We start from the raw sequence: 54,361 nt of genomic DNA, 5'->3' as shown, positions 1-54,361 counted from the left end.
CTGGGCGCGGCGCTTGCGCTGCTTTGCATCGCGCGCCCGGTGGGATCCCGGTCAGCGCAAATCCGCCGGTGTATCGACGTCGCGCACGATGCCGGGATCGTCGACGTCGAGCAGCCTGACCGGCGCGCTGGCGAACAGCGCACGGGCGCCCGTGTCGCCGTCGAGCGCGGCGAGCGCATCGAAATGGTGCGCGGCGAATCCGACCGGATGGCCGCGCACGCCCCGATGCGCGGGTGCGACGATCGATGCGTTATCGGCTTCGAGCGCGCGCGTGACCGTTTCGTAGGTGGAGGCGGCGATCCAAGGCATGTCGCCGAGCGCGACGAGCCAGCCGTTCGCGTCGGGCGTCGCGCGTACGCCGGCCGCGAGGCTCGCGCCCATGCCGCGCATCGCGTCGGGCGCATAGACGACGTGGCAGCCGGCTTCGTTCAGCAGCATCGCGAGTTTTTCGGCACCGGGACGCACGACGGCGATCACGTCGGCCGTGGCCGCCGCGAGACGGCGGGCGGCCGCGACCGCAACCGGCGTGCCGTCGGGAAGCAGCGCGAGCAGCTTGCTGTGCAGGCCGCTCGGGTCGAAGCGCTGACCGAGGCCGCCCGCGAGGAGGACGCCGGTGGCGAGTGACGCATAGGACATCGGCGCGGGGGAGAGTGTTGCAGGTGCTGCGATTGTGCGGGAGCGGGCAGGGATCGACAAGTGAGGATGTTACCGAGGCGCGCGCGTTTCGTCGGAAAGAATGTCAGCGCGCGGCTTCGTCGAGCATGTTTTCCTCGACGGAGCCGTAGAGGGCGTGCGATTGATCGTGCATCACGGCCCAATAGCGGTCACCGAACGACCAATGCCACCATTCCGACGGGTAATTGGTGAGGCCGGCGCTCGTCAGCGCGGTGATCAGTACCTCGCGGTTGCGGGCGGCTGCGCGACTGACGAACGGGTTGTGCGTGTAGCACGCACCGGATGATTCCTGGTCGGTGGCGTTCATGACGCAGCCCATGTCGAGCTCGATGTCTTCCGCCGAGATCAGCGTCAGGTCGACGGCTGCGCCCGTTGGATGCGCGGCGACTTCCGGCGGCGCGACGTGGTGGCTCGTCAATGCGATCAGCGTGGCTTCGTCCGGAAGCGGATTCAGCGTGCGGCGCAGATGCGCGAGGTGCGCGGAGAAGGAGTCGCGCTGCAGGGCCAGCGGGCGATAGCCCTCCTTGACGTACAGGCGCAGGCCGTCGGGCAACGTATGCGCGGCGGCGATCAGCCGGTCCGCCACGCCACGACGCACTTTCAGGAAATGGGGGCTTCTGCTCGCGATGTCGCGGCGGCCGAGATCGACGGCAATGCGCGCATGGAAACCTGCGAGATCGACAAACCCTTCGTGTGACTCCTGCAGGGCAATGGACCGGACAACGGGATCGGAGAGCGAAATCACGATAGTGGACGAAGTGGCGCAATGACGGTTGCGGGCCACGTCCGGCTGGCAGCAAGAAGCGGTGTTGCGCAGGGCCGGGCGCTCGCGGTTGTTTGGTCAGACGAATCGCCAATATGCCAGAGTCCGGCGGAGGATGTGTCGCGGTTCGACCCGCGGGCGGGCGACGCTTACCAGAGCGTCTTCACGTGCGCGTATGCGCGGATTTTTTCGTCGCGGGTGACGAGCGGCGCGCCGAGCCGCCGTGCGGTCGCGACGATCATGCGGTCGGCCGGATCCTTGTGGAACGTGCCGGGCAGGTCGGTGGATTTTGCGGCGATGTCGGCATCGACGGGCACGAAGCGCATGCCGTCGATCTGCGCGACTGTGGCCAGCCACGCGTCGACATCCATCGTCAGCGCGAGGCGGTCGTTGCGCACCAGCATGGCAATCTCCCACGCGGAGATTGCCGATGCGGCGAGCGCGCCTTCACTCCGAGCGCGATCGATCGCGTTTCTCGCTTTCTTGTTGAGTGACGGATCGCCCGCCACCCACCACACCAACGCATGTGTATCCAGCACGATCACCGCGACGCCTCCCAATCATCTTCCGCAATCGGATCGAGAGGATTGTCGTAGCGCATGACCGAGCCGCGCAATATGTCCAACGGCTGAGCCTCGCGCGCGCGATAAGGGCGGATTTCGAGCGTCGGCTTGCCGTGATCGGTGACGATCAGGCTTTCGCCTGACGCCTCGACGAGCCGGAAGTATTCGAGTGCGCGAGCCTTGAACTCGGATTTCGAAACGGGAGCGTGCGGCATCATGATATGAGCATGGTCATTTGACGATGGTCATTTTAGTCATGGATTCCGGCGTGATGCAAGCGCAGGGAGCACGGCCGGGTAGCGCTGCCCGTTCCCGCTACGCATCCGCCCACTTCCTCAACAGGTTGTGATAAATCCCCGTCAACGAAATGACCATGGGATCCTTCGCCCCTTTCTCTGCGGAAAGCGCCTGAATCTGCGTATCGAGCTGGAACAGCAGCGTGCGGTCGGCGTCGTCGCGCACCATGCTCTGGATCCAGAAGAACGACGCGACGCGCTCGCCGTGCGTCACGGGCGTGACGTGATGCAGGCTCGAGGCCGGATACAGCACGAGGTCGCCCGCCGGCAGCTTCGCGCGATGGGTGCCGTACGTATCCTCGACGCACAGCTCGCCGCCCTCGTACGCATCGGGTTCTTCGAGAAACAGCGTCGCCGACAGGTCGCTGCGCACGCGGAAGTCCGTGCCGCGGAGCAGCCGGATCGCGTTGTCGACGTGCGTGCCGAACGTCTCGCCACCTTCGTAGCGATTGAACAGCGGCGGAAACACCTTGAGCGGCAACGCCGCCGAGAAGAACAGCGGATGGCGTGCGAGCGCGTCCTGGATCGCGTCGCCCACCGCGCGTGCGGCCGGCGCGCCTTCCGGCAATTGGCGATTGCGTTTCGCGAGCGCCGACTGCGTACCGGACGTCGCATTGCCGTCGACCCACTCGGCCGCATCGAGCAGTTCGCGACATTGCGCGACCTGCGCTTTCGTCAGTACGCCGGGGACGTGAAGCATCATGATAGGGATTCCATACAGTGCGTCTGAGGCTGCGGCCGTGGTGGCGTTTGCAATTCCAGCGCCGCCGCACGAAACGCATCGATCGGCGACGATGCGAGATACGCACGCATTTTCGCGACGAACGCGGGAGTAGCGGTGGCCGGCACGCGCGCAAGCCACGCAAGCGCTTCGTCGATGCGCCCGCCTTCGGCGAGCAGCCGCGCATAGTTGAACTGGCCGCGAAAATCGCCGGCTTCGGCCGCACGGCGATAGTGGTCGAACGCGGCGTCGCGATCGACCGGTACGACCCAGCCGTCCTCGTAGAACCCGCCGATCAGGTTGATCGATTTCGCATGGCCGAGTGCGGCCGCGCGCCGGAACCAGTCGAGCGCATCGGCGCGATTCTCGTCGATGCCGTTGCCGAGCGCGAGCGCCGTCGCGTAGTTGTACATGCCCCAGTCGAGCCCCGCCTGCGCGGCGAGCCGGTACCAGTACACGGCGACCGGCGCGCACGCGGCCGTGCCCCAGCCGAACTCGTAGCAGCGGCCGAGCATGTTCATCGCCATCGCGTGGCCGGCGCGCGCCGCGTGCCGGAACCAGTTGAACGCGGCCGCCGGATCGCGCGCGACGCCATGTCCGTCGAGCAGGTATTGCCCGTAGACGGCTTGCGCATCGACGATGCCGTTGTCGGCCGCCGCCGCGACCCACGCGGCGGCGCGCTCGGGCGGCCCGGCCAGGATGTCGGCGAACTCGCGCGGCGAAACCGACGCGAGCGCCTTCAGCGACACGGCCTCCATCGATCAGTAGCGCGCGTTCAGCGTGACGAACGCCGAGCGGCCCGGCGCGATCGACGCGTAGTGCGCCGGATACGCCTGGTCGAAGTAGGTGCGGTTGAACAGGTTGTTCACGTTCAGCTGCAGGTCGAGCTTCTTGTTGATGCGGTACTGCGCCATCGCATCGAAGCGCCAGTACGACGGCACGGCGTGGCGGTTCGCGGGATCGCCGAACACCTGCGACATGTAGAAGGCGCCGCCGCCGACGGTGAATTTCGGCGTCACGTCGTAGTTCGACCACATCGTGAAGCTGTGCTTCGGCGTGTTCGGGAAACGGTTGCCGTTGTTCGCCGTGTCCTTGCCGTTGTCGCGCAGCTCGCTCTTCATGTACGTATAGCCGCCGAACAGCTGCCACTGCTTCGTGATCTGGCCCGCGACGCCGAGCTCGAGACCCTGCACGCGCTTGTTGCCGACCATCGCGTACTGGTTGTTCGGCAGCGTCACGCGCGCATTCGTCGTGTCGATCTGGAACAGCGCGGCGGTCAGCGCGAGCTTGTCGTTCAGCACGTTCCACTTCGTGCCGAGCTCGATGCTGCGGTTCTTTTCCGGCGCCAGCTGGTCGGCGTTCGAGCCGACACCGCCGCGCCCCGGCGTGAGCGACTGCGTTTCGCTGCCTTCGCCGAGCATCATGCCGGCCGGGGTCGACGACGTCGCGTACGACGCATAGATGCTGCCGTTCTGCGCCGGTTTGAACACGAGGCCGGCCTGCCAGTTCACGAGCGTGTCGTCACGCGTGGTGGTCTTGCCGCCGTTGGCCTTGGTGTCGGTGAAGCGGGTCGAATAGTCGTCGACGCGCACGCCGCCGTTGACCTGCCAGCGCGGCGTGATCTCGATCGTGTCGAAGCCGTAGATCGACTTCGTCACGGTGCGCGCATGCGCATAGTCGTTGTTGCGCGTGATCGAGCCGGCCCACGGGTCGTTCGGGTTCGGCGACCACAGGCTCGTGCAGTTGTAGCCCGACGCCGCGCCGATGCCGTTCTGGCAGATCTTGCCGTTCGCGGCGGCGACGTTGTACGTGTCGCGTTTGCCCCATTCGCGCGACAGCTCGATGCCGGTCGTGAAGCTGTGCTTGAACGGGCCGGTACGGAATTCGCCGAACAGCTCGGTCTGGTTCGCGATGCTGTTGATCGCGCTGTTGCGGGTGTTCGCGCGCCGCCAGACCTTGCCGTTGACCACGTTGCCCTGGCTGTCGTCGGGCTGCGTCCAGATGTAGTCCTGCGTCGATTCCGTATAGCGCGTGGTGTTGCGGATCGTCAGCGACGACGTGATGTCGTGCTCGATCTTCAGCGTGCTGATGTCCGACGTCGTCTTGCGGAAATCGCGGTTGGTCAGGCCGTAGAAGTTGTGGCGGTCGACTGGCGCCGGGCCGTCGGTGGCGACGCCTTTCGGGAGGTTGAAGCCGTAGTAGTACGGGATGCCGCCGTCGGGCAGGTCGTCCGTCGACAGGTGGTAGTAGCTCGCGACGACGCGCGTCGACGTGCCGAGGCCGAACGCGATCGACGGCGCGACGCCCCAGCGCCCGTTGTTCACCGCGTCGCGGCCGGCGACGTCGTTGTTGTGGCTCATCAGGTTCAGGCGGAACGCGGCGTGATCGGCGAATTGCCAGTTGCCGTCGGCCGTGAAGCGGCGATAGCGGTCGGTGCCGAGGCCCGCGCTCGCGGCGGCGGTGGTGCCGAGGTGCGGGGCCTTCGTGATCAGGTTGATGCTGCCGCCCGCGCCGCCGCGGCCGCCGTAAGCGCCGTCGGAACCCTTGGTGATCTCGATACGCTCGGTGTTGAAGATCTCGCGCGTCGTCGCGCCGGTGTCGCGCATGCCGTCGACGAACATGCTGCCCTGCGTGTCGTAGCCGCGGATGAACGGGCGATCGCCGAGCGGATTGCCGCCTTCACCGGCGCCGAACGTGATGCCGGGCACGGTGCGCAGCGCTTCGGTCAGCGTCGACGCGCCGCTGTTCTGGATCAGTTCCTGCGGAATCACGGTGACGGATTTCGGCGTGTCGACGAGCGGCGCGGTGAATTTCGCGGAAGCGGAGAAGTCGGCCTTGTAGCTGTGCTCGGCCTTGCCCTGGACTTCGATCGGCGCGAGATGGCCTTCGGTTCCGGCCGCGGCGGGCTGCGGCGTGCCGTCCGCCGCGAAGGCCGGGCTTGCGGCGAGCACGCTGCACAGGGTCGTGAATTTACCGAGCTTCAGCTCGTCGGGACGTGACTTCATGGTGCGCTTCGACCTCGCGGTGTGGCCCCGGGGGCGGTGCACTGCGAAAATGTGCATGCCGCCGGGAATTATTACGATTTGTTTTCAGGCGGCATTCTATGTAATTTTTTGTTGAATGAGAAGCGTTCTTGTTAACGTTGGTCGGGAAAGTGTTAATCAATGTGGCGGGGTGGTTCGAGCAGGGCCGATGGCCGATCGGCCAGGTGTGACGGGCTTGTCAGGCGGGTTAGAGTGGTTCTGTCGCGGATCACCCGCCATGACATCAAGGTGCTAATATGACAGCATTGAAAGCAAATGTGGTGAGGTGCATCATGCCCGTGATTACTGTTCGAAATTTGCCCGATGAAGTGCACCGCGCGCTCCGAATTCGTGCGGCGCAGCATGGGCGTAGCACTGAAGCCGAGGTGCGTGACATCCTGGAGCAGGCCGTTCTGCCGGGCGGCCGGCTGAAGCTGGGAACGCTGCTGGCTGAAATCGGACGGGAGGCGGGCGGCGTCGAATTCGACGTTCGGCGCGACAAGACGCTAACCGACCCGATGAGCTTCGAATGATCCTTGTTGATACGAACGTGATGTCCGAGCCGCTGCGGCGTGAGCCGAGCGCGGCCGTGATCGAGTGGCTCGATGCCCAGAACGTCGAAACGTTGTTTCTTGCTGCGATCAGTCTTGGCGAAATGCGCTTCGGCGTGGCGGCGCTCCCGGAAGGGCGCAGGCGCGACTGGCTTCACCACAGCATCGAGCAACGCGTCGTGCCGCTGTTTCGCGGCAGGATTCTGCCGTTCGACGATGCGGCGAGCAAAGCGTATGCGAGCATTCGAGCGCGTGCGCGTGCCTCGGGCAGTACGATCGCGCCTGCAGATGTCTTTATTGCCGCGACGGCCGAGGCGAACGGATTGATCATTGCGACGCGCGACGTTGCGCCATTCGAGGCTGTCGGCCTGCGGGTGATTGATCCATGGGCGTCGTAGCGGTCATTCGATCGTCCGTTCGCCGCGCGAGAAAAAATAAAGCGCGTCGGGTAGCCCCGCGCGCTTTCTGTTGAATCGGGCGGCGCCCGATATGGGCGCCCTCGGTCGTTCCGGTTTCAATCCACCCCGTGAAACACCGCGTCCTCCGGCCCGAGATACGCCGGCGGGCGCCACGTCGCGTCGCGCATCGAATGCTGGACGAGGTTCTCGACGCCGAGCAGCACCGCGAAAATCGCCATCCGTACCGGAATGCCGTTGTCGGTCTGGCGGAAGATCGCGAGGCGCGGGTCGCGGTTCAGGTCGACCGACAGGTCGTTCGCGCCGGGCCGGCTGTCGCGCGGCAGCGGGTGCATGATCAGCGTGTCCGGCTTGCACACCGAATCGACGAGCGCCTGGTTGATCTGGAAATCCGGCGTGTAGCCTTCGAACGATTCGTCGGTGAAGCGCTCCTTCTGGATCCGCGTCGCATAGACGACGTCCGCGCCGCGCAGCCCGGCCGCGAGATCGGTCGTCTGCTCGATCACATGGCCGTTCGTCGCGATCTGGTCGACGATGTAGGCCGGCATCTCGAGCGTCGGCGGCGACACGAGCGTGAACTTGAGCCCGCGGTACAGCGCGAGCAGCTTGACGAGGGAGTGCACCGTGCGGCCGTACTTGAGGTCGCCGACCAGCGCGATGTGCGCGCCGTCCACGATCTTGCCGAGCCGCGAGAACTCGCGCTGGATCGTATAGAGATCCAGCAGCGCCTGGCTCGGGTGCTCGCCGGGGCCGTCACCGCCGTTGATCACGGGCAGGTTGGTTGCGCGCGCGAACTCGGCCACCGAGCCTTTCTCCGGATGGCGGATCACGAGCGCGTCGACATAGCCGGCCATCACGCGGCTCGTGTCGTAGATCGATTCGCCCTTGGCCATCGACGAGAACGTGAAGCCCGTCGTGTCGCATACCGAACCGCCGAGCCGGCAGAAAGCGGCGCCGAACGACACGCGCGTACGCGTGCTGGCCTCGAAGAACAGGTTGCCGAGCACCGCGCCTTCCAGCACGCGCGAAATCTTGTGGCGGCGCGCGATCGGCTGCATCACGTCGGCTACGCGAAACAGCGCCTCGACCGATTCCCGCGAGAACTGGTCGACCGACAGCAGTTGCGGCTTGCCCTCGAAAAAGAACTGCTTGGCGAGCCCCTGATTATCTACGCTTTGCGTATATCCTCCGCCCTCCGGTACCGAGCGCTCGACGATTTCCGACACGAAGCGTTCGACGATCTCGGGCATCCCGCGCGATTCCTGCGAGTCGTCGGGCAGCAGCCAGGTATCCAGCGCACGCCGGCTGACGCCGATGCGGCTGGCGAACGCTTCGCGCGTCATGTTGAGGCGGCGCATGGCGTCGCGGAGGAAGGCTTGCTGGGGAACGGTCATCGGCGGCTCCTGACGAGAAATATACGCGGTGCGTATATTAGTTCCTGGCGTGTTGAAGTCAAGGGAAATCTGCGCGAACCGGCTGTGTGGCCCGCCTGACAGGCGGCGGGTTCGTACTGGCGCGCGGCGGCCGTCTCCGTATAATCAGGTCAGGCCCCGTGCCCGGCGTCTTGCCGGACGCGACGCCGCAAACGCTTCGCCCGTCGGGCTTGTTGATTCCAAGGAGAATGAGAATGACGCGTACGATTGCTGCAATGCTGCTGGTGGTGACCGCCGCGCTTGCCGGTTGCAACACGGTTGCCGGTGTGGGGCAGGACATTTCGAAGGGCGGCCAGGCGATCAGCGATTCGGCTGAAAAGGCCAAGTAAGCCGAGCGGTTCCGGAATGCAGAAGGCGCCGGGCCGTCCCGCTACTGCGGGGCGGTCCGGCGCCTTTTTTCTTGCGGCCGGCGCTCGATGCCGGTGACGTCAGGCGTGCTCGACGAACGCGTAACGGCCTTCGACCTTGCGCGGCGTGAACCAGCCGTAGTCGGGGAACAGGCGGTTGCGGACGAACCAGACATAGCCCACCAGCAGGACCGTGATCGCGAGGCTCGGCAGCGCGCTCGACGGATCGCGTCCGAGCTCGGCGATGGTCTTCGGCAACTGCAGCAGCGACAGCAGGATGAACGCGTGGTACGCACCGACACGATGGGTCGCAAAGCCCCAGATGAACAGCAGCGACAGCGGTACGGTCAGCGCGAGGAATACCAGCACGAGGCCGTTGCCGGCGCCGGTGGCGAAGAAGTAGTACGCGAGCACGAGGCTGATCGCGAGCTGGGCGATGCCGAGCGCGACCAGGATCCGGATGTGCAGCTTGTTCTTGCGGCCGCGTTCGGGATCGGGGCGTGACGCGATCAGGTGAGCGAGCACGCGATCCTTGAGTCCTTGTCCGGACAGTTCGGCCAATGCGTCGGCCTTCCTCGTTCCCGCGGACAGCAGCACCGCGATTCTTGTTTTGGCTTCCTTCCTGTTCATTGCGTGGCGGATTGTCGTTCGATGGTTGTCAATGGTCCCGGCCACGCGAATATTGCATCTTGCGGGGTGGTGCGCAACGGTTTTGCGGTGCGCGGACACATTCCTACAGTTGCCGGCTGCATGGCGGGAATGCAGGAGGCGACAGGTTATACGGCGGGGCGGAGCCGCTGTCGTTTCCGCAACGATGCAACGACGCGATGCGCGCGAGTCAGTCGGTGGCTGTTTGCGCGGCGGGCGCGGGGCGGGACGGTCGATCCGGATTCGCCGGGTGCGTATTGCGTGCTTCGGCTGGCGGTTCGCGTCGCCGCGTCGCGCCGACGACCATACCGGCGACGACGAGCGCGATACCTGCGACACGCGTGCCGCTGAGCGTTTCGCCGAACAGCGCGACCGCGAACAGCACGGCCGAGACCGGCGCGACCGCCGTGAACAGCGCGGCCTCGGTGCCGCTCGTGCGCGCCGAGCCCGCATACCAGCACAGATAGCCGAGCACGGTCGGCACCAGCGCGTAGTAGGCGATCGCCGACACGGAGCCGACAGTCCAGCCGGTTGCCACCGCGCGCCATTCGAACGCGGCCGGCACGAGGGCGAGCACGAAGCCGAGGCCGGACATCGCGGTGGATAGCGCCAGCGGCGGCAACGGCGCGGCCAGTCGCCGGTTGAGCAGGATGAATACGGCTTCGCAGGCGACGGCGGCCAGCACCAGCGCATCGCCGGCGAGCGTGCGGAGCGACGGCAGGGCCTGGCCGGGCGCGAACGTGACGAACAGCACGCCGGCCGTTGCGAGCGCGGCGGCCACCCAGTCGCGCGGCGTTTGCCGCTCGCGCAGCACGACGGCCGCGATCAGCGTCGACATCGCGGGCAGCGTGCCGAGCATCACGCCCGCATCGAGTGGCGACGACAGCTTCGTGCCGCAGATCAGCAGCACCGTATAACCGACGCCGCCCGCCGCCGCCTGAATGACGAGCAGCACGGCGTCGCGCGTGGAGATGCGTGGCCAGCGCATGCGCTGCGCACGCATCAGCGCGAACAGCAGCGGTGTCGCGATCAGGAAGCGCAGCGCCGTGGCCGCGAACGGCGGCAGGCCGCCGGCCGCGAGACGGCTCGCGATGACGGTGCTGCCGACGCCCGCCATTGCGGCGGCGAGATAGAGATAGCCGATCAGTCGTGTCTTCATGCGCTGCATCGTCGCGTACGGCGGCCGCGCGCGTCTTGAACGAAATTGCAGCGGGCGCGGGCGTGTCGAATACGGAGCGCGCGACTCGGCATGCTTGTGCGACAGGGGCGGGCGACAGTCGCCACAGCTGTCGATGTGGGCGCAGCCTTCGAAGTCGGTAGGTTGGGCGGCGGCCCCCGCGGGTTGGCAGCGATGTCAAACGGCCTGCGTGAACCGCCCCGGCGTGATCCCGAATTGGCGCGCGAATGCACGCGTCAGGTGGCTCTGGTCGGCGAAGCCGGCTTCGGCCGCGGCATCGGCGATCGGCAGGCCGCTGGCCAGCAGCGCGCGCGCCAGCCGCGCACGCGACTGGATCAGGTACGCGTGCGGCGTGATGCCGAGCTCGCGGGCAAACCCGCGCAGCAACTGGAAGCGGCTGATGCCGCTCAGGCTGGCCAGCTCGGCGAGTGAAACGGGCACGGCCGGCGCTGCGTCGAGCCGCTCCCGGGCGAGGCGGATCGCCGGTGCGACGCCCGCCGGCGGCAGCGTGCGGTTCGCGTGCCGGGCAAGCAGCCCGGCGACGAGCATCACGAGCGCTTCGTCGCGGGCGAGCGGCTGGGACTCTCCCGCGACGATACGCGCATGCAGCCGGCCGACCGAGGCTGCGAGTCGCGTATCGCGCACCGCCGGATGCGCCAGTTCGACGCCGCCGAGGCCTTCTTCCGCCGCGACGCCCGCGACCAGCGCGGGTGCGAGGTACAGCATCCGCCAGCGCCGCCCCGTGCCGGCCTCGATCGGCGAGCCGTCGTGCATCTCGCCCGGGTTGGCCATGATCGCGTCGCCGGCCAGTGCATCGACTTGCCCGCGGCCGCTCCATGACCGGTGCGCGCCGCTGACGATCACGCCGACCCCGAATTCGTCGTGCGCGTGGCGCGGAAATGCACGGTCGGATTCGAGGCTGATTGCCTCGATGCCTTCGTCGGTCCGTCGGTAATGGGTGACGCGGTGCATGTGCGCTCCTCGCGCCGGGCGCGGCGCGGATGTCGTGCACTTTAGCGCGTTCCGGCGCCGCGCGCCCTTCATCCTTTTGGCCGATACCGCGCGGCGCGCGCAGCCCGCACCATGTGCACATGAGCAGCGTACACGGCCCGCCGGGCCTGAAGCTGCGCGGGAGACAGCAGGTGGAACGACACGATCCGGTATTCATTCAGGTTGGCGCGCTCGCGGACGGCTTCGCGCCGGAAGCGAACATCCTCGCATCCGTCGACGGGCTCGCCGGGCGGGCACTCGCGCTCGGCGACGCATCGGGTGCGTGGCGCGTCTATACGTTCGAGCCCGGCGCACTGCAATGGCGCGATGCGGCGACCGACGCGGGCGGCCGCGAGCCGTGCCGCGTGACGCGGCTGCGCGACGGGCTGTACTTCGTCGACTACATCGATTCGGCCGCCCGCGCGACGTCGGTCAGTCTCGTGATCGATCTCGACAACGGCGTATGGACGTCGGTCGTCGGTACGCTGCCGACCGAAGCCGACACGCGCATCGACGCGTTCACACGGGTGGCGCGCGGGCTGCCGCTGACGGGCGTCGAGGCCGAGTTCCGGCACGGCACACTCGGCGGCCACACGCAGCCGGGGCCGTTGCACGGTGCCACGCGCGAGCTGATCGGCAAGCGGACGATGTATCGCTATAGCCCGACCGAATGCTACGAGCACATCTACCTGAACGAGAACTTCTACGCGTGGCAGTGCCTGCAGGGTGTCGAAGGCGGCCTGGCCGATGTCGACCGCTGTCATTACTTCAGGATTGCGGACGAACTGTATCTCTTCGTGTGGCGCGAAAAGGTGGTGCCGACGCTCGGCGTCGTCCTGATCGACCTCGCGCAGCGCAAGACCGACGGCAAGATCTTCGGCTACCAGGGCGGCGATTTCGGCTCGCTGTCGAACTTCCCCGTCGGCGCGCACGCGCAGGTGCTGAACGAAACCGTGCATCCGCTCGGCGGCGAGGCGCAGCGATGAATGCCGTGCCGGGCAGCGGCCGCTTGCGGGCGGATTTCAGCGGGCGCGTCGTGCTCGTCACGGGTGCCGCGCAGGGGATCGGCGCGGCGATCGCACGCCGATTCGCGGAATCCGATGCGTTCGTCGCGCTTGCCGACCTGAACGGCGAGGCCGCCGCCGCGCAGGCCGACGCGCTCGCGAGCACGGGCGGCGACGCGCGTGCCTATCGGGTGGATGCCGCGAGCCGCGATGAACTGGGCGCGCTGGTCGCGGCGGTCGAGCGCGACGGCGGGCGGCTCGATGTCGTCATCCACAATGCCGCCTATTTTCCGCTGACGCCGTTCACTCAGATCGACGAGCCGACGCTCGACCGGACGCTGTCGGTCAACCTGTCGGCGCTGTTCTGGCTCGCGCAGGCTGCGTTGCCGGCATTCGAGCGCGCGGGAGCGGGGCGGTTGCTCGTCACGTCGTCGGTGACGGGGCCGCGCGTCGTGTATCCAGGGCTCGCGCACTACGCGGCGTCGAAGGCCGGCGTGAACGGCTTCATTCGCGCCGCGGCGCTGGAACTCGCGCGTCGCAACGTGACGGTCAACGGCGTCGAGCCGGGCATGATCCGCACGCCGGCGGCCGGCAATCTCGGCGACGCGTCGGTCGCCACACAGATCGCGCGCGACATTCCGCTTGCGCGGATGGGCGAGCCGGAAGACATCGCGAACGCGATGCTGTTTCTCGCCTCGGCGGATGCCGCGTACATCACCGGGCAGACGATCGTCGTCGACGGCGGCGCGACGTTGCCCGAGAGCGGGGTGGTGCTTGGCGCTGAGTGACGGCGGGCCGGGTAACGACCGGCGCGGCGGGGTGGTCCCGGTGGCACGCCGCGAGCTTGTGCAGCGGGCTTGGCGGGTTTCGCCGGGCGAATCTGCGCAGGCGTCAGTCCGGCCTCCCGTCATGGTCCCCGAGCGGCCTGTCGGGCCAGTCCACCCAGCGGTCCGCGCGGGTCAGTTCATACGCCTCGTTCTTCGGATAGCGGATGCGGTTGTCGTCGCGCGGACGCTCGCCGATCACCATCAGCCTGACCTCGTCCTTCGTGTTGTTGATGAAGGTGTGGCAGATGCCGGTGCCTGCCGGAAACGCAACGGAATCGCCTTCGGCAACAGGGTGAAGCACGCCGTCGATCCAGACGTCGGGCTTGCCCTCGAGCACGTACACGAATTCCTGCTCGGTGCTTTCGGCATGCGGATAGGACGTCCGTCGGCCCGGCAGAAGCCTCACGTGATGAATGCCGATGCGCGTGATGCCCAGCGCGGCGGAAAGCGGTGCGTCCAGCGCCATCGGCTCGGTGTCGCCGCGATAGCAATGCGCTTCCGGTTCTTCGAGTTCGGTCCAGTGCTTGATGAAATCGGGGCGGGTCATCGATTGCGCTCCTGTCGGGGGGGGGGCGAGGGGAGTGGTTCAGGCGCCGACGTTGGCAGTGGCTCGCGTCCCGTCTCGGCGAATGAACCTCGGCCGATAACTTACCAGCGAATGCGGCAGGACGATTGCTCGTCGAATTTCCCGAGCGGTCGTGGCGGCGAAGCCGGCTGGCGTGATTTTGCACGCCGCCCATGCGGGACGTCAGGCGCGGTCGGCGAAATTCATGGCGGCCCTGATGCCACGGAGCGGGCGATCGACGACATCCACGGAAGTCGGCACCGCTCCTCTGCTTGCGTTGCGCAAAAGACGTCTGCGACGCGCGATGCACGCGTGCCGGCCGCCGCGCATCGCCATGGCTACAGCCAGCCGTTGCGGATGAACTCGACGATCGAATAGCGGCGGTGCTCGAGATCGTGCTGCCGAACGGCGTCGACGATGCGCGACACACCGTCCGCGTAAGGGGTCGCGCCCACCACGCGCGATTCGAACTGCAGGCTGCACGCGCCGTCGTCGATGCGGATCCGGTGAATCGCGTGGCGGCCGAGCTGATCGTCGGCGACCGCGAATTCGCTGCGCTGCACGTCCGGGTCGCGCACGGAGCGGATGTCTTCCGGCCGCACACCGAGCGACTGGCCGATCCCGACGGCCGTGCCGGGGACGGACGTCTTGCCGGCCTGATGCGACTCCGTCAGGCTGATCCGGCAGTCGTGAAACAGGTGGCCGCTGGTTTCCAGCATGCTCATGAACTTGAGCATCAGGATGTTCGTGTTCGGACACAGCACGACCGGGAAAGCATGCGAGCCGGTTTCGAGCTCGGAGCCGGTCGACAGTTCGACGAGTGGCGAGCCGGTGGCCTCGCAGAATGCGATCACGGCGGGGAGTTCGCGGCCGGAACCGGCGTGCACGACGATCGTTCGGGCGTCGCTGCGTTGCGCATCGCTGCGCGCGCTGTCCGACCAGGGGATCACGCGGCAGGTTGCCGGGTCGAGCCGGTGCGCGTCGAGCAGTTCGCTGGCCAGCTTGCCGGTTCCTACGACGAGTACTTGCATGAAATTGACGAATTGAAGTTCAGGATTCGGGACCGGACATGATGCGGGCCGCCGGGTGGTCCGGCACGGCGCGCGGCGCGTGGCGCCGGACCAGCCTCGCGCATTATGCCCGGCCGCCCGTCTGCGTGCGCGTCGGGCCTCGCAGGCGGCGGCCCGGTGCGTCAGCTGGCTGATATCGTCGGCAGCCACGCATTTGCCGCGTTCTGCGCCGCGATGTTCTTCACGCCGCTCGTGTGGCTCGGCGTGCTTCCGGAAGCCGTGCTCGCGATCCTGTCGTTCAACCGGATGTACCAGTTCTGGCTGCACAACACCTGGATGCCGAAGCTCGGTTGGCTCGAATACGTGTTCAACACGCCGTCCGCGCACCGCGTGCACCATGCGTCGAACCTCGACTATCTCGATGCGAACTACGGCGGCGTACTGGCCGTGTTCGACCGGCTGTTCGGCACCTATGTCGCCGAGCGCGCCGATGAGCCGTGCCGCTTCGGCCTCGTCACGCCGACCCGCTCGCGCAACCCGTTCGTCGTCGAGCTCGAGCACTGGGCGAGCCTTGCCCGCGACGTCGCAACCGCCCGCGACGTGTGGAGCGCGATCCGCTTCGTGTTGCTGCCGCCGGGCTGGCGCCCCGACAATCAGGGCGAAACGACGGAAGAACTGCGCCGTCGCAGCCTCGTCGCCGTGCGCACGGATGCGTGAACGGCGCTACCCTGTGGCACATTGCCGGTCGGGCACGCATGCCGCGGCCGGCATCGCTCATGCAACACGCATCACCAAGCAACCCTCGATCCAGGAGAAAACATCGATGGAACACGATCTCAAAGGCAAGGCAGTCGCGATCACCGGCGGATTCGGCCATCTGGGCGTCGCGACGGCCGCGTGGCTCGGCGCGCGCGGCGCGCGCGTCGCGCTGATCGGCCGCGGTGCGGCCCCGGCGGTGCAGGCACTGCCCGGCGTGCCGGCCGACGCGCTGCGCATCGGCGGCATCGATCTCGTCGATCCGCAGGCCGCCGCGCAGGCGCTCGATACCGTGCAACGTGAATTCGGCCGAGTCGATGCGCTGCTGAACATCGCGGGCGCGTTCGTATGGCAGACGATCGCCGACGGCGATGCCGCCACGTGGGACCGCATGTACGAACTGAACGTGAAGACCGCGCTGAACGCATCGAAGGCCGCGCTGCCGCACCTGCTGGCGAACCCGGCCGGGCGCATCGTCAACATCGGCGCGGGCGCGGCGTTCAAGGCCGGCACGGGGATGGGCGCATACGCGGCGGCAAAGGCCGGCGTCGCGCGGCTCACCGAGGCGCTGGCGGCCGAACTGCTCGACCGCGGCGTGACGGTGAACGCGATCCTGCCGAGCATCATCGATACGCCGCCGAACCGAGCCGACATGCCGGACGCGGATTTCACGCGCTGGGTGAAGCCGGAGCAGATCGCGGCGACGATCGGCTTCCTGCTGTCGACCGATGCGCAGGCGATCACCGGCGCGTCGATTCCGGTGACCGGCCGCGTGGCATAGCGCGGCGGGGCAAGGGCAGGGGCGCGCACCGCGGCCGGCCGTGCGTACAATGTCGCACCGGATTGCGCGAGCCCAGCCTGAGACCATGCATCAGCCCACTATCCTGATCGTCGAAGATGAAGTGGCGATTGCGGACACGATCATCTACGCCCTCGGCACCGACGGCATGCAGACCGTCCACTGCACGCTCGGCCAGGCGGCGCTCGACCACCTGCGCGACACGCGCTTCGATCTCGTCGTGCTCGACGTCGGCCTGCCGGATCTCAGCGGCTTCGAGGTGTGCCGGCGGCTGCGCACGTTCTCCGATATACCGGTGATCTTCCTCACCGCGCGGCACGATGAAATCGACCGGATCGTCGGGCTCGAGATCGGCGCCGACGATTACGTGATCAAGCCGTTTTCGCCGCGCGAACTGGCGGCGCGGGTGCGCGTGATCCTGCGGCGCTTCTACCGCACGGCCGCGCCCGAAGCGACACCCGTACCCGTGCCGGCTGCGACCATCGCACCGGGCTTCACGCTCGACACCGACGGCGCGCGCGTATCGTGGCTCGGCCACGCACTGGACCTCACGCGCTACGAATTCGGGCTGCTGGCGCTGCTGGTCCGGCATCCGGGGCGCATTTACTCGCGCGAACAACTGATGGACCTCGTGTGGCACGAGGCATTCGACTCGGCCGACCGCACGGTCGACACGCACGTCAAGACGTTGCGCGCGAAGCTGCGCGCGATCGACCCCGAACGCGACCCGATCCGCACGCATCGCGGGATGGGCTATTCGCTGCAATCGTAACGACCGGCACCGTCCATGCATATCGGCCTGCGCATCTTCTTCGGCTTTTTCCTGATCGTCGGCCTGGCTGCCCTGATCACGCTGCGCGTGTTCGTGCAGGAGGTGAAGCCGGGCGTGCGCGAGGCGATGGAGGACACGCTCGTCGATACCGCGCAAGTGCTCGCGACGCTGGCCGCCGACGACATGGCGAACGGCCGCATCGCCGACGGCGCTTTCGCGCGGCAGCTTTCGAACCTGCACGAACGCCCGGTCAGCGCGAACGTGTGGGGCGTGCAGAAGAACGCGATCGGCTACCGTCTCTACATCACCGACGCGCACGGCATCGTGCGCTACGACTCGTCCGGCCGCGCGGTCGGGCAGGACTATTCGCGCTGGAACGACGTGTACCGGACGCTGCGCGGCGAGTACGGCGCGCGCAGCACACGCAGCGATCCGAACGACGACAGCAGCACCGTGATGCACGTGGCGGCGCCGATCCGGCACGGCAACGCGATCATCGGCGTGCTGACGATCGCGAAGCCGAACCAGACGGTCGCGCCGTTCATCGCGCGCAGCCAGCGCAAGATCATGCTGTACGGCGCATTGCTGATGGGCGGCGCGATCCTGATCGGCGTCGCGTGCACGTGGTGGCTGGTGGTCGGGCTGCGGCGCCTGCAGCGCTATGCGCGCGCGATTGCGGCAGGAGAGCGGGCCGACATGCCGCTGCAGGGCGCGAGCGAACTGGCCGAACTCGGGCGCGCGGTGGAGAGCATGCATCAGCGGCTGGAGGACCGGCAGTACGTCGAGACCTACATCCACACGCTCACGCACGAGATGAAGAGCCCGCTGGCGGCAATCAGCGGCGCGGCCGAACTGTTGCAGGAAGACATGCCGGTGGCGAACCGGCGGCGCTTCACCGAGAACATCCGTCGCCAGGCCGGCCGCCTCGAACAGATGATCCGCAAGCTGCTCGCGCTCGCGGAAGTCGAGCAGAAGCAGCGCCTGTCGGTGCGCGAACCGGTCGCGCTGCGGCCGGTGCTCGAACAGCTCGTCGACGACATCGAGCCGCGCGCGCGGCAGCGCGGCGTCAGCCTCGCGATCGACGCACGCGACGCGGCCGACCCGGCGGTCGTCGAAGGCGATCCGTTCCTGCTGCGCCAGGCGCTCGGCAACCTGCTCGACAACGCGCTGGACTTCGCGCCGCAGGGCAGCACGATCCGCATCGCGCTCGAACGGCAGCCGGCGGGCAAGGCGCACGCCGCGGTCGTGCGCGTGGCCGACGACGGCCCCGGCGTGCCCGACTACGCACTGGCGCGCGTGTTCGAGCGCTTCTATTCGCTGCCGCGTCCCGACGGCCAGGATCGCAGCACGGGCCTGGGGCTGTGTTTCGTCCGCGAGGTCGCGATGCTGCACCGTGGCCAGGTCTCGCTCGCGAACCGCGACGAAGGCGGCGCGTGCGCGACGCTTACGCTGCCGTCGGCGGGCTGAGCGCGCTTCACGCTCGCCACACATTCGCTTCACACCGGCTTCAATCGCGCTTCACCGGCGCGGCTCATGCTGACCGTACCCTTTTACTCCGGTACTTGTCGGCCATGAATCGAGTCCTGTTGTTCAAATTCGCGATCACCGCGGTTCTCGCGCTGCTGATCCTGATCCCGCTGCAGATGGTGCAAAGCATCGTGCAGGAGCGCTCCGCGTATCGCCGGGATGCGCTGCAGAGCATCTGGTCGAGCTATGCGGGGCCGCAGACGGTGGCGGGCCCCGTGCTCGTCGTGCATTACACGGAAGTCACGCGGGTGCGCGACGATTCGCCGGCCGGCGGCGCGACGAAGACGAGCCTGCGCAGCGAGACGAAGCGCCTGCTCGTGTTTCCGAAGACGCTGAACGTCGACGGCACGCTGACGACCAGCGTCCGCTATCGCGGCATTCACAAGGCGCTGGTGTACGAGCTGGCAAGCCGGCTGACCGGCACGCTGCCGTTGCCGGACCTGAAGAAACTGCCGCAAGCCGACGGTCACGTGAGCTTCAAGGTCGACGAAGCCTATGTGTCGATCGGCATCGGCGACATCCGCGGGCTGACCGCGCAACCCGACCTGCGCATCGGCGGCGCGCGCTTCGACGTCGAGCAGGGCACGCGGTTGGACAGCCTGCGCCAGGGCGTGCACGCGAACGTCGATCTCGCGGCGCTGGCGGACGCAAACGCTGGGGCGGTCGTGCCGTTCAGCGTCGACCTGCCGTTGCGCGGTGCTGATTCCGTCGCATTTGCGCCGGTGGGTGACCAGAACGATTTCTCGCTGAAATCGACGTGGCCGCATCCGAGTTTCGACGGCGCATTCCTGCCGAACAATCGCACGGTCGATGCGCGCGGCTTCACCGGCAACTGGCGCGTGACGTCGTTCAACACGAAGGCGCGTGGGCAGATCGCCTCCGGCGACGGGGAGGGCGCGATCGAAATGGCGTCGGTGTCGGTAATCGAACCCGTGAACGTCTATTTGCAGGCCGAGCGTGCGACAAAGTACGGCGCGCTGTTCGTGATGCTCACGTTCGCGAGCTTCTTCATGTACGAGCTCGTGAAGCGGCTGCGCATTCACCCGATCCAGTACACGCTGGTCGGCCTGTCGCTCGCACTGTTCTTCCTGTTGCTGCTGAGCCTGTCCGAACACATCGCGTTCGCGTATGCGTATCTCGCGGCGAGCGGCGCCTGCATCGGGTTGCTTGCCTTCTACCTGACGTTCGTGCTGCACAGCGTGAAGCGCGGGGCGGTGTTCGCGGCGCTGCTCGCGGTGCTGTACGCGGCGCTCTACGGGCTGCTGCTGTCGGAAGACAACGCGCTGATGCTCGGTTCGCTGCTGCTGTTCGCGATTCTCGCCGGCATCATGACGCTCACGCGCCGCGTCGACTGGTATTCGCTCGGCGCCGCGTGGCAGCCGCTGGCCGACAAGGCGGGGGCGAGTGCAGCGAAGCCGGGTGTGCAGGTGAAGTAAGCACGCGGGGTGTGAGGGGCGCGCCGGTCGGGAAGGTTACGGCCGGCGCGTTATTACAGAGCAGGCCGATTCACGCGCGCGATGCAGGTCGGCAACACCGCGCCAGCGGAATTTCAGCAACCGGAGTGATCTCGATCTGCCGATCGGAATGGTAGAGACGCTCGACCTGAACGGTCGTCGTCACGGGATACGGCTCGGCGACGTACGTCTTGCGGATGTTGCGTGGCACGCATGCCGTGCGGCATCCGCTTATACTGAACCCGTCCATTCATTCGATTCTCGCCGTGCCCAACACTGCCTCTCCGGATCCGTCCGTCGACGATCCCCGTCCGACCCCGCCCATCCAACCCGAACTGGAAGACTGCTGCAACAGCGGCTGCTCGCCGTGCGTCTTCGATCTCTACGACGAAGCACTTGCGCGCTATCGCGTCGAGCTGGCCGAATGGGAAGCGCGCCAGGCGCAACGCCAGCATCACGCATGAGCCGGATGCCGGCGAGCGGCCGCGCCTGCATCGGCACCGCTTTCGCGTCAGACCTTGCCGTCGCGACGCTTCCTGTCCCGCTTACCTGCCTGCATGCAGCCGCCGATGCAGCGGCCCGAGCATCGCCGACAGCGCGATGCACACGAGCAGCACGGCCGTCAGCGCAAACATCGACGTCCTGAAGCCCTGCACGTAATTGATCGCAGCCGGATGCGCACCGAGGCGCGCGAAGAACACGCCACCGATCGTCGCGGCGCCGACGGCCGCGCCGATCTGCAGCATCGCGGTGACCATGCCGGATGCGACACCCGCGCGCGCCGTGTCGACTTCCGCGAGCACGATCCGCACGACCGACGGCAGCACGAGGCCCTGGCCGATCCCGACCGCCGCGATCCCCACGTAAAAGCCGGCGCCCGGCGTGGCTGCACCCGCCAGTGCGGCGGCCGTCGCGACGCCGGCCGCGAGCATCGCGAAGCCCAGCGTGAGCACGCGATAGCCGCCGAACCGGCCGACGAGTCGCGGCATCAGCAGCGGGCTCGACAGGAAGCCGAGCCCGAGCGGCAGGATCGCGAGCCCCGATGCGAGCGGCGACCAGTTCAGGCAGCCCTGCAGGTAGATCCCGTAACTCAGGAAGAACGCGCTCAGCGTATAGAACAGGAACGCCAGCACGAGCCCGAGCGCGACGACGGGGTTGCGGAACAGGCGCACGTCGAGCAGCGGATCGTGGCCGCCCGCGAGGCGGCGCGCCTCGACCGCCAGCAGCGCACCGAGCATCGGCAGCGCGCCGACGAGGCACGCGACCATCCACAGCGGCCAGCCGGCCTCGCGACCGTGCGTGAGCGGGTAGACGAGCATCAGCAGGAACAGCGACAGCAGCGCCATGCCCGGCACGTCGATGCGCTGGCCTTTCGGCGGCCGGCTTTCCGGGATGAAGCGCCAGCTGCCGATCAGCGCGAGGATGCCGATCGGCAGGTTGACGAGGAAGATCGCGCGCCAGCCGAGCCCGAACGGATGCAGGCTGATCAACGCGCCGCCGCCGAGCTGGCCGATCACGGCCGCGAGACCGAACACGAAACCGTAGAAGCCCATCACGCGCACCTGCTCCTGCGGGCTGAACACGCTGCGGATCGTCGCGAGCACCTGCGGCGCGAGGATCGCGGCGAACAGGCCCTGCAGCACACGGCCGCCGACCAGCACCGCGCCGCTGCCGGCAAGCCCGCACAGCGTCGACGCGACGACGAAGCCGGCCATCCCGACCATGAACATCCGCTTGCGGCCGTACAGGTCGCCGAGCCGGCCGCCGGTGATCTGCACGACCGCGTTCGCACACGCATACGCGGACACGACCAGCTGCAGCTCGGCCGGCCGCGCGCCGATGCCGTCGCGAATGGCCGGCAGCGCGAGATTCACAATGAAGTAGTCGAGCGGCGGCAAAATCGCGCCAACCAGCAGGACCACCAGCGCCCAGCCGTGATGGCTGCGCGGCGTCGCCGCGGCGGCCGTGCCGGCCGGCACGCAGGGAGCAAGGGTGTCGTTCGTCATGGAAGCAAGTCCGAAAGAATGAGTGCCACATTCACGCCGGATACGGTGCCAGGTGCGCCGGTTCGGCCGTGGACGGGCGATCGACCCCCATTCTGGGCGGTGGCAATGAATCGGAAAAGCGGGAATTGGTGGTAGCATCCATCGGGTTATTCGATGGATTGAGGATGGCGATGCGTGGGTTCGACCTGGATCAGTTGCGTACTTTCGCGGCGGTCGCGGATGCCGGCAGCCTGACGGCCGCCGCGCCGTTGCTGCACCTGTCGCAGTCGACGGTCAGCGAGCAGGTGCGCAAGCTCGAATCGCGCGCGGGCGTGCCGCTGTTCGTGCGCAGCAAGCGTGGGGTCGAGCCGACCCCGGCTGGCTCTCGGCTGCTGCAGCATGCGCGGCGCATCGTCGCGCTGAACGAGGCCGCGTTCGACGAAGTGCGCGGGCAGGCGATCAAGGGCGAGCTGCGCGTCGCGATCACCGATTACTACCGCACCAACGAAGTCGCAGGCCTGCTCGCGCGGCTGCGGGAGTGCTACCCGCAATTGAGCCTGCACGTCAGCGCGATGAAGAGCGCGGATATCGAAGCGGCGCATGCGCGCGGGCAGGTCGATCTCGGCGTGGTGATGAACCTGTCGAGCGGGCCGTTCCGGCCGGCGTCGGCCGATACGCGCTGGGTGCTGCGGCGCGAGCCGCTGTCGTGGGTCGCATCGCCCGCTCTCGCCGAGCAATTGCCAGAGCCGCTGCCGCTCGTGCTGCTGCCGGACGACTGCATGATGCATCAGGTCGCGGTGCGCTCGCTCGACGAGCAGCACATGCCGTACCGGCTCGTGCACAGCGCGTCGGGGGTGGCGGGGCTGCAGTCGATGCTGGCGGCGGGGCTCGGGGTGGGCTGCCTGTGCGCGTCGGCGATCGGCGAGGGCATGATGCGGCTCGGCGCGAAATACCGGCTGCCGCCGCTGCCCGACGCGGTGTTTTCGCTGACGCCGCCGATGCCCGGCGAACGCGAAGCCGTCACGCAGGCGCGCGAGGTGCTGTCGCGGCAATTGCTGATGTAAAACCGGGCCGCACGACTTGCGGCGGCGCGTAGTGAGAGGCGCGCCAGGGGACAAAAAATGAACGACGAACTGCAACGCCAGATGGCCGCGAAGCTGCAGGATGCGCTGGAGCGCGTGGTCGACGAACGCTCGCTGATCCACTTCCTGCGCGTGCTCGGCCACGACTGGAACACGGAGCGCCAGCTCGAGGCCGACGTGCCGCCGTCGCCGTACTCCCGCTCCGCGCTCGGCTGGGAAAACCACTCGATCGGCGCGTACCTGGACGCGATGGTCGACTGGGCCGAGGCGTCGGAGGAAGGGCTGCGTTTCTACGACGTGCCCGACAACCCGTGGCGGCGGATGGCGGACATCCTGTTCGCCGGGAAAATCTACGAATAGCGCCGCGCGGGGCGCTTCGGGCGCTTCGTCCGTGACCGTCGCCGCGAACCGTCTATTCGATGGCTTCGCCGTTCACATACGCGCGCAGCCCGTCGGCCAGCGCGTCGAACACCGCGCGGCAGCGCGGGCTCGACCGCAGATCCTCGTGCATCACGACCCAGGTTTCCAGCTGCATCGCGAGCTTGTCCGGCAGCACGCGCACGAGCCGCGCGTCGCGTTTCGCGAGCCCGTTCTGGCAGAAGCCGATCCCGTAGCCGGCGCGGATCATCGCGAGCTGCGCGAGGTTGCTGTCGGTGCGCAGCGAGAACGCGTCGCGCTTCCACAGCGGCATGCTGCGGCCCGCGGAGCGGATGAACGGCGTGACCGTGTCGAAGCCGATCAGCGCGTGATGCGCGAGTTCGTCGATCGTCGTGGGTGCATCGTTGCGCGCCAGGTAGTCGTCGCGCGCATACAGGCCGATGTCGATTTCGCCGATGCGCCGCGCAACAAGCGCCTCCTGCGTGGGCGGCGCCATCCGGACCGCGATGTCGGCCTCGCGCTTGAGCACGTCCTGGATGCGATCGGTCGGCACCAGCTCGATGACGAGCCCCGGATGGTCGCGCCGCAACTGCGCGAGAACCGGCGGCAGCACCTCCACGGCGATCACGTCGCTGGCCGAGATCCGCACGATGCCGCGCACGCCGGCGCCGTGGCTCGCGGCCGCGCGCTCGAACGCGGCCGCCGCGCTGCGCAGCGCCTCCGCATGGCCGCGCAGCGCCAGCGCGGCCTCGGTCGGCAGCAGGCCGGACGGTGAGCGCGTGAACAGCGTCTGGCCGAACGCGGCCTCCAGCGCCGCGACGTGGCGGCCGGCCGTTGGCTGCGTGATGCCGAGGGCACGCGCAGCGCCCGACAACGAGCCTTCCGTCAGCACGGCGAGGAAGGTGCGGTAGCGTTCCCAGTTCAGATCGATGGCCATACATAAATGTATAGCTGATCCATCAGGTTCGGCAATTCCTTAGTAGCTGAAGCCGCGCCAGAATGCATGTCATCACGGACATTCATTCAAGGAGAGCGGCAATGACGACCCACGCAGGCAGGACGCAACGACAGGCACTCGTGCTCGGCGCGAGCGGCGGAATTGGCGGGGAAGTCGCGCGGCAGTTGCGCGATGCGGGCTGGCTGGTGCGCGGGTTGAAGCGCGGGCTCGACGCCGAAGTCGCGGAGCGCGACGGCATCGCCTGGATCCGCGGCGACGCGATGGACCGCGACGCGGTCGTCCGGGCCGCGCGCGGCTGCAGCGTGATCGTGCACGCGGTGAATCCGCCGGGCTACCGGAACTGGGCCGGGCAGGTGCTGCCGATGATCGACAACACGATCGCGGCGGCGAAGGCGGAGCGGGCGACCATCGTGCTGCCGGGCACGGTCTACAACTACGGGCCAGATGCGTTTCCGGTGCTGGTCGAAGATGCGCCGCAGCATCCGTCGACGCGCAAGGGCGCGATCCGCGTCGAGCTGGAGCGCCGGCTGCAGGATGCGGCCGGGCAGGGCGTTCGCACGATCATCGTGCGCGCCGGCGATTTCTTCGGGCCGAAGCTCACCGGCAACAGCTGGTTTGCGGCGGGGTTCGTCAAGGCCGGGGAGCCGGTTGCGTCCATCAGCGTGCCGGGGCGGGCCGGCATCGGGCACCAATGGTCGTATGTGCCGGACGCCGCGCGCGCGATGGTCGAACTGATCGAGCGGCGCGACACGCTGGAGCCGTTCGCGCGCTTTCACCTGGGCGGGCATTGGGATGCGGACGGCACGCAGATGGCGGAGGCCGTGCGCCGCGTCGCGCAGCGGCACGGGCTGCGCCCGACGGTGCGCAAGTTCCCGTGGTGGTTCGTGTGGGCCGCGGCGCCGTTCGTCACGACGCTGCGCGAATTGCTCGAGATGCGCTACCTGTGGCGCGAGCCGGTCCGGCTCGACAACACGCGGGTGACCGCGGTGCTCGGCCGCGAGCCCGTGACGCCGCTCGACACGGCGGTGGAGGCGACGCTGGCGGGGCTCGGGTGTCTCAAGTGAGCAACGTCCCGTGCCGGATTCCATGCTCTGGCACGGGCCGGCACGATGGAGAACCGCAGAACCTGCGGGGCAACAATTCTCCACATACCCGGGCGCGTCCGATGCGCATCATGTCGGCTCATGTCGATAAGGCGAAAACGGGGGCGCAATGTTGCATTTCGGGTGGAAAGTGTCGGTTGCGGGGGTAATGATGTTCGCATTGAGCGGGTGCACCGACCTGGCCGGGGTGCTGTATTGCAACAACTCGCAGTTCAACTTTCCGGACTATCACTGCTTTCAGCCGTACTAGCAGCGGCTGGCGCGGCGACGGAACGCTGTCGCGCCCGTGTGTCGCGCACTTGCTCATTGCCCGCTACGCGACGACCGGTAACGCCTCCACTGCATAGCGGTGCCGAAGGCTGCGCCCGAGCACCGGATCGTGCAGTTCCATCTCGAACGCATCGCCGTCGCCCATCGCCGCGATCGGGCCATGCACGGCAACCGTGCCGCCATACATCGCGCCGCGCGCGGGCATCGTCCGGCGGTCGTCGAAGCGCTGCCACAGCACCTCGGGCGCAAGCAGGCCACTCACCGCGCCATGCTGGTATGCCGTCCGCTCGCCATCGCACGAGATCAGCCACGAACGCATCTCGATCGCATCCCAGTGATCCGCGACGTCCGCGTAAAGCCATGCGTCGCGGCCGAGCGGTTTCGCGCACACCTGCTTCGACACCGCGACGCCATAGGCTTCGACCTCACGATCCGTATGATCGGAGCCGACGGTCACGAGCGTGCCGGCCGCGCTGTCGACCAGCACGCATTCGATCTCGCCGCCCGAGCGTGCGCCGAGCACGCCGATCGCGGGCGCCTGCGTGAGCAGCGCGGCCGACACGCGATAGAAGCAGGGCGTGGTCGACGGTGGCGCGACGTCGAGCGCCGCGAGTTCGTCGATATGCGCCTGGATTGCGGCCGGATCGCGGCCGGCCCAGCCGGCGATCACGACGCGCTCGATCTCGACGTCGACGGTGGCCGGTGCGCGTTGCCGGGAAATCACGTTGAACGACAGGGTTGGCATGCGGGTATCCGTTTGAAGTGCGAAAGAATGAAACGGCTTGCTGGCGGCGACGTTCAATCCGCGAGCGGCTTGTGCGCGGTTTCGCGTGCGACGAGGAGCGCGATCGACGTGACGACGAGCGCGGCGGCGACATACAGCGACACGGCCGTCGTCGTGCCCGTCTGCCGGAACAGCGCGGCAATCACGAGCGGCGCGAAGCCGCCGCCGACGATGCCGGCGAGCGTGTATGCGAGCGACGAGCCCGCATAACGCACGCGGGTCGGGAACTGTTCGGTCACGAACGCGCCCTGCGGGCCGTACATCACCGCGTGGATCACGAGGCCGATCGCGACGGCCGCGACGATCGCGCCGGGGCGCGCCGAATCGAGCAGCGTGAAGAACACGAACGCCCACACGATGCCGGCGAGCGCGCCGGCGAGATACACGGGCCGGCGGCCGAAGCGGTCCGACAGCGCGCCGAAGAACGGCACCGCGAGCGCGTTGCAGGCCGTGCCGATCATCACGGCCGTCAAGGCGACGGGGCGCGACAGGTGCAGCACGGTCGTCACGTAGGTGAGCGTGAACACGACGATCAACGCATACAGCACGTCCGAGCCGACCCGCGAGCCACCGGCGATCAGCAGGCGCTTCCAGTGGTACTTCAGCACGTCGGCAACGGGCACCTCGGCGGTCGCGTGCGATTCGGCGAGCTGCTCGAACTGCGGCGTTTCGTCGACGCCGCGCCGCAACCAGAAGCCGAACACGACGAGCAGCGCGCTGGCCGCGAACGGTACGCGCCAGCCCCACGACAGGAAGTCGCCGGACGTGGTCGACAGCGTCACGAGCGCGATGCAGCCGGTGCCGAGCAGCGTGCCGAACGACGGGCCGATCTGCGTCCACGATGCGGACAGCCCGCGTCGCTTCTGGTCGCCGTGCTCGACCGACAGCAGCACCGCGCCTGCCCATTCGCCGCCGAGCGCGACGCCCTGCACGAAGCGCAGCGCGACGAGCAGGATCGGGCTCAGGATGCCGGCTTGCGCGTAGGTCGGCAGCGCGCCCATCAACGCAGTCGTCACGCCCATCAGCACCAGTGTGAGCATCAGCACCGCGCGGCGGCCGATGCGGTCGCCGAGATTGCCGAACACGAAACCGCCGAGCGGGCGCGACACGTAGCCGACCGCATAGGTCGAGAACGCGAGGATCGTGCCGGCCAGCGGATCGACCGACGGAAAGAACAGGTGGTTGAAGACGAGCGCGGCGAGCGTGTTGTAGATCGTGAAGTCGTACCACTCGAGCGACGTGCCGATCATGCTCGCGGTCGCGAGTCGGCTGTTGCGGACGCGGCGGGGCGCATGGGCGGCGGGCTGGGCGAGAGTGCTCATGGTGTCGGACATGTCGTGACGGGGAACGGGATGAAGCGCCGGGCCGTTGCGCTGGCGGGCAGTGTGCGTGCGGTACGGCCGGCGCGGGCGATCAGGCGGGCAGCGCGGCGGCAGCAGCGGGCTCCGTTTCGACGTCGCTGCGCGTTACATGCAGCGGTGCGGCGGCGCGCCACAGCAGGTCGAAGGTGCGCACGTCGTCGTGGCCGGCGAGCGATGCGGCGACACGGCGCGTTGCCGCCGCATCGCTGCCTTCGATCAGCACGAGCGCATCGGCGGCCAGGCGGGCGGCCGCATCGGCGCCGATCGGCGCCGACAGTTCGGGCGCGGTGCGAAAGAGTCGCGCGGCGTGGATGCCCGGTTCGTGCAGCACGTCGTCGAAGCGCTTGCGCAGGTGCGGCACGTCGATGCGATCCGGCGGCAGCACGAACAGCGCGAGATGCGCGCCTTCGCCGTCGCCGGCCTCGATCGTCAGTTCTCCGACGCGTCGCTGCGTGCCCGTCATGCGCTCGAAGTTCGCGAGCGACCATGCGGTCTGCTGCGTGAACGCGCGGCGATACGCGTCGCCATGGAACACGTCGAGCGCGTCCGTCACGTACAGCGCGAGGTACTTGCGCGGGCCGCGATCGGTCGCGCGAAAGCGCCGCGCATGCGTGAAGCCGGGAATCGCGACGCGTTCCTGCATGTGCTCGCGGTCGTACCACGCGTTGAAATCGGCTTCGTGCGCGGGGTCGATATCCGTCCAGACGCAAAGCTGGCCGTGCGGAAGGGTAAGGCGGGTCATCGCGGGGTTCCTCGTGACGGGGGGATGTCAGGAACCCCAGTTTCCCGAAGACGGGCCGCGCCCGTCCAACAAGAAAACAAATTCGCGGTGAACAGGTTTTCTTATGAGCGGCGCGGGCGGCGTTGCGCGGAGGGCGTGGCGGGCGGGGTGGATTGCGTCGTGCGCTTCGCTTTTGCCGGTGCTTTCGCTCGGGTATTTGCTTTCGTCGCGGGACGGGCGGGTGCTTTGCCCACGGCATCGGGCGCGGCCGTCTTTGCGTGATTCGCGGCGGCCGACATCGCGCGCGCGACTTCGCTGGCCAGTTCCGCGATGCGCGCGGCCACCGGCAAGCCCTGGCTGCGATATGTCGCGACGAGCGGCAGCGCGGGGAATTCGGGTTCGACGTCGAGCAGTTCGAGCGCGCCTTCGTGCAGCTCGCGCCCGATGATCGCGGGCGGCAGCGCGGCCACGCCGAAGCCGTCGGCGACGAGGCGGATCATCGCGGCGACCGACGTGATGCAGTTGATGCTGGCCGGCCGCTCGACGGCTGCGAACAGCCGCTCGATCGTCGCGTGCGGCCCCGAGTGGCGCGAGAAGCTGATGATCGGGAATTCGGCCAGACGCGCGACGTCGAGCGGCTGGCCACCGAGCCCGAGGCGCGGGCTGGCCGCCCAGCGCACCGGGAATTCGCACAGCGGCAGGTTCGTGAAATCGGGGCCCGGCACCGGGTCGGTCTGCAGGATCAGGTCGACGCCGTCGGTGCTCAGCAGGCGGATCAGGTGCAGCGTGGTGTCGCTCGTGATCTCGACGTCGAGGCGTGGATAGCGCTCGCGCAGTTGCGCCATCAGCGCGGGGAACCAGCTGTGCACGATCGATTCGATCACGCCGATCCGGATCAGGCCCGCGTCGCTCGCCGCATCGATGTCGCGGCGCATTTCGCCGTCGAGCCGCACGATCCGCTCCGCGTACGCGAGCATGCGGCGCCCGGCGGGCGTGAGCGTGGCCGAACGCGTGTTGCGATCGAACAGGCGGACGTCGAATGCTTCCTCGAGCGACGCGATGCGGCTCGATACGGCGGCCTGTGTGGTGTGCAGTTTTTCGGCGGTGAGCCGGAAGTTTTCCAGCTTCGCGAGCCAGACGAAGGTTTCAAGAAACCGGATGTTCATCGACGTTCGAACCGTGAGGCGGTGCCGGGCGGGGCGGCGGGATCGGTCGATGGTAGCGGATTTTCAGGGGCGGGAAATAAACGGGAGACGCGTTGCGTGTGCGGCGGTGGGCGCGCGGGCGGGCGGTGAAGGGGCAGGCGCACGTTCACGCAACGCCGCCCGCGACGCGTATGTCGCGCGAGCGGCGCACCCGCGCATCAATGCTTGTCGAACGCGAGCGTCGGCACGTCGACGACCATCGCGCCGCCGTCGGCGACGAGCGTTGCGCCGGTCACGAACGACGCGTCCGGCGACGCGAGGAACGCGCACACGGCCGCGATCTCGTCCGGGTCTGCCGCGCGCCGCAGCGGCACGTCGGCGCTGACGCGCGCATACGCACCGTCGAGCGTGTCGCCGTGCGCCGACATCAGCGGTTCCATTTCCGCGTCGGCCATCGGCGTGCGGACCCAGCCGGGGCATACCGCGTTCGCGCGCACGCCGTGCGGCCCGTAGTCACGTGCGAGCGACCGCGCGAGCCCGAGCAGCGCGTGCTTGCCGACCGTGTAGCCGCACACGCCGGGCCCAGCCGCGAGCGCGGCGATCGACGCGACCAGCACGATGCTGCCGCGCTGCGCGATCAGGTCGGGCAGGCATGCGCGTGCGCTGACGAACGCGGTGTCGAGGTTCGCGTGCATCGCGTCGCGCCATTGCGCGTCGTCGGTTTCATCCGCGCGGCCGAGGCCGTGGCCGCCCGCGCATGTGATGAGTGCGTCGACGCGGCCGAAGCGTTCGGCGATCCGTGGCAGGAAGCGGGACCAGTCGGCGGTGCTTGCGGCATCGCCGGCCAGCGCGAGGCCGCCCGTTTCGGCGGCCAGCGCGTCGAGCGGCGCCTGGCGCCGACCGATCAGCACGACGCGGTCGCCGCGGCGGGCGAAGCGGTGCGCGCACGCGGCGCCGATACCGGTGCCCGCGCCGGTGATCGCGATCGTGCGGAGTTGCGGGTGGGTCATGTCGTGCTCCGGAAAGGGGTCGTTTCCGGTCACTTTAGGCGGCGCTGGCGAGCGCCGGTATCCGCCGAAAGGATGAACGCGGGCGGCATCCGGGCGGCCGGCGCGGCAGCGGACCATTTTGCAAAGGCTGACGATGTGCGGCGCCGAATCGCTCTATCCTCCACATTTTTGCGATAAGTCACGAAAGCCCGGCAGAATAGCGCGGGCGGGCCGCGCATCGCGCGCTGTGCATCGGCCGGCCGATTCCGTCGTGCGAGCGGACCGGCAGGCCGGAGATCCCGGCAGGAGCGCGCACCCGACGCGCGCGCTGCATCCGCCGGGGATCGTGTCACGACAGCCTATCGCCCGGTTGCGCGCTCGCGCGCCGGACCATCGACAAGAACAGGGAGGGCCGGCTATGAGGCTGGACGACGAAACGGAAAGCACGAACGTCGAGGATCGCCGCAGCGCAGGCGGGTTCGGCGGCGGGCGCGGCGCGACGATCGGCATCGGCACGATCGTGGTTGCGTTCGCCGCGTCGTATTTCTTCGGGATCGACCCGCGCGTGATACTCGAAGGCGCCTCGGCGCTGCAGGGCCGCCAGCAGCAGGCGCAGCCTGCACCCGCGCAGCGGCAGGGCGAGCCGGCGAACGACACGGGTGCGGTGTTCACGCGCAAGGTGCTCGGCAATATCGAGCGCACGTGGACGGGCGTGTTCAATACCCAGCTGCACGCGCAGTACCAGCCGCCGACGCTCGTGATGTTCACGAACTCGACGCCGACCGCATGCGGCACGGGCCAGACCGCGATGGGGCCGTTCTACTGCCCGGGCGACCGCAAGGTGTATATCGATCTCGGTTTCTACAACGAACTGCGCACGCGTTTCGGCGCGGGCGGTGATTTTGCGCAGGCTTACGTGATCGCGCACGAAGTCGGCCACCACGTGCAGAACCTGCTCGGCATCTCCGACAAGGTCGACGCCGCGCGCCGGCGGGCGAGCCAGGCGCACTCGAATGCGCTGTCGGTGCGGATGGAGCTGCAGGCCGACTGCTTTGCCGGCGTGTGGGCGAACAACGCGCAGCGCGCGAACCAGCGGCTGATGGAACCCGGCGATTTCGAGCAGGGGTTGAAGGCCGCCGCCGCGATCGGCGACGACCGGCTGCAGCAGCAGGGGCAGGGCTATGTCGTACCGGAGAGCTTCACGCACGGCACCAGCGACCAGCGCGTGTACTGGCTGCGGCGCGGGATGCAATCGGGTGAGCTGAGCGCCTGCGATACGTTCGCCGCGAACGCACGCTGAATCGGGCGCGTGCCCGGCTGCGCGCCTGCGTCGTCCCGGCCGGAGGGTGAACCCGCGGTACCGGGCGGGCCGGGACGATTTGCCGATTTGTGCTCACCGGCGCTTTTCGGCGCCGGTAGGCTGGCCCGAACTTCGATCTTCGATACGTTCGCCCGCCAGCTGATTCCACCATGCCGACCCCATCCGATCCCGCCGATCCGGCCGCCGCCGACTGGCCGCGCGCGCTGCGTGCTTGCGTGGCCGCGTTCGACGCGTTCGCGAGCCCGTCCGCGATCGTGTTCTACCGGCTCGACCAGAGCGGCGAACCGGCCGATTTCGAGCTGTTCGGGATGCCGGAATCGATGCATCGTACCTATGTCGCGCGCTACCGGATGCTCGATCCGCTGCATCCGTCGCGTTGCGCGGCAGGCGAGCGCGCGGTCGTCGCGCTCGCTTCCCAATTGCCTGACGAAAGACGTGACGCGTCCGCGTACTGGACCCGTTTCCTGCGGCGGCACGACGTGGCCGACGTCGTCGAGATCTGGCTGCGCGACGCGGGCCGCACGGTCGGCGCGTTCTCGCTGCTGCGCTTCGGGGCGGGCGACACGCGCGGCGGCATGGCCGGCAACAGCACGGCCGGGCGGTTCGCGCCCGGCGAGATCGACGCGCTCGCCCGGCTGCAGCCCGTGGCCGAAGCCGCGCTGAGCCCGCTGCTGCGCGCGCGGCGTGGCATTCACCGGATCGGTTGCGAGGAGCGCCTGACCTACCGCGAGGAGCAGATCGCGCGCCTCGTGCGCGACGGCCGCTCGAACAAGGAGATCGCCCGCGATCTCGCGCTGGGCCAGCCGACCGTCAAGACGCACCTGATGCGGATGTACCGCAAGCTCGGCGTGTCGAACCGCACGGAACTGGTCGGGGCGTTGTTCCTGTAATTCGTCGGATAATTGCGATCCGGAATTCGAACCTTCGTGATCGGCGATTCATGAATACCAAAACCAAAGCGCTGCTGGCCGTGCTGCTCGCCTTGCTGGGGGCGTCCACGGCCACGACCGCCTTCGCGCAAGAGAGCGAGCCCGATTCGTGCCTCGTGCTGCAACCGACCCGAATTGCCCCGGACGACGTCGGTGAGGCCGGTCTCTATGCCGGTGGCGGATGGCTCGGACTGATACCGGACAGGCACCGTTGGAAACTTGCGCCGGCACGTGTCCGCTTCGAACCGTCGCCGCCGAGCGGCGACATCGTCGACATCAAGTCCGACCTGAGAAAAGCCGTGGCGCTGTTTCGCTGCAAGTCGCTCAGGCAGGGCAAGGTCGAAGCTGCGAACATGGCGTTTCCGAAAGATGGAAAGGCGATCGAACCCGGCGCCGCCCCGTTGCGCTTCGGCTTTCACGGTCGCCGGTACGCACTGCGCCACACTCTACCCGGTGCGGTGATTGTCGAAGGCGACGGCAAGCGGTCGGTCCTGCATGACTTCGGTGGCAACACGCCGCCGTTCAGCGCGTCGCTGGTCTGGGCGGGCGACCTGGATCGCGACGGCCGGCTGGACTTCCTGCTGGAATTCGAAAGCGATCTCGGCGCCAGCTTCTGCCTGTTCACATCGGGCAGTGCGAAGGAAAACGAACTGGTCGGGGGAGCGGGCTGCATGTACGTCAGCGGCTGACCGGCACCGCTCCCGCAGCCGGCGTTCCGCGTCGACCGCCACCATCCCGCGCGGTTCGAACCCGCCCCCCAGCGCCTACGCGCTGCCAATTTGCGCTCACCTCGCGCAATCCCTCGTCGATACAGTGGAACGACGCCCGCGTGCCAGTGCGCACGCGGTCCAGCCACGACAATCCTCGAGACGCCCATGAGCACCACGAACTTCGTCGCCGTCAGCGACACCGTGCGCACCTTCGTTGCGCGTGACTTCGGCCTCTTCATCGACGGTGAAATGCAGCCCGCGCACACGGCCGCGCGGCTCGACGTGTACGACCCCGCGACGGGCGAGCGGCTCGCGACGGTCGCGGACGCCGACGCACACGACGTCGACCGAGCGGTCGCCAGCGCGAAGCACGCATTCGACACCCGCGTGTGGAGCGGCCTGCGTCCGGCCGACCGCGAACGCATCCTGCTGAAACTCGCCGACCTGATCGAACGCGACGCCGAAACGCTCGCGCAGCTCGAAACGCTGAACCAGGGCAAGTCGATCCACGTGTCGCGCGCAATCGAGGTCGGCGCGAGCGTCGAATACGCGCGCTACATGGCCGGCTGGGCGACCAAGATCACCGGCCAGACGCTCGACGTGTCGATCCCGTTCCCGCCCGGCGCGCGCTATACGGCCTATACGCGCAAGGAGCCGGTCGGCGTGGTCGCCGCGATCGTGCCGTGGAATTTCCCGCTGATGATCGCAGTGTGGAAGCTGATCCCCGCGCTCGCGTCCGGCTGCACGATCGTGTTGAAGCCGTCGCCGGAAACGCCGCTCACGGCATTGCGCCTGGCCGAGCTCGCACTCGAAGCCGGCGTGCCGCCAGGCGTGTTCAACGTCGTCACTGGCGGCCGCGTGTGCGGCGCCGCGCTCGCGAGCCACCCGTCGATCGCGAAGATCTCGTTCACGGGCTCGACCGCGACCGGCAAGCTGGTCGGTGCGGCGGCCGTGCAGAACATGACGCGCTTTTCGCTCGAGCTCGGCGGCAAGAACCCGATCGTGATGCTCGACGACATCGACGTCGCGCAGGCGCTCGACGGTGTCGCGGCCGGCGCGTTCTTCAACCAGGGGCAGGTGTGCGCGGCCGCTTCGCGCATCTATGTGCATCGCAGCAAGTTCGCGCAGCTCGCCGACGGCCTTGCGGGCGTCGCGCAGTCGATGAAGCTCGGCGCGGGCCTCGACACGACCGCGCAGATCAACCCGCTGGTGTCCGCGCACCATCGTGACAAGGTCGTCCAGCACATCGAAGGCGCGCGCCGCGCGGGCCTGACGTTCCTCGCGGGCGGCACGCCGGCCGATGACCTGCCCGGCTACTACGTGAAGCCGGCCGTGATCGCCGATCCGCATCCGGACAGCGCGATCGTGCGCGACGAAGTGTTCGGCCCGGTGATCGTCGTCGTGCCGTTCGACGACGCGGCCGACGCGGTGCGCCTCGCGAACGCGTCGCCGTACGGCCTCGCCGCGAGCCTCTGGAGCAACGACCTGAAGCGCGTGATGAACCTCGTGCCGCAGATCGAGGCCGGCACCGTATGGGTGAACTGCCATATTCCGCTCGACCCGTCGATGCCGTTCGGCGGCTACAAGCAATCGGGCATCGGCCGCGAATTCGGCCAGTACGCGATCGAAGGCTTCACCGAAACCAAATCCGTCTGCATCGCGCACTGACGCGCGGCATCAACCTCGAACGATCCGACAGTGGAGACTGCAATGAGCTACAACGAAGCGAAATTCTGGCACCCGATGCTGCACCCGAACGAGATGAAACAGCGCAAGCCGATCCGCATCGTGCGCGGCGACGGCTGCTATGTGTTCGACGAAGAAGGGCGGAAGCTCGTCGACGGCGTCGCGGGCCTGTGGAACGTGAACGTCGGCCATAACCGCCAGGAAGTGAAGGACGCGATCGTGCGCCAGCTCGACGAGCTTGAATACTTCCAGCTGTTCGACGGCATTTCGCATCCGCGCGCCGAAGAGCTGTCGAAGAAGGTGATCGACATGCTCGAACCGGAAGGGATGCGCCGCGTGCTGTACAGCTCGGGCGGCTCCGACTCGATCGAGACCGCGCTGAAGATCGCGCGCCAGTACTGGAAGGTGCGCGGCCAGGCCGACCGCACGAAGTTCATCTCGCTGAAGCAGGGTTATCACGGCACGCACTTCGGCGGCGCGTCGGTGAACGGCAACACGGTATTCCGCCGCAACTACGAGCCGAACCTGCCGGGTTGCTTCCACGTCGAGACGCCGTGGCTGTATCGCAACCCATTCACGCAGGATCCCGAAGAACTCGGCCGGATCTGCGCGGAGATGCTCGAGCGCGAGATCCAGTTCCAGAGCCCCGACACGGTGGCCGCGTTCATCGCGGAGCCGATCCAGGGTGCAGGCGGCGTGATCGTGCCGCCGGCCAACTACTGGCCGCTCGTGCGCGAGGTGTGCGACCGCTACGGCGTCCTGCTGATCGCCGACGAAGTCGTGACGGGCTTTGGCCGCAGCGGCAGCCTGTTCGGCAGCCGCGGCTGGGGCGTGCGCCCGGACATCATGTGTCTCGCGAAGGGGATCTCGTCGGGCTACGTGCCGCTCGGCGCGACGGTCGTGAACGCGCGGATCGAGGACGCGTTCGCCGCGAACGCCGATTTCGGCGGCGCGATCATGCACGGCTACACGTATGCGGGCCATCCGGTCGCCTGCGCGGCCGCGATCGCGAGCCTCGACATCGTCGTGAAGGAAGACCTGCCGGCCAACGCGGCGAAGCAGGGCGCGTATCTGCTCGAAGCGCTGCAGCCGTTCGCGGAACGCTTCGCGGCGGTCGGCGAGGTGCGCGGCAAGGGGCTGATGCTCGCGCTCGACCTCGTCGCGAACAAGGACACGCGCGAGCCGATCGACCCGCTCTCGGGCTATGCGAACGCGGTCGCGGAAGTCGCGCGCGAGAATGGCGTGCTGGTGCGCCCGGTCGGCACGAAGATCATCCTGTCGCCGCCGCTCGTGATCCAGCGCGAGCAGCTCGACCGGATCGTCGACGCGCTCGCGGCGGGCTTCGAGGCCGTGCCGTTCGCGTGATCGCGCGACGGCGCGCCGGCGGCGGGCAGCGCGGCTGCCGCCGGTTTGCCGATTTGGGCTATGACCGGATTATTTTGCCTGCGTATTTTTTCGACATCGGATCGACGTGTGATCGACAAGGAGCCCGGGTAACGAAGCGCCGAAGCGCCACCCCGGGCTGACCGCAAGGCAGGGAACCCGGGCCGCCGGCGAAGCGGCGGCCCGGTTCGACACTGGAAGGAGACAGGGATGTCGGGATGGTCAGGAGTTACCGGCGCAGCGGGCGACACGCCCGCCGGCACGCCGGCTGAAGCAGGCGGCGGCACGGCGCTGAAGGCGGGTGCGGTCGGCTTTCCGACCGCGCTGGCGAGCGCCGTCGGCCTCATCATGGCGAGCCCGGTGATTCTCACCGCGACGTCGGGCTTCGGGATGGGCGGCTGGGCGTTCGCGATCGCGATGATCATCGCGTTCGTGATGATGCAGGCGCAGGCGACGACCTTCTCCGAAGCCGCGGCGATGCTGCCGACGGCCGGCTCTGTTTACGATTACCTGTCGTGCGGGCTCGGCCGTTTCTGGGCGATCACCGGCACGATCTCCGCGTATTTCCTCGTGCACGTGTTCGCCGGCACGGCGGAAACGATCCTGAGCGGCATCATGGCGCTCGTCAATTTCGAATCGCTGAATGCCGCGTTCGAGAAGCACAACAGTTCGTGGCTCGTCGGCGTCGGCCTCGTCGTCACGTTCGCGATCACCAACATCATCGGCATCAAGGTGTTCAGCAAGCTCGAGATCGTGCTGACGGCCGGCATGTGGCTGTCGCTGATGATCTTCGGGATTCTCGGGCTCGCGGCCGCGCCGGCCGTGCATCTCGACGGCTGGTTCGGCGGCTCGGAAGTCGGCACGTCGGCGCCGGCCGTGCTGTCGCTGGTCGGGATGGCGATGTTCATGTTCGTCGGCTGCGAGTTCGTCACGCCGCTCGCGCCGGAAATGAAGGCGCCGGGCAAGACGATTCCGCGCGCGATGGCGCTGGGCCTCGTCGGCGTCGCGATCTGCATGTTCCTGTACGGCGCGGCGATCCGCCGTCAGGTCGCGAACGTGCCGGTGAGCCCCGACGGCCTCACGCACCTGCTCGACACGCCGGGCGCGATTCCCGCGTTCGCGCTGCAGGTGCTGGGCCCGTTCGGCCGCGTGTGGTTCGGCATCGCGTTCCTGTGCGCCGGCGCCGCGACGATCAACACGCTGATGGCCGGGCTGCCGCGCATCCTGTACGGGATGGCGATCGACGGCGCACTGCCGCGCTGCTTCGCGTACCTGCACCCGCGCTTCAAGACGCCGGTGGTCGGTATCGTCGCGGCGGCGATCGTGCCGATCTTCCACGCGTGGCTGATCAACGGCAATCTCGACAGCATCCTGCATCTCGTGCTCGCCGCGACCTGCGCGTGGGGCACCGCGTACCTGCTCGTCACCGCATCGGTCGTGATGCTGCGGATTCGTCGCCCGGACCTGCCGCGCCCGTACCGTTCGCCGCTGTTCCCGCTGCCGCAGATCGTGTCGAGCGTCGGCATCATCCTGGCGATCTGGTACATCACGCCGCCGGGCATGAACGCGCGCGACATCTACGTGCCGTTCGGCGCGATGCTCGGGCTCACCGCGCTGTACGCGCTGTTCTGGACGCTCGTCGTGCAGCGCCGGCATCCGTTCAAGCCGGTGCCGGTCGAGGAAGTGCTGCGCAACGAGCACGTCGCATCGTGAAGGCCGCGCTCGCCCGCTGGCGCGCGGCACCCGACGCGCCGCCGCCCGGCCATCGGCCCGGCGCGATCGCCGCGCGCGTGCTGGCCGACCTGCGCGCCGAGCGCGAGGCCGACGGGGCCGCCGGTCTGACGGCCCGGCTGCCGAACGGCGTGCGCGTGACCATCGGCGAGCGGGTCGAGCGCCAGTTCCTGATGCATACGGTCAGCGTGAAGGTGGCGGCCACCGCGCGCGGCCCGGCCGTGCAGGGCAGCGCGCGCGTGCGTCAGACCGGCTGGCTGCGCAGCACGGGTGTCGACGCGGTGGCCTTGCCGGGATGCGACCCCGGATTCGTCGATGCGGTGGCCGCGCTGGTCGCCGAACCGTCGCTGGCCGACGCGCTGCGGCCGCTGCACCTGACCGACTGTACGATCGATGCACGCGACGGCCGCTGGACGCTCGCGATCGTGCCGTTCGGCGGCAGCGAGGTCGTGAACCGGATGCCGTCGTTCCGCCGCTACGTTCGCCTGACGGGCGAGCAGGCTGCTGCATTGTCGGCGGCCTGTCTCGCGTTCGAAACCGCACTACGCAGGATTTTGCACGGGTAAGCTGTGGCGTTGCGCGCCGGGGAACCAGCGGCCGCGTTTAGGGGTTTTACCGGAGATGCCGATGCTGTTCCAGTCACGCTCACACGAAGACGTGCACGATCACGGGCTCGCGATCGCGGGCTGGCATCAGGTCTACCGCCAGATGACGCCGGGCCGCTTCAAGGGCACCGTCACGCAGGTGCTGTACGACGATTTCCACTTCTTCCGCGAAACGACCAACCGGCGTGTCGCGCAAACCGGGCTCGCGCCGGCCGGGCGCACGTCGCTCGCGGTGCCGCTGTCCGTGCCGCTCGCGGGTACGTTCCAGGGCCAGCCCGTCGACGGCTACGCGCTGCTCGCGCTGCGCGCCGGCGAGGATTTCGAATTCCACACGCCGGAAGGGATGGGGCTCGTCGGGATCAGCGCGGCGTCCGACATGGTCGACGAGCTGTGCGAAGCCGAATTCGGCGCATCCGGCGCACGCAAGCTGCGCCACGTGACGCGGCTGTCCGACGAGCAGGGCGTCGCGCTCGGTGTGCGGCTGTCGTCGCTGATCGACGATGCGCAGCGCAACCCGGGCCACCTCGAATACGCGGCCACCCGCAAGATGTTCCGCGACGCGATGCTCGGCATGTTTCTCGATGCGCTCGAGCAGGGCATCGGCGTCGAGCGCCGCGACATCACGCACGCCACCTACAGCGACATCGTGAGCCGTTGCGAGAAGCATCTGCGCGACCGCCCCGAGGAACCCGTCACCGTGCTCGAACTGTGCCGCGCGCTGCGCTGCAGCCGCCGCACGCTGCAAACGAGTTTCCAGCGCGTGGCCGACGTCACACCGGTCGGCTATCTGCGCACGATCCGGCTGAACGCGGTGCGCCGCTTGCTGCGCACGACGCCCGTGCAGCAGCTCGGCGTCGGCGAGGCCGCCGCGAGCTGGGGGTTCACGCACCTCGGCTATTTCGCGCGCGAGTATCGCGACCTGTTCGGCGAGCTGCCGTCGCAGACGACGCGCCCCGAATGACACGCGCGCGCCGCGACGGCGCCGCCGGGCAACGTCGCGGGCAACACATGCGACTGTTTGCCGATTTGCGATAGAGGTCCTGAATTTTCGCTGGATAGAGTCCTGTCACCCATATCGACAACTCCATCGATCTGCACTGCGAATCGATGACAACAGAGGGGCGGGACATGAAGATCGGACGACGACTGGCCGCGGCTGCGGCGACGCTGGGTTGCATGCACGCACATGCGCAGACCTCGGGCAGCGTGACGCTGTACGGCACCGTGGATACCGGCATCATCTATTCGACGAACCAGCAGTTCACGCGCGCCGACGGCAGCACGGGCGGCGGCCATGCGTGGCAGATGGGCGGCGGCAACCTCGTGCCGTCGCGCTTCGGTTTCCAGGGTGCCGAGCCGCTTGGCGGCGGGCTCAATGCGGTGTTCACGCTCGAGCAGCAGTTTCTGTCCGCGAACGGGCAGGCGCTGCAGGGCGGCACGGCCTTCAGCCGGCAGGCGTGGGTCGGGTTGCGCCAGGACGGCATCGGCACGCTCGGCCTCGGCCGCCAGTACGACTCGTACACCGACATGCTCGGCGCGTACGTGTCGAGCAACAACTGGTCGACGCCGTACGGCTCGCACCTCGGCGACGTCGACAACCTGAACGCCGCGTTCAACTTCAACAACGCGGTGAAGTTCACCAGCGCCGATTTCAACGGTCTCACGTTCGGCGGCACCTTCAGCTTCGGCGGGCAGGCCGGCGATTTCTCCGCGAAGCGCGGCTATGCGGTCGCCGCGACGTACACGCGCGCGCCGGTCGCGTTCTCGGTCGGCTACCTCGACCTGCACCAGCCGCTCGACGCGGCGCTCGGCGGCGCGACCGGCTATATCGGCGATTTCGCGTGCAGCAACCCGGGCGCGATGGTCTGCCTGTTGCAGGACGCCGGCTCGATGCGCGCGTTCGGCGCGGGCGGCTCGGTCACGTTCGGCGACGCGACGATCGCGCTCACCTATACGCATACGCGCCTCGGCGACAGCCGCTATTTCTCGACCGCCGCGCAGCCGCGCACGCAGGCGTTCACGTTCGATATCGGCGAGGTGAACGCCACGTACATGTTCACGCCCGCGCTGCAGGGCGGCGTCGCCTATATCTTCAACGCCGTGCATACCGACGGGCGCGGCACGACGCGGTTCCACCAGGTGAACGTCGGCACGAACTACAGCCTGTCGAAGCGCACGGCGCTGTATGCGGTCGCGATCGGCCAGATCGCGAGCGGGAAGGGGCTCGGCACCGACGCGGACGGCAACGCGGTGAACTACGCGCAGATCCCGGTGCTCGCGAACAGCAATTCGAGCCGGCAACTGGCGGTGATGGCTGGCATTCGTGTGAACTTTTAAGCGGGGGGCGTGGGACACGGCGCGCGGAACGCGGGCGGCCGGCGACGCGCAACGAGCGGCGAGCAGCAGGTGGGTGGCGGGCGGCCGGGTTGCCGCCCGACTCGCTGTGGCAAGCGCTCGGCAGGCGCCGCGCACCGGTGATCGCCGTGTGCCATAAATCCTTAACGATCGGCGTGAACAATGGCGTTCGCAACAGGCGGCCAGACGCATCTCCCGCGTTGCACACGTGTGCAACGCCTGGCCGTCCCGCCACCACGCCGAACGAGAGAGACCTCATGACCTTGCTGAGCCGCCTGCGCGCGCTGTCCGCCGCCCTTGCGCTGTCCTTCGCCGCCACGCACGCCGTTGCCGCGGATCTCGTCATCGCAGGCCGCGACGACATTTACGGCAAGGGGCTGGCCGACGCCGTCGCCGGCTTCAACAAGCTGCACCCGGGCACCGAGATCGAGCTGCTCAAGCTGCCGAACGCGAACCTGTACCAGAAGCTCAAGCTGTCGATGCGCGAAGGCACCGGTGCATACGACCTCGTGATGATGGATGACACGTGGGCGCCCGAATTCATCGGCAACGGCTGGTTGAAGCCGCTGCCCGCGTCGCTTGCCGACACCGATCTCGTGCCGTCCACCGTCGCGCTCGGCCGCAACGCGGCCGGTGCGCTGTACGCGCTGCCGATCGTCGGCAACGTCGAAATGTTCGCGTACCGCAAGGACCTGCTCGCGAAGTACAAGCTGCAGCCGCCGCGCAACTGGGACGACGTGCTGAAGATCGCGCAGACCGTCGGCGGCGCGGACAAGAGCGTGTCGGGCGTCGTGTTCCGCGGCACGAAGGGCAACCCGGTCGTGACGGGCTTCCTGCCGATCCTGTGGGCCTATGGCGGCGACGTGTTCGACCGTGCCGGCAACGTGACGATCGATTCGCGCGAAGCGCAGGCCGCGCTGAAGACCTTCCTCGCGCTGAAGGCATCCGCGCCGAAGGACGTCGACGTTTATGGCGCGGCCGAAGTACGCGACGCGCTGCAGCGCGGCACGGCTGCGCAGTCGATCGAGGTGTGGCCGGCGTGGGTGCCGGCGCTCGACGATCCGAAGCAGTCGCGCGTCGTCGGCCAGATCGCGCTGCAGCCGCCGCCCGGGCAGACCGCGGGCCCGGCGCCGATGCTCGGCATCTGGCAGATGGGCATCCCGAAGGACGCGCCGCACGCGAAGCTCGCGCAGGATTTCCTCGCGTACCTGACCGCGCGCGACACGCAGACGCGCCTCGCCGGCATCGGCATTCCGCCGACCCGCCGCAGCGTGTTCAACGATCCGGCGCTGGTGCGCCAGTATCGCTGGTATCCGGATCAGCTGAAGGCGCTCGAAGCCGGCCGTGCGCGGCCGCGCGTGAACGACTGGCAGCAGGTCGAGAGCATTCTCGGCGACCAGCTGCAGCTCGCGCTGACCGGGCAGGCCGCGCCCGACGCCGCGCTGCGCCAGGCGCAGCAGAAGATCGCGCAGGCGACGGCCGCGGCCGGCAAGTGACCGCGCGCCTCGAACCCTCGCCGGAACACAGCGCATGAAAGCCTTCGGCCGCAGCCTGCCGTTCGTCGCACTGCTCGGGCCCGCGCTGCTGGTGCTCGCCGCGCTCGCGCTGTATCCGGTCGCGCAGGTGCTGATCGATTCGTTCTGCCGGGTCGACTACTCGGCCGGCCGGCGCGCGTTTGCCGGGCTCGCGAACTATCGTGCGGTGCTCGGCGACGACGCGTTCACGGCCGGCTTCGGCAACACGCTGCGCTTCACGATCGTCGCGTCGCTCGCCGAAGTCGCGCTGGGCTTCGGCCTCGCGCTGCTGTTCGTGCGCGCGTTTCCGGGGCGGCGCATCGCGCTGCCGCTCGCGATCCTGCCGATGATGCTGTCCACGCTCGTGTGCTCGGCGATCTGGCGCAACTGGCTGAACTTCGACGGCTTCCTGAACGCGCTGCTCGCGGCGTTCGGCGTCGAAGGTGTGCGCTGGCTGTCCGATCCGCATCTCGCGCTGTGGTCGCTCGCGCTCGTCGACGTGTGGCAGTGGACGCCGATGGCGTTCCTGATCGTGCTCGCCGGGCTGCAGTCGATCCCTCAGGAACTGTACGAAGCCGCGCGCACCGACGGCGCGAGCGAATGGCAGTGCCTGCGCGACATCACGCTGCCGCTCGCGGCGCCGCAGATCGGCCTCGCGTTGCTGCTGCGTTCGATCGACACGTTCAAGCTGTTCGACAAGGTCTATGCGCTGACGGGCGGTGGCCCCGGCAACGCGACGCAGACGCTGTCGACCTACATCTACGATACGGGCTTCCGCTTCTTCAACGTCGGCCCGGCGAGCGCCGCGTCGGTGCTGATGCTCGCGGCGTCCGCGCTGCTGGTCTCGGGGTACGTATGGCAGACGGTTCGCAAGCGGCGCGCATGACGGCGCAACCCGCTCGCATCACGGGCGCGCGAACGGGCGCCGCATTCGGCCGCGCGATGCCGTGGGCATTGCGCATCGCCGCGCTCGCGCTGTTGCTGCTGCCGTGCCTGTGGATGGCTGGCGCGGCGTTCATGCCGACACTCGAACGGCTCGATCATCCGTTGCGGATCTGGCCGGCCGCGCCGACCTTCGAGCATTTCGCCTCGGTGTGGTCCAACGGCATCGGCGCGCCGCTGTTCAATTCGCTGCTGGTCGGCTTCGGCACGACGCTGCTCGCGCTGGCGCTCGCGTTTCCGGCCGCGTACGCGCTCGTGCGATTGCGGTTTCCGGCGCGGCTCGACCTGCTGTTCCTGGTGCTCGTGCTCGCGTTGAAGCTGATGCCGCCGATCACGATCGCGGTGCCGCTGTTCGCGCTCGCGAAGCGGCTGCACCTGCTCGATTCGACGCTCGGCCTGATGCTCGCGTACCAGATCTACGCGCTGCCGATGGCGATCTGGATGCTGCTCGCGTTCGTGCGCGACGTGCCGATCGAATACGAGGAAGCCGCCTGCATCGACGGCGCGGGGCTTGCTCGACGCCTCGTACAGATCGTGCTGCCGCTGTGCGCGCCGGGGCTGATCGCAACCGCGATCTTCGTGTTCATCGCCGCGTGGAACGAATTCCTGATCGCGCTGCTGTTCGTGTCGACGCCGAGCCGCTTCACGCTGCCGCTCGCGATTGCCGGCTACGTGACGGAGAACGGCATTGACTGGGGCGACCTGATGAGCGCGGGGCTGATGGCGTCGCTGCCCACGCTGGCCGTGGCCGGCTATGTGCAGCGCTACCTGTTGCGCGGGTTCGCGGGCGGGCTGAAGTGACGCGCGGCGCTGCCGCGCCCGATTTCCCCTGGTTATGCGCAGCTGGCCCGCACCACCTGCGTGACCGGCACGATGCGCGTGCGCGACGGGCCGTCGAACGTCTGCATCCGGTCGGCGAGCAGATCGATCGCCGCGTACGCGAGGCCGCGCGTGTCCTGCCGCAGCGTCGTGAGCCGATACGCGTCGTATTCGGCGGCCGGGATGTCGTCGAAGCCGATCACGCGCACGTCGTCCGGTACGCGCAGCCCGAATTCGCTGCGCGCCACGTCGATCACGCCGAGCGCGAGCAGGTCCGACGAGCAGAACACGCCGTCGGGCCGCTTGCCGTTCGCGAACAATTGCCGTGCGGCTGCGACGCCGCTTGCGTGGGTGTCGGACGGCGTGTCCAGCACGTGTGCGAGTGTCGCGTCGAATGCATCGCCGCACCCGATCGCTTGCTCGAACGCGGTAGCACGCGACTGTGCGCTGTAGCTCGCGCCGCGCGGCCCGACGAACGCCAGCCGGCGCGCGCCGGCCCGCACGAGCCGCTGCGCCGCATGAACGGCGCCCGCCGCGTTGTCGCTGACGACGATGTCAGCGCCCGGCAGGTTCGCCTCGCGGTTGATCATCACGACCGGAATCCGGTGCTCGAGATACTGCTGCGCCACCGACAGCGGCGGCGATGCGGACGTCATCACGAGGCCCGCGATCCGGTAGCTGAGCAACTGTTCGAGCGATTGCCGGACCTGGCGCGGATCTTCCGCATTGGTCACGAGCGGCGTGAGCGCGCGCTGCCCGAGCGCGGCCATCAGGTCCGACAGCAGCCGTGCGCGAAACGGATTCTCGAACCCGGCCGTCACGACGCCGATCATGCTGCTCCGCTGCGTGATCATGTCGCGCGCGATCAGGTTGACCTGGTAGCCGAGCGCGCGCGCGGCGACCATCACGCGTTCACGCGTCTGCGGGGCGATACTCGCTGTCGGCGAGAACGCGCGCGACACCGCGGAGCGCGACACGCCGGCGCGCGCCGCGACATCCGACGCCGTGACCCACGGCTTTCTTTCCTTGTCATTCATCGATTCATGATCCCTTCGAGCCACGATACGTGCACGCCGCCCGCCGACTGGATGTCGGCGCTCGACGATGCGCGACTGCTGCATACGCTGACCCTACCGGGCAGCCATGACACCTGTGCGTATACCGTCGACGACGGGCTCGTGCGCACCCAGCGTGCGCCGCTCGATGCCCAGCTCGCGCATGGCGTGCGGCTGCTCGACATCCGCTGCCGGCACGTGTGCGATGCGTTCGACATCCATCACGGCGGTATCGCGCTTGGCATGACGTTAGACGACGTGCTGGCAACCTGTGCGCGTTTTCTCGAAGCGCATCCGCGCGAATGCATCGTAATGTCGGTGAAGGATGAATGGCCGGCCCACGCGTGCACGCGCAGTTTCGATGCGACGTTCGACGCGCATCGTGCGCGGCATCCGCGTCTGCGCTGGCATGCCGGCGGCACGCTGCCCACGCTCGGCGACGTGCGCGGCGCGATCGTGCTGCTGCGGCGTTTTCGCAGCAGCCGGCCGCTCGGCATCGACCTGACCGCGTGGCCCGACAACGCGACCTTCACGATCGATCATCCCGACGGCGCATTCGTGATCCAGGACGAATACCGCGTGCCGGTGGCCGCGTCGATCGGCTGGAAGTGGCGCGCGATCGACACGCTGCTGACGGACCTGCCGTCGCCGGACAGCGGCCGCTGGGCGATCAACTTCTGCAGCGGGACCGGGATGGGCGCGAATCCGTCGGTGGTCGCGCACGGCGACGGCAGGGTGCGGGGCATTCATGCGCGGCTGGCCGAGCGGCTGCGCGAGCAGCCCGGCCCGTATGGCACGATGCTGCTCGACTTCTGCGATGACGACGACTGGGCGCTGGTGCGCGCGCTGATCGCGTGCAACGACCATGTGCCGGCGCCGGGCGTCTGGCGCAAGACGTTTCGCTGTTAGCGCAGATTCGCGCTGAAGAACGCGAGCGCCTTTGCATCGAGCGTTTCGTGGAAGGCCGCGCGATCGAATCCCTTCGCATCGGTACAGACTTCAGGCGAGACCTGCGCCAGTTGGTCGGAGCACGGCGCGAGAAACGCGAAATGCGCGGAATTCGGCACGACGTGGAATTCCGGCCGTTGCGGCAGCATGCCGGCCAGCGCGGGGACCGTTTTCGGCTCCACGCCGTCGCCGCCCGCTTCGGAACCCCACAGCTGGATCGGCGCGTGCACGTCCTTCGGCGTATCGGCGGTCGGGAATTCGTTCAGCGGGTCGGCGATCACGTAGGCCTTGATCCGCGGATCGTGCGTCAGCGGCTGGCGCGGCAGGTCATGATCGCGGATCTGCTTGCAGATCAGCCAGGTCGGGTCCGGGCAGGCCACGTGCGCGTGGACGAAATCCGGATTGGCGCCGGCCAGCACGAGGCCCGTATAGCCGCCGCGCGAAAAACCGAAGAAGCCGATCCGGGCAGGATCGACATGCGCGGCGTCGGGCCCGTTGGCCAGCATGTAGTCGACCAGGCGCTTGATGTCCTCCGGCCGCTCGACCAACTCGCGCAGGTCGGCCGCGCGGCTCATGTCGGTATGCGTGTCGCCGGGATGGTTGATCGCCGCGACGACGTAGCCCGCGTCGGCGAGCGTTTCGGCGAGGTCGTGATGCCCGAAGTACGTGCCGGCGTGGCCGTGCGAAATCACGATGAGCGGCAGCTTGTCGCCGACGGTCGGGCAGTTGCGTTGCCCTTTCAGCAGGAACGGGCCGATCGTGAGCGACTGCGCGGGCGCCGCGCACGGCGTCCAGATGACCGCGCGCAACTCGGGGCCGGCCGCGTCGGCAGGGATGGTGACGAACTTGAGGCCGGCCGCATGTGCGACCGTGGCGGAAAGACAGAGCAGGGCAGCCGAGAGCCAGGTCTTCATGTCGATTCCCCGGGGCAATGGATGGGGCGCGGCGCGACGTGCGCCGGACGGAGGCGCTCAGCGCGTCGCGATCATCACCGCCGCACCGGCCATCGCGGTCGCGCTCGTGCGGTTGGCGAATCGCTTCGCGCGCGCCGACGTCAGGAACGCTCGTGCGCGTGATGCCAGCAGCGACCAGAAGCAGTCGGCAAGGATCAGGACCGCGAGCATCGTGCCGACCAGCTCGGCCCACGCAGTGACACCGACGTGCGAGAGATCGACGATCGTCGGCAGCAGCGCGAGATAGAACACCATGATCTTCGGATTGCCGAGCGTAACGAGCATTCCCGCGACGAACATGCGCCACGGCGACTGGCCGCGCGGCAGGTCGTCGTCGCCGGTCGCGGTCGGCGCGGTCCACATCTTCCACGCGAGGAACAGCAGGTACGCGACGCCGAGCAGCTTCAGCACGATCAGCCCGGCAGCGAACGTGCGCGCGAACGCGGACAGCCCCGCGACCGCGAGCGTGAGCCACAGCGCTTCGCCGAGCCACATGGCCGCGAGGAACGGCAGCACGTCCCGCACGCCGTTCGTCAGCACGCGCGCGACCAGCGCGGCGACGCTCGGCCCGGGCGTGCCGGCGGTGACGAGCAGGGTGACGGCGAAGACGGCGAGCGCGGACAAAGCCATGACGAACCTCGTGGGGGGCGTTCGAAACGTATGAGGTTTCGATTATAGTGACGGCCGTTCCAGACTGCCTGCCTGAATTGCCGTGATGACTGCATCGATCCTGATCCGTCCCGCCACGCGGGAAGACGCGGCCGCGATGGCCGCCGTCGAAGTCGCCGCCGCGCAGCGGTTCCGCGAAATCGGCATGACCCGCATCGCCGAGGGAGAGCCGACCGATGCGGCGGCCGTGCTCGTGCGCATCGACGATGGTCGCGCGTATGTGGCGGTCGATGAGCAGGGGGCGTGCGTCGGATTTGCGTTCTACCGGCTGCTCGATGCGCAGCGGCTTTACCTGGAAGAACTGGATGTTGCGCCGTCGCACGCTGGACAGCGGATCGGCGCGCGCCTGATCGAACAGGTGACGGCGCGCGCGGCGCAGGAGGGGATCGCGGAGATCGTGCTGTCGACGTTTCGCGACGCGCCGTGGAATGCGCCGTACTACGCGCGCCTCGGTTTCAGCATCGTCGACGACGCCACGCTCGACGACACGCTGCGCGCGATCCGCGCGCACCACGTCGCGCTCGGGCTCGACGAGACGCAGCGCGTGTTCATGCGGGCGGACGTGCGCCGCTGAACACGCGCTGCCGGGCCGTCAGGCCGCGTCGCTCAGCGCCGGGTAATCGGTATAACCCGTTTCGCCTTCCGCGTAGAACGTTTCCGGCACCGGCTTGTTGAGCGGTGCGCCAAGTTCGAGGCGGCGCGGCAGGTCGGGGTTCGCGATGAACAGCTTGCCCCATGCGATCGCGTCGGCGTTGCCGCTTGCGAGCGCGGCCTGTGCGGTGTCGAGCGTGAACTGCTCGTTCGCGATCAGCGGGCCGCCGAACGCTTCCTTCAGGCGCGGGCTCAGATGGTCGCCCGAATACGACTCACGCGTGAAGATGAACGCGATCTTGCGACGGCCGAGTTCGCGCGCGACATAACCGAACGTTGCCGCCGGATCGGAATCGCCCATCGTGTGCGCGTCGCCGCGCGGGGCAAGGTGCACGCCGACGCGGCCGGCGCCCCACACGTCGATCGCCGCATCGACCACTTCGAGCAACAGGCGTGCACGGTTCTCGATCGGGCCGCCGTACGCATCGGTGCGGTGGTTGGTGCTGTCCTGCAGGAACTGGTCGAGCAGGTAGCCGTTCGCGCCGTGGATCTCGACACCGTCGAAGCCGGCCGCTTTCGCGTTCTGTGCCCCCTTGCGGTACGCGGCGACGATGCCCGGGATTTCGTCGAGCTCGAGTGCGCGCGGCGTCACGTACGGACGCTGCGGACGCACGAGGCTCACGTGGCCGCCCGCGGCGATCGCGCTCGGCGCGACCGGCAGGTCGCCGTTCAGGAACACCGGGTCGGAGATCCGGCCGACGTGCCAGAGTTGCAGCACGATGCGACCACCGGCCGCATGCACGGCCTGCGTCACCTGTTTCCAGCCCTCGACCTGCTCGTCGGACCAGATGCCGGGGGTATCGGCGTAGCCGACGCCTTGCGGTGTGACCGACGTTGCCTCGGTAATGATCAGGCCGGCCGTCGCGCGCTCGGCGTAGTAGCGGGCCATCAGTGCGTTCGGCACGCGCGTCGCACCGGCACGGGAGCGGGTGAGCGGCGCCATCACGATGCGGTTCGGCAGGGTCAGGTCGCCGAGGGTGACGGGATCGAACAGGGTGGGCATGGCAAATAACCTCTTCACGAAAGGCGGGAAACCGTCGCGTCATGGGCGACAGCGCTCCGCATGGCCGGTTCGGCCGTGTTGACTAGAGTTCGCGGCGCAGGGCGTCGTGAAATGCGTCGATGACGGCCTCGTTGCGCTGAAAGAACGCCCACTGGCCGATCCGTGTCGACGTCACGAGCCCCGCGCGCTGGAGCGTCGCGAGGTGCGCGGAAACGGTCGACTGCGACAGCCCGCAGCGCGCGTCGATCTGGCCCGCGCAGACGCCGTGTTCGTACGGCAGCGTCTGGTTCGGGAAATGCTCGCCCGGCGTTTTCAGCCAGTTGAGGATTTCCCGGCGCACGGGGTTCGAGAGCGCTTTCAGGATCGCGTCGATGTCGAGTTCGGTTGGCATGAAGGGGTGTGGCGTTTCGGTCGGGCAACAAGGTATCGTCGATGGGCGAATCTTATATCGGAAGTTGACGATATGATTGAAAGCACTGCTGGCAATGGGGTTGATAGCTGTCGACAGGGAAAAAGGGTCGCACTTGGGGAAAGTATTTCCTTTCAAATGCTTTCTGATCGGGGCGAAAATCCACTTAATGGCGGCAGGCTGAATGACCTGATTCTGGCGCTTTCCCCGTGGATGACACCCGATGAAGAGCGGAGCACGGATGAACTTGGCGTCGACTGCACGGGTGGCTCAACAACCGTGTAGGTGGCCGTTCCGCGTTGCTCATTGCCGTGGCGGAGCGCGCGTTGGAAGAAAACCGCGAGTACATGGACGCGGCCTATGCATCCGATGGCGATGTGAAGACGAAACTACGTTGTATGGCAACTGCGTACGCGCGGTTCGCCAAGGCGCGCCCGCATCAATTCCGTATCCTTGTCGAGCCACCGAATGAGCCGGAAGCGCTCGCGCAGCATTGCTGCCCTGATCGGACAGCAAAACGCCAAATTGGCCGCATTGATCAGCCGCGGTATCGACGAAGGGTGGGTGCTTGCAGACGTCGGGCCGGAGCACGCCTCGACGGCGTTGTGGGCAATGATGAATGGCGTTATCAGCCTGATGTGGCGCCCCCGATAGCCTTTGACTGGATGTCGATCACATCGACGATCGACTGCGTACCGCGATCTCATTGTTGACCGGCGGTATCAAGAGGCGGGGCGATTGACGTTTTGGGCCCAGGGAACACCTGGCGACTGCAAAAGCGTCCAGCAGTTCTCAACTGGTCTGCCGTCAGGTGACCTTGCAAGCAAGTGGCGCCCGCACGCCAAGGGCTTCCTTTCGGTCAGTTTCGCTTCACGTCACTTCCGGGCTTCGGCTCGGAAGTTGGATAGTTATCACGAAGGCGTGAACCGCAGGTACGTCACTCTTCCAGAACGGACGTTCAACTTGGCTGCCTTTGCTAAGTACGGCATCTCGGCCGAGCGCTACATCGATCCGCCGCGACTCGGCCGTGATTGATTTAAGACGTCCGTCGCAGCGGTGGACGGCCCTGCATGATCCGCTCGATCGCGGCCGCGATGTGGGGTTCGAACGGTGGTGATGCGGATGCAATGCGCTGAGTCATGTGAGCCTCGTGCCTGAGACGATGCATGCGTGGAAGCGTAGGCTTGGTGCTTTAAAAAGTAAAGCAGGGTAGAGGTGCGATTCAAGCAATTGACGCCGTCTGGCGATTGCTTTAAAAAGTACAGCATGACCACACCAAAAATCGGACAGCGCGTTCGCGGATCGAAGACGGGACGACCCATCATGGTCGTGCTGGATTTGCTCGGGCGGCGCACTGCGTTGCGCATCCTGTGGGAACTGCGCGGCGAGCCGCTCACGTTCCGCGCACTGCAGGAAGCCTGCGAAACGAACGCGCGCCTGCTCAACACGCGGCTGGCCGAGCTCAAGGCGTCGGGCCTCGTCGAGCATGGCGAGGGCGGCTACTGCATGACGGCCGAAGGCCGGCGGCTCGAAGCGGCGCTGCAGCCGTTGCTGGGGTGGGCAAGACAATGGGCGAAGCGCGATCCGGACGGGCTGGACGCGGCCGATCGCGAGCAATCCGGTCAGCCACGCTGATCGCTCCGTGCGCGGGCCCGCATCGCAACGTCATTCCAGGTCATGCGTCGGGCATGGTCCATGTTTGCCTGAGGAGTCCTTTCATGCGTGTGCGTGCCGTCATATTCGACTTCGACCTGACGCTGGCGGATTCGTCCGCGGCGATCATCGAATGCACGGAATACGCGTTGCATCGGCTTGGTGCAGCCGGCGCGACACCTGCGCAGATCGGTGCGGTGATCGGGCTGACACTGCCGCAGATGTTCCACGCGTTGACGGGCGAAACCGAACCGGCGCGGACCGACGCGTTCGCGCGGCATTTCGTGGCGCGTGCCGACGCGATCATGGTGCCCGGTACCCGCATCTATCCCGAGGTGCCGCCGCTGTTTGCCTGGTTGCGGGCGCAAGGGCTCGCCGTCGCGATCGTGTCGTCGAAGTTTCGCTACCGGATCGAGGCGATTCTCGAGCGTAACGGGTTGCAGTCACTCGTCGACGTGCTGATCGGCGGGGAAGACGTGCAGCGTCACAAGCCGGATCCCGAAGGGCTCGTGCAGGCACTGGCGCGGCTCGATCTGCCGGCACACGCTGCGGTCTATGTCGGCGACCACGCAGTGGACGCACAGGCGGCCGAGCGCGCCGGCGTGGCGTTCGTCGGCGCGGTAAGCGGGATGACGTCATTCGACGAATGGGCGCGTGCGGGCAAGCAGGCGGTCGCGACGCATATCGGCGACCTGGCCGCGATCGTGCAGCACATGCAGCGCGATCCGGGCCACGCGGGCGGCCCGCACGATGCCTGACGCCGGATTCGGGAGCCGCACGATGCCGCGCCACGTGAACCATCTCCGCTGGAAGATCGTCGCGTTTCTGCTCGCGCCGCTGACCTTCGTGATGACGCTCGATCGTGCGGCGATGGCCGTGGCCGCACCGACGATCCAGGGCGAACTCGGCCTGTCGATCGTCGAGATGTCGATGATCCTGACGATTTACTTCTGGGCCTATGCAATCGGCCAGATTCCGGCGGGGCGCGCGGCCGAACGCTTCGGCTCGCGCGGCGTGCTGTTCGGCACGAGCACGCTGTGGTCGCTGATGATGATCGTCACGCCGTTCGGCAATGCGTTTGCCTGGCTGTTCGGTTGCCGGCTGGTGCTCGGCGGCGCGCAGTCGGCCGACTGGTCGAGCAGCGTCGTCGCGCTCAAGCGCTGGTTTCCGGCCGGCGAGCGCGCAAAAGGCAACGCGGCGCTGCTCGCGGGACTGTATCTGGGCCCGATCGTGTCGGCGCCGCTCACGGCATGGACGATCGTCCATTTCGGCTGGCATGCCGTCTTCTACGGATTCGGCGCGCTCGGCCTGCTGCTGGGTGCGATCTGGTGGTTCGGTTACCGCGATGCGCCGGCGTCGCATCCGTTCATCACGCAGGCCGAGGCGGACTACATCGCGGCCGGCCAGCCACCCGGCCACACCGCCGTGTCGGGTTCGCTCATGCATTGCCTGCGATTGGGACGCTTCTGGATCTTCGGCATTCAGTATTTCCTGCTCGTCCTGATCCAGAGCTTCTACACGGTGTGGCTGCCGACCTACCTGATGCGTGCGCGCGGACTGTCGCTGAAGGCGATGGGGATGGTCGCATCGCTGCCGTGGGTTGCCGTGTTCGTGGCGGTATTCGTCGCCGGCACCGTCAGCGACCGGTTGCTGAAGAAGACGGATTCGATCTACTGGGCACGCACGCCGGTCGCGGTTGCGGGATTCGTCGTGAGCGCGCTGGCGCTGGTCGCCGCGTCCCGCGCGGAGGCGATGGCCGCGGTGATCGCGCTGCTGTGCCTGTCGTTCGCGGCCGTCGGGTTCGTGCAGGTCGTCGTCTGGTCGGCCGCGCAGGATCTCGGGCGGCCGTTCGCCGGCGTGATGTCGGGCTGGACCAACGTGTGGGGCGCGTTGTCGAACGTCGCGGGCCCGATGGCGCTCGCGCTCGTCGTC

Annotated in this window: 56 protein-coding genes and 2 pseudogenes (1 of these 58 cut by a window edge); 32 read left to right on the top strand and 26 right to left on the bottom strand. The window is 68.0% G+C overall.

Annotation, left to right across the window (positions count from 1 at the left end):
- Nucleotides 1-51 precede the first annotated feature (51 nt).
- The 7 genes from C5O79_RS27375 to C5O79_RS27345 all read right to left on the bottom strand — a co-directional run bounded on the left by C5O79_RS27375 (nucleotide 52) and on the right by C5O79_RS27345 (nucleotide 6,023).
- Nucleotides 52-636, bottom strand: coding sequence for a nucleotidyltransferase family protein (locus C5O79_RS27375; RefSeq protein WP_046548298.1), 585 nt, complete (start codon nucleotides 634-636; stop codon nucleotides 52-54).
- Between the two features lie 103 nt (nucleotides 637-739).
- Nucleotides 740-1,459 (bottom strand): M15 family metallopeptidase, encoded by a 720-nt coding sequence (locus tag C5O79_RS27370; RefSeq protein WP_063794569.1) that lies wholly within the window; start codon nucleotides 1,457-1,459, stop codon nucleotides 740-742.
- Between the two features lie 128 nt (nucleotides 1,460-1,587).
- Complete coding sequence (locus C5O79_RS27365; protein ID WP_047851020.1) at nucleotides 1,588-1,983, bottom strand: type II toxin-antitoxin system VapC family toxin; 396 nt, start codon at nucleotides 1,981-1,983, stop codon at nucleotides 1,588-1,590.
- Nucleotides 1,980-2,219, bottom strand: coding sequence for a type II toxin-antitoxin system Phd/YefM family antitoxin (locus C5O79_RS27360; protein ID WP_010089452.1), 240 nt, complete (start codon nucleotides 2,217-2,219; stop codon nucleotides 1,980-1,982). Before C5O79_RS27360 ends, C5O79_RS27365 begins: the two co-directional genes overlap by 4 nt.
- 97 nt (nucleotides 2,220-2,316) lie before the next feature.
- Nucleotides 2,317-3,000, bottom strand: coding sequence for a Fe2+-dependent dioxygenase (locus C5O79_RS27355; protein ID WP_122476343.1), 684 nt, complete (start codon nucleotides 2,998-3,000; stop codon nucleotides 2,317-2,319).
- Nucleotides 2,997-3,776: a tetratricopeptide repeat protein gene (locus tag C5O79_RS27350; protein WP_122476341.1), complete on the bottom strand. Its 780-nt coding sequence runs from the start codon at nucleotides 3,774-3,776 to the stop codon at nucleotides 2,997-2,999. Before C5O79_RS27350 ends, C5O79_RS27355 begins: the two co-directional genes overlap by 4 nt.
- Before the next feature lie 3 nt (nucleotides 3,777-3,779).
- The gene (locus C5O79_RS27345; protein ID WP_131931900.1) at nucleotides 3,780-6,023 is read right to left on the bottom strand and encodes a TonB-dependent siderophore receptor; all 2,244 of its coding nucleotides are present in this window, start codon (nucleotides 6,021-6,023) and stop codon (nucleotides 3,780-3,782) included.
- A 311-nt stretch (nucleotides 6,024-6,334) separates the two neighbouring features.
- Here C5O79_RS27345 and C5O79_RS27340 point away from each other — a divergent pair, with 311 nt between their 5' ends.
- Both C5O79_RS27340 and C5O79_RS27335 read left to right on the top strand, forming a co-directional pair.
- Nucleotides 6,335-6,574: an Arc family DNA-binding protein gene (locus C5O79_RS27340; protein ID WP_046548594.1), complete on the top strand. Its 240-nt coding sequence runs from the start codon at nucleotides 6,335-6,337 to the stop codon at nucleotides 6,572-6,574.
- Nucleotides 6,571-6,990, top strand: coding sequence for a type II toxin-antitoxin system VapC family toxin (locus tag C5O79_RS27335; RefSeq protein WP_046548294.1), 420 nt, complete (start codon nucleotides 6,571-6,573; stop codon nucleotides 6,988-6,990). The genes C5O79_RS27340 and C5O79_RS27335 overlap by 4 nt, the downstream gene beginning before the upstream one ends.
- Before the next feature lie 116 nt (nucleotides 6,991-7,106).
- On the opposite strand, the gene C5O79_RS27330 is transcribed toward C5O79_RS27335, so the two are convergent.
- Entirely contained in the window at nucleotides 7,107-8,402 is a 1,296-nt protein-coding gene (locus tag C5O79_RS27330) for an aspartate carbamoyltransferase (protein WP_039360985.1), read from the bottom strand.
- A gap of 233 nt (nucleotides 8,403-8,635) precedes the next feature.
- Here C5O79_RS27330 and C5O79_RS27325 point away from each other — a divergent pair, with 233 nt between their 5' ends.
- Nucleotides 8,636-8,770 carry an entericidin A/B family lipoprotein gene (locus tag C5O79_RS27325; protein ID WP_006485835.1) on the top strand — a complete coding sequence of 45 codons (135 nt, stop codon included), beginning with the start codon at nucleotides 8,636-8,638 and terminating at the stop codon, nucleotides 8,768-8,770.
- 99 nt (nucleotides 8,771-8,869) lie between these two features.
- On the opposite strand, the gene C5O79_RS27320 is transcribed toward C5O79_RS27325, so the two are convergent.
- From C5O79_RS27320 to C5O79_RS27310, 3 genes are all read right to left on the bottom strand, one after another.
- Nucleotides 8,870-9,418 carry a permease gene (locus C5O79_RS27320; protein WP_122476339.1) on the bottom strand — a complete coding sequence of 183 codons (549 nt, stop codon included), beginning with the start codon at nucleotides 9,416-9,418 and terminating at the stop codon, nucleotides 8,870-8,872.
- A gap of 208 nt (nucleotides 9,419-9,626) precedes the next feature.
- Nucleotides 9,627-10,595, bottom strand: coding sequence for a DMT family transporter (locus C5O79_RS27315; protein ID WP_047849667.1), 969 nt, complete (start codon nucleotides 10,593-10,595; stop codon nucleotides 9,627-9,629).
- 195 nt (nucleotides 10,596-10,790) lie between these two features.
- Entirely contained in the window at nucleotides 10,791-11,585 is a 795-nt protein-coding gene (locus C5O79_RS27310; RefSeq protein ID WP_047849668.1) for an AraC family transcriptional regulator, read from the bottom strand.
- Nucleotides 11,586-11,755: 170 nt separating this feature from the next.
- Between C5O79_RS27310 and C5O79_RS27305 the strand changes: the two genes are divergently transcribed.
- Both C5O79_RS27305 and C5O79_RS27300 read left to right on the top strand, forming a co-directional pair.
- The gene (locus C5O79_RS27305; RefSeq protein ID WP_046548593.1) at nucleotides 11,756-12,589 is read left to right on the top strand and encodes a molybdenum cofactor biosynthesis F family protein; all 834 of its coding nucleotides are present in this window, start codon (nucleotides 11,756-11,758) and stop codon (nucleotides 12,587-12,589) included.
- Nucleotides 12,586-13,395 (top strand): SDR family oxidoreductase, encoded by an 810-nt coding sequence (locus tag C5O79_RS27300; protein ID WP_047849669.1) that lies wholly within the window; start codon nucleotides 12,586-12,588, stop codon nucleotides 13,393-13,395. The genes C5O79_RS27305 and C5O79_RS27300 overlap by 4 nt, the downstream gene beginning before the upstream one ends.
- A gap of 103 nt (nucleotides 13,396-13,498) precedes the next feature.
- On the opposite strand, the gene C5O79_RS27295 is transcribed toward C5O79_RS27300, so the two are convergent.
- Both C5O79_RS27295 and C5O79_RS27290 read right to left on the bottom strand, forming a co-directional pair.
- Nucleotides 13,499-13,981 (bottom strand): cupin domain-containing protein, encoded by a 483-nt coding sequence (locus C5O79_RS27295; protein ID WP_046548289.1) that lies wholly within the window; start codon nucleotides 13,979-13,981, stop codon nucleotides 13,499-13,501.
- A gap of 356 nt (nucleotides 13,982-14,337) precedes the next feature.
- Complete coding sequence (locus tag C5O79_RS27290; protein ID WP_046548288.1) at nucleotides 14,338-15,030, bottom strand: dihydrodipicolinate reductase; 693 nt, start codon at nucleotides 15,028-15,030, stop codon at nucleotides 14,338-14,340.
- Between the two features lie 210 nt (nucleotides 15,031-15,240).
- Here C5O79_RS27290 and C5O79_RS27285 point away from each other — a divergent pair.
- From C5O79_RS27285 to creD, 5 genes and pseudogenes are all read left to right on the top strand, one after another.
- Nucleotides 15,241-15,726: pseudogene (locus tag C5O79_RS27285) on the top strand (sterol desaturase family protein); the annotation flags it as partial.
- A 106-nt stretch (nucleotides 15,727-15,832) separates the two neighbouring features.
- The gene (locus C5O79_RS27280; RefSeq protein ID WP_046548287.1) at nucleotides 15,833-16,546 is read left to right on the top strand and encodes an SDR family NAD(P)-dependent oxidoreductase; all 714 of its coding nucleotides are present in this window, start codon (nucleotides 15,833-15,835) and stop codon (nucleotides 16,544-16,546) included.
- Between the two features lie 85 nt (nucleotides 16,547-16,631).
- Nucleotides 16,632-17,336 (top strand): two-component system response regulator CreB, encoded by a 705-nt coding sequence (creB, locus tag C5O79_RS27275; protein ID WP_122476335.1) that lies wholly within the window; start codon nucleotides 16,632-16,634, stop codon nucleotides 17,334-17,336.
- A gap of 15 nt (nucleotides 17,337-17,351) precedes the next feature.
- Nucleotides 17,352-18,803, top strand: a complete 1,452-nt coding sequence (gene creC, locus C5O79_RS27270; RefSeq protein ID WP_047849670.1) for a two-component system sensor histidine kinase CreC — start codon at nucleotides 17,352-17,354, stop codon at nucleotides 18,801-18,803.
- 104 nt (nucleotides 18,804-18,907) lie between these two features.
- Complete coding sequence (creD, locus tag C5O79_RS27265) at nucleotides 18,908-20,299, top strand: cell envelope integrity protein CreD (RefSeq protein WP_122476333.1); 1,392 nt, start codon at nucleotides 18,908-18,910, stop codon at nucleotides 20,297-20,299.
- Between the two features lie 70 nt (nucleotides 20,300-20,369).
- Here the strand turns inward: creD and C5O79_RS38685 are convergent.
- A pseudogene (locus tag C5O79_RS38685) lies at nucleotides 20,370-20,519 on the bottom strand (RidA family protein); the annotation flags it as partial.
- A gap of 64 nt (nucleotides 20,520-20,583) precedes the next feature.
- On the opposite strand from C5O79_RS38685, the gene C5O79_RS27255 reads away from it, so the two are divergent.
- A complete protein-coding gene (locus tag C5O79_RS27255; RefSeq protein ID WP_046548591.1) occupies nucleotides 20,584-20,781 on the top strand; it encodes an oxidoreductase-like domain-containing protein in 198 nt (65 codons plus the stop codon).
- An 81-nt stretch (nucleotides 20,782-20,862) separates the two neighbouring features.
- Here the strand turns inward: C5O79_RS27255 and C5O79_RS27250 are convergent, their stop codons facing one another.
- Complete coding sequence (locus C5O79_RS27250; RefSeq protein WP_122476331.1) at nucleotides 20,863-22,323, bottom strand: MFS transporter; 1,461 nt, start codon at nucleotides 22,321-22,323, stop codon at nucleotides 20,863-20,865.
- Between the two features lie 170 nt (nucleotides 22,324-22,493).
- Here C5O79_RS27250 and C5O79_RS27245 point away from each other — a divergent pair, with 170 nt between their 5' ends.
- Nucleotides 22,494-23,366 (top strand): LysR family transcriptional regulator, encoded by an 873-nt coding sequence (locus C5O79_RS27245; protein WP_046548590.1) that lies wholly within the window; start codon nucleotides 22,494-22,496, stop codon nucleotides 23,364-23,366.
- A gap of 57 nt (nucleotides 23,367-23,423) precedes the next feature.
- A complete protein-coding gene (locus tag C5O79_RS27240; RefSeq protein ID WP_122476329.1) occupies nucleotides 23,424-23,744 on the top strand; it encodes a hypothetical protein in 321 nt (106 codons plus the stop codon).
- A 52-nt stretch (nucleotides 23,745-23,796) separates the two neighbouring features.
- Here C5O79_RS27240 and C5O79_RS27235 read toward each other — a convergent pair whose 3' ends face one another.
- Nucleotides 23,797-24,699 (bottom strand): LysR family transcriptional regulator, encoded by a 903-nt coding sequence (locus tag C5O79_RS27235; RefSeq protein WP_047849673.1) that lies wholly within the window; start codon nucleotides 24,697-24,699, stop codon nucleotides 23,797-23,799.
- Nucleotides 24,700-24,800: 101 nt separating this feature from the next.
- On the opposite strand from C5O79_RS27235, the gene C5O79_RS27230 reads away from it, so the two are divergent.
- Nucleotides 24,801-25,784, top strand: a complete 984-nt coding sequence (locus C5O79_RS27230; protein WP_047849674.1) for an NAD-dependent epimerase/dehydratase family protein — start codon at nucleotides 24,801-24,803, stop codon at nucleotides 25,782-25,784.
- A 352-nt stretch (nucleotides 25,785-26,136) separates the two neighbouring features.
- Here C5O79_RS27230 and C5O79_RS27225 read toward each other — a convergent pair whose 3' ends face one another.
- From C5O79_RS27225 to C5O79_RS27205, 5 genes are all read right to left on the bottom strand, one after another.
- On the bottom strand, nucleotides 26,137-26,838 hold the full coding sequence (locus C5O79_RS27225; RefSeq protein WP_047849675.1) for a DUF2848 domain-containing protein: 702 nt from the start codon (nucleotides 26,836-26,838) through the stop codon (nucleotides 26,137-26,139).
- Nucleotides 26,839-26,891: 53 nt separating this feature from the next.
- Nucleotides 26,892-28,211, bottom strand: coding sequence for an MFS transporter (locus C5O79_RS27220; RefSeq protein ID WP_047849676.1), 1,320 nt, complete (start codon nucleotides 28,209-28,211; stop codon nucleotides 26,892-26,894).
- Between the two features lie 79 nt (nucleotides 28,212-28,290).
- Nucleotides 28,291-28,980, bottom strand: coding sequence for a DUF4286 family protein (locus tag C5O79_RS27215; RefSeq protein WP_047849677.1), 690 nt, complete (start codon nucleotides 28,978-28,980; stop codon nucleotides 28,291-28,293).
- Between the two features lie 101 nt (nucleotides 28,981-29,081).
- Nucleotides 29,082-30,125: a LysR family transcriptional regulator gene (locus C5O79_RS27210; protein WP_122476327.1), complete on the bottom strand. Its 1,044-nt coding sequence runs from the start codon at nucleotides 30,123-30,125 to the stop codon at nucleotides 29,082-29,084.
- Between the two features lie 197 nt (nucleotides 30,126-30,322).
- Entirely contained in the window at nucleotides 30,323-31,114 is a 792-nt protein-coding gene (locus tag C5O79_RS27205) for an SDR family oxidoreductase (protein ID WP_122476325.1), read from the bottom strand.
- 397 nt (nucleotides 31,115-31,511) lie between these two features.
- Here C5O79_RS27205 and C5O79_RS27200 point away from each other — a divergent pair, with 397 nt between their 5' ends.
- The 12 genes from C5O79_RS27200 (at nucleotide 31,512) to C5O79_RS27145 (ending at nucleotide 45,070) form a co-directional block, all read left to right on the top strand.
- Nucleotides 31,512-32,393, top strand: a complete 882-nt coding sequence (locus C5O79_RS27200; RefSeq protein ID WP_047849680.1) for a neutral zinc metallopeptidase — start codon at nucleotides 31,512-31,514, stop codon at nucleotides 32,391-32,393.
- 170 nt (nucleotides 32,394-32,563) lie between these two features.
- A complete protein-coding gene (locus C5O79_RS27195) occupies nucleotides 32,564-33,304 on the top strand; it encodes a LuxR C-terminal-related transcriptional regulator (RefSeq protein WP_122476323.1) in 741 nt (246 codons plus the stop codon).
- Nucleotides 33,305-33,354: 50 nt separating this feature from the next.
- On the top strand, nucleotides 33,355-34,032 hold the full coding sequence (locus C5O79_RS27190) for a hypothetical protein (protein WP_122476321.1): 678 nt from the start codon (nucleotides 33,355-33,357) through the stop codon (nucleotides 34,030-34,032).
- Nucleotides 34,033-34,218: 186 nt separating this feature from the next.
- Nucleotides 34,219-35,721 carry an aldehyde dehydrogenase family protein gene (locus C5O79_RS27185; protein ID WP_047849682.1) on the top strand — a complete coding sequence of 501 codons (1,503 nt, stop codon included), beginning with the start codon at nucleotides 34,219-34,221 and terminating at the stop codon, nucleotides 35,719-35,721.
- Nucleotides 35,722-35,763: 42 nt separating this feature from the next.
- On the top strand, nucleotides 35,764-37,104 hold the full coding sequence (locus C5O79_RS27180; protein WP_122476319.1) for an aspartate aminotransferase family protein: 1,341 nt from the start codon (nucleotides 35,764-35,766) through the stop codon (nucleotides 37,102-37,104).
- A 228-nt stretch (nucleotides 37,105-37,332) separates the two neighbouring features.
- Complete coding sequence (locus tag C5O79_RS27175) at nucleotides 37,333-38,835, top strand: APC family permease (RefSeq protein WP_046548268.1); 1,503 nt, start codon at nucleotides 37,333-37,335, stop codon at nucleotides 38,833-38,835.
- Nucleotides 38,832-39,419: a DUF3156 family protein gene (locus C5O79_RS27170; protein ID WP_047849684.1), complete on the top strand. Its 588-nt coding sequence runs from the start codon at nucleotides 38,832-38,834 to the stop codon at nucleotides 39,417-39,419. The genes C5O79_RS27175 and C5O79_RS27170 overlap by 4 nt, the downstream gene beginning before the upstream one ends.
- A 61-nt stretch (nucleotides 39,420-39,480) precedes the next feature.
- Nucleotides 39,481-40,419, top strand: coding sequence for a helix-turn-helix domain-containing protein (locus C5O79_RS27165; protein ID WP_039344159.1), 939 nt, complete (start codon nucleotides 39,481-39,483; stop codon nucleotides 40,417-40,419).
- A gap of 167 nt (nucleotides 40,420-40,586) precedes the next feature.
- The gene (locus C5O79_RS27160) at nucleotides 40,587-41,795 is read left to right on the top strand and encodes a porin (RefSeq protein WP_047849685.1); all 1,209 of its coding nucleotides are present in this window, start codon (nucleotides 40,587-40,589) and stop codon (nucleotides 41,793-41,795) included.
- 275 nt (nucleotides 41,796-42,070) lie between these two features.
- Nucleotides 42,071-43,309 carry an ABC transporter substrate-binding protein gene (locus C5O79_RS27155; protein ID WP_122476317.1) on the top strand — a complete coding sequence of 413 codons (1,239 nt, stop codon included), beginning with the start codon at nucleotides 42,071-42,073 and terminating at the stop codon, nucleotides 43,307-43,309.
- Nucleotides 43,310-43,343: 34 nt separating this feature from the next.
- Nucleotides 43,344-44,213 (top strand): sugar ABC transporter permease, encoded by an 870-nt coding sequence (locus tag C5O79_RS27150; protein ID WP_071332264.1) that lies wholly within the window; start codon nucleotides 43,344-43,346, stop codon nucleotides 44,211-44,213.
- Nucleotides 44,210-45,070 (top strand): carbohydrate ABC transporter permease, encoded by an 861-nt coding sequence (locus C5O79_RS27145; protein WP_039344161.1) that lies wholly within the window; start codon nucleotides 44,210-44,212, stop codon nucleotides 45,068-45,070. Before C5O79_RS27150 ends, C5O79_RS27145 begins: the two co-directional genes overlap by 4 nt.
- 32 nt (nucleotides 45,071-45,102) lie before the next feature.
- On the opposite strand, the gene C5O79_RS27140 is transcribed toward C5O79_RS27145, so the two are convergent.
- Nucleotides 45,103-46,125, bottom strand: coding sequence for a LacI family DNA-binding transcriptional regulator (locus tag C5O79_RS27140; protein ID WP_122476315.1), 1,023 nt, complete (start codon nucleotides 46,123-46,125; stop codon nucleotides 45,103-45,105).
- Between the two features lie 6 nt (nucleotides 46,126-46,131).
- Here C5O79_RS27140 and C5O79_RS27135 point away from each other — a divergent pair, with 6 nt between their 5' ends.
- Nucleotides 46,132-47,052, top strand: a complete 921-nt coding sequence (locus tag C5O79_RS27135; RefSeq protein ID WP_163009032.1) for a phosphatidylinositol-specific phospholipase C — start codon at nucleotides 46,132-46,134, stop codon at nucleotides 47,050-47,052.
- Here C5O79_RS27135 and C5O79_RS27130 read toward each other — a convergent pair.
- Both C5O79_RS27130 and C5O79_RS27125 read right to left on the bottom strand, forming a co-directional pair.
- Nucleotides 47,049-48,005, bottom strand: a complete 957-nt coding sequence (locus C5O79_RS27130) for an alpha/beta hydrolase (protein ID WP_122476313.1) — start codon at nucleotides 48,003-48,005, stop codon at nucleotides 47,049-47,051. The two genes, C5O79_RS27135 and C5O79_RS27130, sit on opposite strands and share 4 nt — an antisense overlap.
- Nucleotides 48,006-48,062: 57 nt before the next feature.
- Complete coding sequence (locus tag C5O79_RS27125) at nucleotides 48,063-48,674, bottom strand: LysE family translocator (protein ID WP_071332269.1); 612 nt, start codon at nucleotides 48,672-48,674, stop codon at nucleotides 48,063-48,065.
- Nucleotides 48,675-48,759: 85 nt separating this feature from the next.
- On the opposite strand from C5O79_RS27125, the gene C5O79_RS27120 reads away from it, so the two are divergent.
- Complete coding sequence (locus tag C5O79_RS27120; RefSeq protein ID WP_122476311.1) at nucleotides 48,760-49,287, top strand: GNAT family N-acetyltransferase; 528 nt, start codon at nucleotides 48,760-48,762, stop codon at nucleotides 49,285-49,287.
- Between the two features lie 18 nt (nucleotides 49,288-49,305).
- Here the strand turns inward: C5O79_RS27120 and C5O79_RS27115 are convergent, their stop codons facing one another.
- Complete coding sequence (locus tag C5O79_RS27115; protein ID WP_046548260.1) at nucleotides 49,306-50,367, bottom strand: alkene reductase; 1,062 nt, start codon at nucleotides 50,365-50,367, stop codon at nucleotides 49,306-49,308.
- A gap of 82 nt (nucleotides 50,368-50,449) precedes the next feature.
- The gene (locus C5O79_RS27110) at nucleotides 50,450-50,758 is read right to left on the bottom strand and encodes a helix-turn-helix transcriptional regulator (RefSeq protein ID WP_011354559.1); all 309 of its coding nucleotides are present in this window, start codon (nucleotides 50,756-50,758) and stop codon (nucleotides 50,450-50,452) included.
- A 486-nt stretch (nucleotides 50,759-51,244) separates the two neighbouring features.
- Here C5O79_RS27110 and C5O79_RS38680 point away from each other — a divergent pair, with 486 nt between their 5' ends.
- The 4 genes from C5O79_RS38680 to C5O79_RS27085 form a co-directional block, all read left to right on the top strand.
- Nucleotides 51,245-51,430, top strand: coding sequence for a hypothetical protein (locus C5O79_RS38680; protein ID WP_226235498.1), 186 nt, complete (start codon nucleotides 51,245-51,247; stop codon nucleotides 51,428-51,430).
- Nucleotides 51,431-52,099: 669 nt separating this feature from the next.
- On the top strand, nucleotides 52,100-52,411 hold the full coding sequence (locus C5O79_RS27095; RefSeq protein WP_235442043.1) for a winged helix-turn-helix transcriptional regulator: 312 nt from the start codon (nucleotides 52,100-52,102) through the stop codon (nucleotides 52,409-52,411).
- An 83-nt stretch (nucleotides 52,412-52,494) separates the two neighbouring features.
- Nucleotides 52,495-53,187 carry an HAD-IA family hydrolase gene (locus C5O79_RS27090; protein WP_122476305.1) on the top strand — a complete coding sequence of 231 codons (693 nt, stop codon included), beginning with the start codon at nucleotides 52,495-52,497 and terminating at the stop codon, nucleotides 53,185-53,187.
- A 34-nt stretch (nucleotides 53,188-53,221) separates the two neighbouring features.
- Nucleotides 53,222-54,361, top strand: partial view of an MFS transporter gene (locus C5O79_RS27085; RefSeq protein WP_205746237.1) — the 5' portion only. It continues 213 nt past the right edge of the window; 1,140 of the gene's 1,353 nt are visible here — the first part of the coding sequence; it begins with the start codon at nucleotides 53,222-53,224; its stop codon lies off the right edge, out of view.

It is taken from the genome of Burkholderia sp. SRS-25 (genome assembly GCF_004343765.1).
GTDB lineage: Bacteria > Pseudomonadota > Gammaproteobacteria > Burkholderiales > Burkholderiaceae > Burkholderia > Burkholderia contaminans.
This window is presented reverse-complemented; position numbering and strand designations above follow the sequence as displayed.

Excerpts from the sequence above, each read along its gene's own strand:
- C5O79_RS27355 (WP_122476343.1), bottom strand. The coding sequence starts at position 3,000 with ATGATGCTTCACGTCCCCGGCGTACTGACGAAAGCGCAGGTCGCGCAA.
- C5O79_RS27300 (WP_047849669.1), top strand. The coding sequence starts at position 12,586 with ATGAATGCCGTGCCGGGCAGCGGCCGCTTGCGGGCGGATTTCAGCGGG.
- C5O79_RS27145 (WP_039344161.1), top strand. The coding sequence starts at position 44,210 with ATGACGGCGCAACCCGCTCGCATCACGGGCGCGCGAACGGGCGCCGCA.
- C5O79_RS27190 (WP_122476321.1), top strand. The coding sequence starts at position 33,355 with ATGAATACCAAAACCAAAGCGCTGCTGGCCGTGCTGCTCGCCTTGCTG.
- creC (WP_047849670.1), top strand. The coding sequence starts at position 17,352 with ATGCATATCGGCCTGCGCATCTTCTTCGGCTTTTTCCTGATCGTCGGC.
- C5O79_RS27215 (WP_047849677.1), bottom strand. The coding sequence starts at position 28,980 with ATGACCCGCCTTACCCTTCCGCACGGCCAGCTTTGCGTCTGGACGGAT.
- C5O79_RS27180 (WP_122476319.1), top strand. The coding sequence starts at position 35,764 with ATGAGCTACAACGAAGCGAAATTCTGGCACCCGATGCTGCACCCGAAC.
- C5O79_RS27220 (WP_047849676.1), bottom strand. The coding sequence starts at position 28,211 with ATGTCCGACACCATGAGCACTCTCGCCCAGCCCGCCGCCCATGCGCCC.
- C5O79_RS27150 (WP_071332264.1), top strand. The coding sequence starts at position 43,344 with ATGAAAGCCTTCGGCCGCAGCCTGCCGTTCGTCGCACTGCTCGGGCCC.
- C5O79_RS27295 (WP_046548289.1), bottom strand. The coding sequence starts at position 13,981 with ATGACCCGCCCCGATTTCATCAAGCACTGGACCGAACTCGAAGAACCG.
- C5O79_RS27110 (WP_011354559.1), bottom strand. The coding sequence starts at position 50,758 with ATGCCAACCGAACTCGACATCGACGCGATCCTGAAAGCGCTCTCGAAC.
- C5O79_RS27315 (WP_047849667.1), bottom strand. The coding sequence starts at position 10,595 with ATGAAGACACGACTGATCGGCTATCTCTATCTCGCCGCCGCAATGGCG.
- C5O79_RS27125 (WP_071332269.1), bottom strand. The coding sequence starts at position 48,674 with ATGGCTTTGTCCGCGCTCGCCGTCTTCGCCGTCACCCTGCTCGTCACC.
- C5O79_RS27195 (WP_122476323.1), top strand. The coding sequence starts at position 32,564 with ATGCCGACCCCATCCGATCCCGCCGATCCGGCCGCCGCCGACTGGCCG.
- C5O79_RS27225 (WP_047849675.1), bottom strand. The coding sequence starts at position 26,838 with ATGCCAACCCTGTCGTTCAACGTGATTTCCCGGCAACGCGCACCGGCC.
- C5O79_RS27250 (WP_122476331.1), bottom strand. The coding sequence starts at position 22,323 with ATGACGAACGACACCCTTGCTCCCTGCGTGCCGGCCGGCACGGCCGCC.
- C5O79_RS27310 (WP_047849668.1), bottom strand. The coding sequence starts at position 11,585 with ATGCACCGCGTCACCCATTACCGACGGACCGACGAAGGCATCGAGGCA.
- C5O79_RS27200 (WP_047849680.1), top strand. The coding sequence starts at position 31,512 with ATGAGGCTGGACGACGAAACGGAAAGCACGAACGTCGAGGATCGCCGC.
- C5O79_RS27340 (WP_046548594.1), top strand. The coding sequence starts at position 6,335 with ATGCCCGTGATTACTGTTCGAAATTTGCCCGATGAAGTGCACCGCGCG.
- C5O79_RS27335 (WP_046548294.1), top strand. The coding sequence starts at position 6,571 with ATGATCCTTGTTGATACGAACGTGATGTCCGAGCCGCTGCGGCGTGAG.
- creD (WP_122476333.1), top strand. The coding sequence starts at position 18,908 with ATGAATCGAGTCCTGTTGTTCAAATTCGCGATCACCGCGGTTCTCGCG.
- C5O79_RS27245 (WP_046548590.1), top strand. The coding sequence starts at position 22,494 with ATGCGTGGGTTCGACCTGGATCAGTTGCGTACTTTCGCGGCGGTCGCG.
- C5O79_RS27350 (WP_122476341.1), bottom strand. The coding sequence starts at position 3,776 with ATGGAGGCCGTGTCGCTGAAGGCGCTCGCGTCGGTTTCGCCGCGCGAG.
- C5O79_RS38680 (WP_226235498.1), top strand. The coding sequence starts at position 51,245 with ATGAGCCGGAAGCGCTCGCGCAGCATTGCTGCCCTGATCGGACAGCAA.
- C5O79_RS27375 (WP_046548298.1), bottom strand. The coding sequence starts at position 636 with ATGTCCTATGCGTCACTCGCCACCGGCGTCCTCCTCGCGGGCGGCCTC.
- C5O79_RS27185 (WP_047849682.1), top strand. The coding sequence starts at position 34,219 with ATGAGCACCACGAACTTCGTCGCCGTCAGCGACACCGTGCGCACCTTC.
- C5O79_RS27280 (WP_046548287.1), top strand. The coding sequence starts at position 15,833 with ATGGAACACGATCTCAAAGGCAAGGCAGTCGCGATCACCGGCGGATTC.
- C5O79_RS27135 (WP_163009032.1), top strand. The coding sequence starts at position 46,132 with ATGATCCCTTCGAGCCACGATACGTGCACGCCGCCCGCCGACTGGATG.
- C5O79_RS27325 (WP_006485835.1), top strand. The coding sequence starts at position 8,636 with ATGACGCGTACGATTGCTGCAATGCTGCTGGTGGTGACCGCCGCGCTT.
- C5O79_RS27115 (WP_046548260.1), bottom strand. The coding sequence starts at position 50,367 with ATGCCCACCCTGTTCGATCCCGTCACCCTCGGCGACCTGACCCTGCCG.
- C5O79_RS27235 (WP_047849673.1), bottom strand. The coding sequence starts at position 24,699 with ATGGCCATCGATCTGAACTGGGAACGCTACCGCACCTTCCTCGCCGTG.
- C5O79_RS27360 (WP_010089452.1), bottom strand. The coding sequence starts at position 2,219 with ATGATGCCGCACGCTCCCGTTTCGAAATCCGAGTTCAAGGCTCGCGCA.
- C5O79_RS27155 (WP_122476317.1), top strand. The coding sequence starts at position 42,071 with ATGACCTTGCTGAGCCGCCTGCGCGCGCTGTCCGCCGCCCTTGCGCTG.
- C5O79_RS27330 (WP_039360985.1), bottom strand. The coding sequence starts at position 8,402 with ATGACCGTTCCCCAGCAAGCCTTCCTCCGCGACGCCATGCGCCGCCTC.
- creB (WP_122476335.1), top strand. The coding sequence starts at position 16,632 with ATGCATCAGCCCACTATCCTGATCGTCGAAGATGAAGTGGCGATTGCG.
- C5O79_RS27140 (WP_122476315.1), bottom strand. The coding sequence starts at position 46,125 with ATGAATGACAAGGAAAGAAAGCCGTGGGTCACGGCGTCGGATGTCGCG.
- C5O79_RS27210 (WP_122476327.1), bottom strand. The coding sequence starts at position 30,125 with ATGAACATCCGGTTTCTTGAAACCTTCGTCTGGCTCGCGAAGCTGGAA.
- C5O79_RS27205 (WP_122476325.1), bottom strand. The coding sequence starts at position 31,114 with ATGACCCACCCGCAACTCCGCACGATCGCGATCACCGGCGCGGGCACC.
- C5O79_RS27230 (WP_047849674.1), top strand. The coding sequence starts at position 24,801 with ATGACGACCCACGCAGGCAGGACGCAACGACAGGCACTCGTGCTCGGC.
- C5O79_RS27130 (WP_122476313.1), bottom strand. The coding sequence starts at position 48,005 with ATGAAGACCTGGCTCTCGGCTGCCCTGCTCTGTCTTTCCGCCACGGTC.
- C5O79_RS27320 (WP_122476339.1), bottom strand. The coding sequence starts at position 9,418 with ATGAACAGGAAGGAAGCCAAAACAAGAATCGCGGTGCTGCTGTCCGCG.
- C5O79_RS27290 (WP_046548288.1), bottom strand. The coding sequence starts at position 15,030 with ATGCAAGTACTCGTCGTAGGAACCGGCAAGCTGGCCAGCGAACTGCTC.
- C5O79_RS27090 (WP_122476305.1), top strand. The coding sequence starts at position 52,495 with ATGCGTGTGCGTGCCGTCATATTCGACTTCGACCTGACGCTGGCGGAT.
- C5O79_RS27175 (WP_046548268.1), top strand. The coding sequence starts at position 37,333 with ATGTCGGGATGGTCAGGAGTTACCGGCGCAGCGGGCGACACGCCCGCC.
- C5O79_RS27240 (WP_122476329.1), top strand. The coding sequence starts at position 23,424 with ATGAACGACGAACTGCAACGCCAGATGGCCGCGAAGCTGCAGGATGCG.
- C5O79_RS27160 (WP_047849685.1), top strand. The coding sequence starts at position 40,587 with ATGAAGATCGGACGACGACTGGCCGCGGCTGCGGCGACGCTGGGTTGC.
- C5O79_RS27345 (WP_131931900.1), bottom strand. The coding sequence starts at position 6,023 with ATGAAGTCACGTCCCGACGAGCTGAAGCTCGGTAAATTCACGACCCTG.
- C5O79_RS27120 (WP_122476311.1), top strand. The coding sequence starts at position 48,760 with ATGACTGCATCGATCCTGATCCGTCCCGCCACGCGGGAAGACGCGGCC.
- C5O79_RS27095 (WP_235442043.1), top strand. The coding sequence starts at position 52,100 with ATGGTCGTGCTGGATTTGCTCGGGCGGCGCACTGCGTTGCGCATCCTG.
- C5O79_RS27165 (WP_039344159.1), top strand. The coding sequence starts at position 39,481 with ATGCTGTTCCAGTCACGCTCACACGAAGACGTGCACGATCACGGGCTC.